This window comes from Candidatus Avelusimicrobium caledoniensis (genome assembly GCF_902756455.1).
GTDB classification, from domain to species: domain Bacteria; phylum Elusimicrobiota; class Elusimicrobia; order Elusimicrobiales; family Elusimicrobiaceae; genus Avelusimicrobium; species Avelusimicrobium caledoniense.
This window is the reverse complement of the sequence record NZ_CACVRB010000004.1, coordinates 1-55,229: the sequence shown is the minus strand read 5'-3', so window position 1 is coordinate 55,229 and position 55,229 is coordinate 1. Positions and strand designations below refer to the sequence as shown.

Genomic DNA, 55,229 nt, shown 5'->3' with positions numbered 1-55,229 from the left:
GATATCGGGAATTTTTTGATATTCCCCGGTTTTTTCGTCTTTGCGGCTGAGCGTCAGCTTAACTTTACTACCCACCGTACCGCGCATGAGTTCCACCGCTTCGTCCAACTCCATATCGGAAATATCTTTATCATCTACAAATAAGATACGGTCTTGCGGCATAATGCCCGCTTTAAAAGCCGGCGTACCCGGCATGGGGGTCATCACCGTTACAAAACCGTCCTGTTTTTGCAAGCGGATACCTAACCCGCCAAATTCGCCGCGGGTATCGTTCTTTAGGTTTTTGTAATCTTTGGGATCTAAGTATTGGGAAAAATCGTCCAATTCCCCCACCACCCCGCGAATCGCGCCTGAAATAAGTTTATCGGTATCGGTACGCTCTACATAATTTTCCTTCACAAATTCTATTACGTCCACCAACACGCGAAGTTGCTTTAAACTGCGCTCCGCCGCCCCGTAAGCATACGGAAACAGCGTTCCCACAAAAAAGATAACAGCGGCCAACACCGCGTAACGGTTTAATTTTTTTTCTTTCATAATTCCTCTTATTCTAACCAAAGCAACGGATCAACCGCCGTGGTGCCTTGGCGTATTTCAAAATAAACAGCACTCTGCCCGGTGCCGGAAGAAGCTTGTGTATCTTGTCCGGCGGTACCCAGTACGCCCTGTTGCGGCAGTTTATCGCCTACGGCAACTTGAATTTCCCGCAGGAAACCGTAAATCGTAAAGAACCCTTTATTATGGTCCACAATTACTACATTACCATAGGACCGAAACGGCCCGGCATAAATAACGCTACCTTGTTCTACCGTGCGCACGGGCTCGGCACTGCGCGCGGCAATTTTGATACCGTCGCGGAAGATCCACGTATTTAAATCAGCCCGGTATTCTTTGCCAAATTTGCTGATCACTTGGCCTTTTACCGGCCACGGTAAACTGTTAGGCGCGGCTGAAATTTGCGGGCCGGTGCCCTGTTTGGCAGATGCATTTGCTTGTTTTTTGGCGGCGGCCTTGCGTTTGCGCTCAAACGAGGCCAACAAATCATTTAAGGCGGCGGCAGATTTATTAAGCTCGTTAATTTCCTTACGCACGGCGGCCGCTTTTCGTTTGGTTACATCCAAATCTTGTTTTTTCTTATTAAACGATTTGGAAATAACTTGTTGCTCTTCGCTGATGCGTGAGCTTTGCGCCAGTAACTTTTTGTTACGTTCTTCAAACGTATGGATACGGTTTTTGGCTTCCTCATTAGCCGCTTGTAAAGCCGCGGTAAAGACGGTTTTATGCGTGAGCATACGATCCACAAAAATGTCTTGCTCTAAACTATATCCGCCCACACACAGCGGACAATCCGGCGTAAAATAATACTCTTCCAATTCCGCGGCAGACACGCCTTGCCACATCGGGATACTGCGCTCCAACGCGGCACGTTTTTCTTCTACGGAAAGTAAATTTTGCTCCAACGCGGAAATATCCGACTCTACTTTATTTTTTAACTGTTGTGCACGCACTTTTTGATTTTCAAGTGCGGTCATTTCCTGTGAAATTTTTTTCTCTTGTTCGCGGTATTTTTTGAGTTCGCTTTCCTTTTGGGCGGCTTCTTTTTTGAGCCGCTCAATTTCGCGTTTATGATCGGCGGCATTGCCCGCTTGCAACGGGCCGGCCGCTCCTAAAAACACTAAAAGAAAAACTAAAATCTTTGCCATTTTGACAACGTCCACCCAAAAAGCCCGCAAAATACAACGAGTAAAATTTCAAGTGCAGGCGACACAAACTGTTGCACGGCCTGCGATAAAAACCCGGTGGGATACACCAGCAAAGCCACCAACACCATAGCCGACAATGCCGCCAATATCCCGGAAAACATACCGCTTACAAAATGGCTCACGCGTTTTTTGCTTGGGTATGCTTCCACCAAAAACATAAAAGCCAAAAACAGTAACAGTGCCAGTAACATCGTCGTACGCAACAATTTGACGCATAAGCCCGTCATAAACACCAGTTGGGCGTGCTCTTCGTTATAATGCGGCATAAGTTCCTTATATTCGGCTACCAAATTGGCTACCAGCGAAGATACGTTTCGCACCGCCGCCGGCGTCAAACGCAGTTCAAAATACGCCGGCATTTTATTGCGCCCCATTAAGAGCAATGACTCGGCCAGTTGCGGGTTCTGACGCTCCACCACCGCAAGCGCATCTTGCGAAGAAAACAATTTTACCGAGGACACATCTTCTTTTTGGTTAATCGTTTCGCCCATTTGGGCCAACATGGCGTTATCGGTTTTTCCGTCCACCGTTAAAATCACTTTAAACGAGTCAGCCAACTCCGTATAATACTGACTTAACCGCGTATCCGCCAAAAGAAGTGTTTGCCACAACAGAGCCACCGCAAACACCAACAAAAATAACCGCCGGTGTAGGTGGAGTCCTTGTTTAGCCGTTTTTCCGTTTCCGTTCTTGGACGAAGAAACTTCTTCTTGTGTCATGGTCCTTTAACTCCCGGTTAAGCAATCGTTTTACGGTAAAGCTCCAAATACGTCCGGGCCGATTTATCCCACGATAAATCTTGCCGCATCGCGTTGCGAATCAACCGCAACCATAATTTTTTATCTTCAAATGTTTTGAATACTTTATCCAACGTTTGGCATAAACCTTTCTCGTTAAACGGCTCAATGAAAAACCCGGTCGCGGTTTCTTCGTTTGCGCCGTCGTACCCTTTGACCGTATCCACGAGTCCGCCCACGCGAGAAACCACCGGCAACGTGCCGTATTTCATGGCAATTAACTGCGAAAGTCCGCACGGCTCAAAGCGAGACGGCATTAAGAAAATATCCGCTCCCGCATAAATACGGTGCGCCAGTTCTTCATCTAAACGTCCGTGGTAACTGACGTGGCCCGCGTTGTTGCGAGCCAAACTTTGAAAGGCCTTTTCCAACATCGGGTCACCCGTACCTAAAATGACAAATTGGGCGCGGTTTTTATATTTTTCCACGATATTGACCACTAAATCAAGCCCCTTTTGATAATCTAACCGCGACACAATACCGATAAGCGGTTTTTTGGGGTCGTCAGCCAGTTTGCATTGTTTTTGTAGTGCCTGCTTAGCCGCGGCCTTGCCCTGCACCACTTCTACCGTATCGTAGCCCAGCGGCAACACGGGGTCTAATTCCGGGTCCCAAATTTCGGTATCAATACCGTTTACGATACCGCAGAAATGATTGCTGCGCGCACGCAACAAACCCTCTAAGCCAAAGCCCATAGATTTATCGCGTTGGACTTCGCGCGCGTAGTTGGGGCTGACGGTATTGATGTTATCGGCAAATACGATACCGCTTTTTAAGAAACTGATACCGCCGTAATATTCAAATTTTTCGGGCGTATAATCCACCGGGTGGAAACCCGCCTTACGGAAGGTAGAATACGGATAGTGCCCCTGATAAGCGATGTTGTGAATCGTGTATAAACTGCGGGTGCGCGTATAGAAAGCGTCTAATTTGTAGACGGTTTTTAAGTACGCGGGGATCAGCCCGGTTTGCCAATCGTGGCAGTGAATTAAGTCCGGCCGGAAACCGATAAACTTGCACCCTTCCAATACCGCGCGGCTAAATAAGATAAACCGCTCATCGTTGTCGGCAAATTCGCCGGTGCGGGTGCGGTAGAGTTCGGGGCGGTCAAAATACTTGCGGTTGCCCACAAAAAACACGAGCACATTTCCCCAGTTAATATACGACAAAGAAACCTGTTCAATCTTATCGCCGATCGGCACCAAATACACACCGGGCACTACTTTTAAAGACGATACCCGCACAATGTTGCGGTAATGTGGCAAAAAGAGCAATACTTTATTGCCTTTGCGCGAGGCAAATTGTTGGCACAGCGCGCCAACGACGTCGGCCAACCCGCCCGTTTTACAAAACGGGAACGCTTCACTGGCGGCTAAAACGATATTCATAATTATTTTTCCTCCTGCGGTTGTTGTGCTTCGGTTTGTGACGAAACTTCTACTTCAGCCGCGGACGTTTCGCCCGACTCGGACGACGCTTGCGGCTGCGGCGCGGCAGGTGCCGTTTCTAACGGCAAATCACCCTCCTGCGGCGCGGGTGTATTATCTACAAAAAAATCTCCGCGGTTGTAACTGTTACGCTTGAAGAACGGGTCCACTTCCGTGCCTAATGCTTGCAAGCGTTCCTCGGGGTCTAATTCTTCCAGCGGGATAATCGCCGGCTCGGCGATCGGCGGTAGCGGTTCGCCAAACGGCAAATCTTCTTGTTTTTCGTGCACGTTTTTAGCGGCAAACACTTGTAAATCGGGCAGTTCGGCCAGTTTATTGAGCCCGAACATCCGTAAAAATTCGTCGGTCGTACCGTAAACCATGGGGCGGCCCACCGTGTCTTTTTTACCCACCACACGCACGAGCGAACGCTCCAACAAACGCTCAAGCGGCCCGGCCACATCTACGCCGCGGATGGCTTCCATTTCGGCGCGGGTAATGGGCTGTTTGTAAGCGATAATGGCTAACGTTTCCAAGGCGGCGTTGGAAAGTTTGGTCGTCATTTTTTCGTTATAAAGTTTGCGTACCCAACGACCATATTCGGGCTTGGTAGACATTTGAAACCCACCGCCGATTTCCACAATCTGCATCGCGCGGCCTTGGGCGGCATATTCATCTTGCAACGCGGTAATCACTTCGCGAATTTGTTTGACGTTTGTGCCGTCAATGACGTCGGCCAAGCGGCCGGGTTTGACCGGACGGTCGGTAATAAAAAGCAAGGTTTCCACAATTTTCTTCAAATCGTCGGTTTGCAATAATTCCTGTTCATTTTCTTGCGCGGGGGCTTGCATCTCCTGCGAAGAAGACTCGGCTTGCGCTTCCAAATTTTCTTGCGGCATTACATTTTGTTCTTCTTGGCTCATACATTCTCCGATTTGACGGTCTCGTCGTTACCGTGCATAAGGGTTTTAAAATCTTTGTCTTTATTTTCAGGGTTTAAATAGATACGGATTTGCCCTTCCTGTTCATCTTGCCGGGCAAGTAATTTCTTAATTTTAATGAGCTCCAACAACGCCATAAAGCAGGTGATAATACCACGCTTTTTGGTTTCGCCCACAAAAATATCGTCCAAAAGCACCCACGTGCGGTTTTTAAGCATATCCACTACTTTTTGCATTTTTACTTCAATAGGAAATTCTTCAATTTTTAACAGTTCAATGCGTTTGCGTTCATCCAACCGCTCAAATGCACGCTTAACGGCGGCAAGCAAATCAAACATCTGCACGTTGATGACTTTTTCCCCGCTGTCAAAAATAGGTGCCGAGCGATAAAATTTATCTTTATTTTCTTCTAACTTTTGGTTTAAATAGGTGCTGGCCTCTTTGTATTTTTGATATTCTACCAGTTTGGCAATTAACTCTTTAGCCGGGTCCGGCCCCTCATTTTCCGACGTAGGGGCTTGGCTGGGCAATAAAGTTTTGGCCTTAATTTGCATCAGCGTACTGGCCATCACCAAAAACTCGCCCGCCACTTCCAAATTCAGTTCTTTCATTACATTTAAGTAATCTAAGTACTGTTTGGTAATTTCGGCAATGTTGATATCGCACACATCTAAATTGTCTTTTTTGATAAGGTGCAAGAGAAGGTCCATCGGGCCTTCAAAGACGTTAATATGTACGTTAATTGCCGCCGGAGCATTTATCATTTAATCACCCGCATTACTTTTTTAACTTTGGTTAAAGTGGCCGCCGCGTTAGCGCGCGCTTTCTCTTTACCTTCAGACACGATTTGCGCCAGTTGCGCTTTATCCTGTTCAAATTCTTTACGCCGCGCGGCAAACGCCGTCAGTTCCGGCTCCATGAGTGCAAAGAGTTCCTTTTTGCACGCCACACAACCTAAAGCCCCCGCCTTGCACTCTTCACAACGTTTGGCACAGTTGGGGTTGTAAATCTTGTGGAACGCATACACTACGCAACCGTCGGGGTTGGCAGGGTCGTTGGCTTTTTTCTTGTTGGGATCGGTAAACATCGTCATTACTTTTTTGCGCACGCTGTCTAAATCTTCCCCCAGCGAAATAGCATTGTTATATGATTTAGACATTTTCCGCCCGTCAATACCCGGCACACGCGCTACGTTTGTATATAAAGGCCGCGGCTCGGTAAAAACTTGTTCGCCGTAGATTTGCTCAAAGCGGCGCATTAAGTCGCGCGCGATTTCCAAATGGGCGGTCTGGTCTTGCCCGACGGGTACAAAAGACGCCTGTTGGATAAGAATATCCGTTGCCATTAGCACGGGATAGCCCAAAAAGCCAAAACAGGAAATTTCTTCGTCGCCGGCGATAGAGGCCAGTTTCTCGCCGAGTGATTTTTCGTCTAATTGTCCGGCGTATTTTTGTTTAAAAAGTTCTTGGAGTTGTTCTTTATATGTCGGGTTTCTCAGTAACCACCCTAACGGCGTAATCATGCCAAGCAAGGTATTTAGTTCACTTACTTCGGGCACGTCCGATTGAATAAAAATCGTGCATTTTTTCGGATCTAGCCCGGCGGTCAGCCAGTCAATAAGCATAGCTTCACTATTGGCGGCTAAATTTTCGGTTTGCTCATAAGCAGTTGTTAAAGAGTGCAAATCTGCCACGAAGAAAAAGCAGTTGTATTTATCTTGCAGTGATACCCAATTTTTAAGGGCCCCGTGGAAGTTGCCCAAATGGAGTTTGCCCGTGGGGCGCATACCGGAAAGTACAATTTTTTGATCTGTCATAAAAAGTCCTCTATAAAATTTGACTAATCAGCGTCAGCACCAGCGTGGCCGGCGGTACGATTAAAAACCGAATCACGCCCGTTAGAATAAGTCCAATCACAATCCACATCCCGTAACGGCTGAAAAACCGGTCGTAAGCGAGTGCGGTATTGACGGGCAACAACGCCGTAACAATGCGCCCGCCGTCAAGCGGCGTAATGGGCATTAAATTAAATACGGCGAGCATTACATTTACTAAAATGCCGTATTGCAAAAACACAAACATGCTTTGCACGGTGTTTGCCGATAAAACACCCTGCAACAAAATAACAATTTTAAGCATAATAGCAAAAATAACAGCCAGTACCAAATTGATCGCCGGCCCGGCCAACGCCACTTTGCCCATATCTTTACGTGGCGAGGGCAACCGCAAGGGGTTAATCGGCACAGGTTTAGCCCAACCGAACATCGGCATCCCGGTAAAATAACACAACAACGGCACACCGACTGTACCGACGGGATCAATGTGTGGAATAGGGTTTAACGTAAGCCGCCCGGAATAATACGCGGTAGTATCGCCCAAGCGGTAGGCGACGTAGCCGTGGGCAAACTCGTGCAAGATGATAGAGAAAAACAAAATCGGTATAAAAAACACGAACTCCATATATGGTATATTCTACTAATTTATACCGCTTTATGCACAGTAAGCAAGGGATAAATTTAATACAAAAAGGTTATAGCGTCATAATATGCTACTAAATTTATCAAATTATCAAAAGCATACAAATTTTTAAAACCAATAAACGTTGTTATTGCCAAAGTTAGGATCGGGGGCCGTTTTATGGGTAACCTGTTTACACAAATTATGCCCCAACTCATCATTTGCGTAACAAGCTTTTTTGCCGCCTTTCCACCGGGCGTCTTGTTCGTTGTGCTGAAAACCGACCAACAACAGCTGCAAACCGGGCAAGCGGGAATCTGTTGCCCGTATTGAATTAGGATTACCTCCGTTTATCCCGTTTAATTGTATTTCTAATTTCCATCCCGACGGATGATTCATAGTCCAGTACGTTGCTTGTGCGCGATGCCCTTCAAAATCAATATCTAGTTCGTCCCAATTTCTCGTATATACCCCGTTGGCTAAATAATATCTTTCTTCAGCTTGAGCAACCGCATTTGTCATGGTAATTAGTTGCGTCATGCGTGCTTTAGCGACGGCCAATTTATATTGCGGCACAGCCACCGCGGCAAGTATGCCGATGATGAGAACGACAACTAATAATTCAATAAGCGTAAATGCTTGTTTGTTTTTCATACAACCTCCTTTTTATCATTAAATAAAATATAGCAAAAAAAAAAACGATGTCAAGCTTTCTTCGCTTTTCTGACGGCAGAAAAGCTAGCAAAAGACCGCCGCCCACGCTAGTAAAAAGCAGTTAAAACGAGAAAAATTTATAAACTCGCTACGCTCAAACATATAAATTTTTTACTCGTTTTAACGCTTTTTAACAGCTCGCTATCGGGCGGGAAAACAACAGGAACAACAAAGAGTTTGTAGGTCGGATGTAAATCCGACGTTTTCAACAAAGTAATATATTGTCGGACTTACGTCCGACCTACAAGAGCTGGCATCGGAAAAGCGGACGGGGGTTGACAAATCAAAAAAAAAAACGATAATAAAGGGACGCAAAAAACAAAGGAGCAAACAATATGAAAAACAACCAAGCATTTACGCTTATTGAATTATTAGTTGTCGTTCTCATCATCGGCATTTTAGCCGCCGTGGCTCTGCCGCAGTATCAAAAAGCGGTTATGAAAAGCCGATACGCCGCATTAAAACCTTTAACCCAAAGCATTGCACAAGCACGGGAAATATATTATTTAGCAAATAACTCATACAATTGCACTTGGGAAGAACTGGCTATTGACACTCCGGGAACAACAAACACTGCAAACGCTCAACAACGTGTTTTTAACAAAAACAACGTCTGCACAATGGCTACCGAGTATATTAACTGTTACAATTATCAAATCAAAATGGGGTACCGGATCTATCATACGCCGAAAGGCCGACGTTTATGTGTAACAGGTGTTGGGGATGCCAACGCTTTACAAAGCCAGATTTGCAAGCAAGAGACCGGAGCAACCGTCCCCTTTGCCCAAGCCAGTGCGGAAACAGATTGGGCTTACAAATAACGAATTAGTTACATCAAGGCCACGAGACCAAAAATTGCTCAAATGGGACAAATTGTTTGCCCCAAAAAGTAACAAATAACCCCTAGGACACAACGAGATCCTGAAATGAGTTCAGGATGACGTCCTAGGGGTTATTCGTGCGCAAAACAAAAGTTACGAACAGCCGTTATTATTTCTTCAACTGTTCCAATACTTTGGGCAGTATCTGCGTCGCATCGCCCACCAACCCATACTTACACACATTAAATATCGGGGCATTGGCGTCTTTGTTAATACCCACAATGACGTCGCTGTGTTCAATACCGACTACGTGTTGTACCGCGCCGGAAATTCCACACGCTACATAGAATTTAGCCGCAATTGTAACACCGCTTTGTCCGATTTGTTTATCTTTTTCTTTAAGGCCCAAATCAATCGCCGCGCGGCTGGCACCTACGGTGCCGCCCAGTTTCCCGGCTAAATTTTCAAGTAAATCAAACCCGGCCTTGTTTTTCATACCGCGGCCGCCGGCAATAACCACTTCGGCCTCGTCTAATTTTACACCGCTTGCGGGCGGGTCAAACTGCGTGCTGACCACACGCACTTTGGCGGCCTCGGCGGGTAAGGGCATCATTTCCGCAACCACTTGCGCCATTTTACCGGGCGCGGACACTACTTTTTTAAACACATTGGGACGCACGGTAGCCATTTGCGGGCGGTAGTCCGGGCATTTAATATCGGCCATAATGTTACCGCCGAAAGCAGGACGCGTTTGAATTAAATTTCCGTCTTTGATAGCTAGCCCCGTGCAATCGGCCGTCAGCCCCACAAAAAGTTCCGCCGCCAACCGCGGGGACAAATCACGCCCGATAAAGGTGGACGGGAAAAGCACCACGCTGGGGTTATATTTTTTAATAAGCGTGCCCAAAGCGTTAGCGTACGCCGCCGTATTATATTGTGCATACGCGGGCGAATCTACCACATAAATTTTATCCGCGCCGTATTGGGAAATTTCCGCAAAGAACGGCGAAACATTACTGCCGATAACGACCGCGCATAATTCTTCGCCTACTTGGCTCGCCAGTTCGCGCCCCTTGGACAATAACTCACATCCTACCGAACGCACATGTTGGGTTTTTCCGTCGGTACCGATTTCCACAAACACCCACACGCCTTTATAAGAAGATAAATCTTTTTTAGCCGCTGTGCTGGCGGGCAAAGATAACGCACCCACCGGGCATTGGCTTACGCACGCGCCGCACATGGTGCACGCATTAGAGGCTACCGCTTTGCGGTTTACTAAAGAGAGTGCCCCAAACGGACAGACGGTGGTGCACTTACCGCACCCGACACAATTTTGGGAAATCTGAATCATTTGACAACACGCTCCTTTTTCAAAATTTCTACAAATTTATTGGCCAGTTCCACCGCCGAGCCGGAAAAGATTTCGCCTTTAACGCGCGACGGCGGCGGGAAAATACGGTCCACCCGCGTGGGCGAACCTTCCAGCCCCAACTTATGCGGGTCCGCGCCGATGTCCGCATCCGTCCACGTACGGATGACTTTATCTTGTGCTTTATGTGCCGCCAAGAAAGACGGATATTTGGGCGCATAATCAGCCGGCATCGTCATCGTAACGAGCACGGGCAAATCGGCTTGTAAAATTTGGTGGCCGCCTTCTATAAGTTTTTTGACGACAACGGTGTTTCCGTTTGCGTCAATGCCTTCGCAAAACGTAATTTGCGGGATGTTTAAATGATACGCCATTTCGGGGCCGGTTTGTGCCGTATCACCGTCAATGGCCATTTGACCGCAAAGCACTAAATCAAATGATCCGATTTTTTTAACCGCCATCGCTAGCGCGTACGCCGTGGCCCACGTGTCCGATCCGGCAAACGCACGCGCGGAAAGCAATACGCCTTCGTCGGCCCCGAGTGCCAAAGCCAAACGCAAAACAGCCGTGGCTTGTTGCGGGCCCATGGATAAAACGGTTATTTTAGCCCCCGTTTTAGCTTTAATGGCTAATGCTTTTTCCAACGCATAATGGTCGTACGGGTTTAAAATGCTGGGCACGCCCGCACGGATGAGCGTACCGGTTTTCGGATCTACTTTTACTTGGGTAGAATCGGGAACTTGTTTAATACAAACAATAATATGCATACTTTATCCTATTTTTTGAAAATCTCACGCAGTTTGGCAGACACAGTGTCCATATCGTCAATGAGTCCGCGCATTTTGTCCTCAATACCGACGAGGTTGACCGCTTGGCTCAGCTCAGCGGTGTTGATAGCCGGGCACGTACCTAAAATCAGGCGCAAGCCCTCGCTGGCCGTTTTAAACGCACTTTGGCGGGCATTGACGCGTGCCATGGTGCAAAGCGAGTTTAAGTCAAAGCGGCTGCCTTCGGTAATAATTTTACTCGCGCATTGGCGCGTAAACACAGCGGCCACTTCCATTTCGCTGATAAGGTCGCCGAGCATAAACGTAACGTATTGGTGGCGGGTGAGTTTGTTAGCGCGGCAATCTTCCAAAATGCGCGCCAATGCTCTAAACCCAAGTGCCACACTATCCGCCCCTACATCGGGGTTTTGGGCGTGCAAGGCATCAAACTCGGCGGCTTGGTTTAGATAATATTGGCCGCGCGATTTTAAATGTTCTTGCCAACGTCCGCGGAAAATCGTCATTTCCAATACTTCGCTTGTACCCTCATAGATACACGTAATTTTGACATCGCGTTTAATTTTTTCTACGGCAAATTCTTTGGTATAGCCAAAACCGCCCATGGCTTGAATAGCATCTTCGGCGGCTTTATTGCCCGATTCGGTGGCGTAAAGTTTAGCAATCGCCCCTTCGGTAGCCAACCCGTGATTATTGACTTCTAATTGTTTAGCCGTCCAGTCAATGTAAGCGCGCGCCGCTTCAAAACGGACGTAATGCGGCGTGATGAGTTTTAACATAAACCCTTGTTTTTGCGCTAAAGGGCCACCGGCTTGGATACGTTGTTGGGCATATTCTAAGGCGGTTTCTACGGCTTCTTCGCCGCCGCCAAGCCCAAACGCCGCCACCATTAAGCGCGTATAGCCAAACACGGCCTGCGCTTGCAAGAAACCTTGGCCTTCTTTGAGTCCGATTAAATTTTCCGCCGGAACATATACCTCATCAAACGCCAGGCCCGCCGTGTTAGACAAACGGATCCCGTGTTTGTCTTCGTGCACGTCTTGCGTAAAACCGGGCGTACCTCTTTCTACAATAAACCAACTCGGTCCGCCGGGAGCAAGCGCGAGAACGGTGTAAATATCGGCAACGCCGCCGTTGGAAATCCACATTTTGCTGCCCGTGATTTTGTAGCCGACTACTTGCCCATTTTGCACAACGTGCTCGGCGCGGGTGCGCAAGGAAACAAGGTCACTTCCGGCATCGGCTTCCGTTGCGCCGTAGGCGACCAGTTTATTTTCTTGTGCAATTTTCTTAAACCATTTGGCTTTTTGCTCAGGTGTGCCGCCGACGTTTAGCGGGTCGCTCCCCAAAAACGTAGCAAATACGCCGGTAGCGATACCCAAATCAATGCGGGCAAGTTGTTCGCACACGCGGTAAATTTCGGTAGTTTGGCCGCCCAGCCCGCCGTATTCTTCCGGGATGAGCAGTAAATGCACGCCCAAGATATCGTGGTCGTACATTTCTTTTAAGATGTCTAAAGGAATTTCATTTTTTGCGTCGTGCTCACGCAAGAGGTTAAAGGATATGCGGTTTTTTGCGTATTGTTTCAGACTATCCAACATTAAATTGCGGGTAATCAAATCGTTCTTTGCCATTTGGTTCTATCTCCCAAAAAAGAATATAGTATATTGTACTATTTTTGGGAGACAGGAAAAAGGCATCGCACTTAGAACGAACAAGATTGAGCGGAATAATACCGTCCGTCACCGGTAGTACTGGGAGAACCCGAACAATGTAGAATTTTCACGCAATAATCACCCGCGTTTCCGGTAAACACTTTTCCCGTAGAAGTTCTTTCCACACACGCCCAAGCACGGTTTAAATTCATATTAAACCCTGTCCCTTCGTATTTTCCGCTGATACGGCCTAAATAGATAGATTTGTATAAGGCAACGGAAGGATCTTTGTAAATTTGCAAGGACCAAGTACCATTAGAACGAGTATCTTTTATGTAACCGGCCGTACTCCATTTTTCTGTACCCGTCCACGGGATTTCTACGGCGAGTTCATCAAAACTATCGGGCCACTCCCCACTTGAGAGTTCATAGGTTTTCGCGGCTTGATAGACCGATTGTAATAAAGATATTGCCTCTCTGCTACGTGATCTTTCCACCGCTTTTTGATATTGCGGCACAGCCACTGCGGCAAGTATACCAATGATGAGAACAACCACAAGCAGTTCTATTAGTGTAAATGCCTTGTTATTATTAAATAAAGGCCTGTCATCCCGGAAATTTGTAATCCGGGATCTTCTGATTTTCTCTCGCTCGTTAACCATCCCATCAGAAACAAAAATACGAAGATCCCGTGTAACGACCTCACGGGATGACAACTTTTTTTTATAACATCTTTCCTTTTTCATAAAAACTCCTCCTTTTCATTTGGGTATAACAAAATTAAATCAAAAAAAAAAACGATGTCAAGCCCCCTTGCCGGGGGCAGGCATTTTGGGAGTCAACTTGCACTTAATTGGAGCCACACTGTTTTTGTTATGTTGCTTTGTGAGGTATCGACGATAAAATAACGTCGTTTGACTTCCCCCCCTGCGGGGGAAGTGGTTTGGCGGACATCGTCCGAACAAACCGATGAGGGGTAAATAGTAAAGTTATTTTCCTTGTTCTGTTATACCCCGCTTTTTATTACCCCTCACCCGGCCTTCGGCCACCCTCTCCCGCAAGGGGCGAGGGAAAAGTGAAAAGGGGGTTGACAAATCAAAAAAAAAAACGATAATAAGGTGTCAGCCAAAAACAACAAGGTGGAGATCCCCGAGTCCTCGCCGGACGGGCAAACTCGGGGATGACACCTTAGTTAAGGAGCAAAAATATGAAAAATACAAAAGCATTTACGTTAATAGAATTACTGGTGGTCGTGTTAATCATCGGCATTTTGGCCGCCGTGGCATTACCGCAATACCAAAAAGCCGTTATCCGCGCACGGTATAAACAGGCCGTCCTGTTGGGGGATGCGTTTTTGAAAGCGCAACAAATTTATTATATGGCTAACGGAGAATATGCAAATACCTTTGAAGATTTATCTATTGATTTTCCCGCCCCCAGCAAAACAGCTACTGCGAGCAATTACATCTATTCGTGGGGACATTGTAATATAAGTAGTGGGGAATTATTACAGTGCTGGCCCACTCAAAGTCCCTGGTATCAAGCCAGCAGTTCGGGAAACGGTAACTGGTGCGTAGCAGAGGTAAACAACAAATTGCACCAAGAAATATGCAAAGCGGAAACAGGAAAAACATGGTACACAACCCACGGCACAACTACGTATAAATATTATCAATATTGATTTTTACAAATACGGTTTTATTTCTTTATACACGCGCTGGGCAACAATCTCGTACCCCGCCGCGTTGGGGTGGATCAGGTCCGACTTTAATTTGCGGTTATTGAAGATGCCCCGTATAATTCCGGGTACAAAAACGGCTTGTTTTTCTTTGGCAATTTTTTTGTAGGCCGACGTGTACGGCCCCATTTGCGGGCCGCCCGTATCTACAATCACGGCAATGGCTCCCGCCGCTTGTACTTCGTCCACAATTTGTGCCACCGCACGTGCCGCACCCTCGTGGCCGAGGTTGCGGATGCGGTCGTTCGCGCCAAATTCAATAAGCACCATGTCCGGGTTTTCCGCAAGCACTTGCGGCAGGCGCGTAGGCGCGTTTACTGCCGTATCACCCGACAAACCCAAATTGATAATCTGCTTTCCGCTTAATCTTGCCAGTACCGCCGGGTACGATTTGGCAACTCCCCCCGCGCCGTAACCCGCCGTTAAACTATCGCCAAACGCCACTATTTTTTGCACAGGGCGTCCCGCATTTTTGATGGTAGATTTTTTCCCCACCAAATACCAAATTCCCAATACTACTACAAAAACGATTATCCACATTTTCATATTTTTATTATAAAATAAAATTATGAAAAAAACATTAACCACCGCACAAATAAACACTTTATTAGACGCGGCCCAAGCGGCGCGGGAAAATTCTTATTCGCCTTATTCCAAATTTAAAGTCGGCGCGGCCGTATTAACGGACGACGGCCAAATTTTTTCCGGTACTAATATAGAAAATTCTTCCTACGGTTTAACCGTCTGCGCCGAGCGCAACGCTATCTTTGCCGCCGTGGGAGCCGGACACCGCCGTTTCAAAGCGTTAGCCCTGATTACCCAAAAAATAAAAGGCCAAAAATTTAACTCCCCTTGCGGGGCTTGCCGCCAAGTGATGAGTGAATTTTTCGCCCCCGATACGCCTATCTACATTGCTGTTTTAGACGGAAAAACCCGCACCGCTTACTGTAAAAAATTCAGCGAGCTGATGCCGTTTCCGTTTGACAAATTTACGGAGAAATAAATGAAAAACATTTTAGTTACCGGCGGAGCCGGATATATCGGTTCGCACACCGTGCGTATGTTAGCCGCGCGCGGATATAACCCCGTGATACTGGACAACTTGTCCAAAGGACACCGCGAGGCCGTCGCTCCGTATCCGTTTGAACAAGCCAACATGCAAGACCAAGCACGCGTCAGCGAAATTTTACGGAAATACCACATTGAAGCCGTTATGCACTTTGCCGCCCATATTGAAGTGGGCGAAAGCGTACAAAACCCCGCCAAGTATTACGCCAATAATACCGCCGGCACATTGCGTTTGTTGGAAACACTGGTAGAAAATAAAGTGCCTTATTTTATTTTTTCGTCCACGGCGGCGATCTTCGGCGAGCCGGAGCAGAAAAAAATAGACGAAAACCACCCCAAAAATCCCATTAACCCTTACGGACAAAGCAAACTCATGGTAGAAAAAATACTGGCCGATTTTGACACGGCTTACGGATTAAAATCTACCGCACTTCGTTATTTTAATGCAAGCGGTTGTGATGATTCGGGCGAGATTGGCTCATCATACGAACCGGAAACCCACTTGATCCCGCTGATTTTGCAAACCGCCCTGGGCAAACGCAAAAGTATTAAAGTGTTCGGCACCGATTATCCCACGCCAGACGGCACGTGCATACGCGATTATGTACACGTCAACGATTTGGCACGCGCGCATATTTTGGCCTTGGAAAAAATGGAAAAAGATAACGTCAGCGAGCGGTTTAATTTGGGCAGCGGTAACGGACACAGCGTAGCGGAACTAATCGCTAAAGCCAAAGAGATTACCGGGATAGATTTTCCCGTGGAGTATGCCCCACGCCGCGCGGGCGACCCCGCCGTATTGGTGGCCGATAGCGCAAAAGCCGAGCGCGTGCTAAATTGGAAACCGCAATACGATTTAACACGCATTATCCAAACCGCGTGGAATTGGGAACAGCACCGGAAATACTAATTATTCTTGCACCCGTGCTGATCCACAGACAAACTTTATTTTAAATAATCACAGGTCCACGATTCGGGGGTAGTATACGTGTAGTGATTACACGCATTACGCGTTTTGCCCGTTTCTTGCAAACACACCTGTAAAGCCGTTTCATTACGGGCCGAACAAGTCCTCAAACCGCGGGCGGTATTGGAATTAACAAACCGTTTGGCATACCCAATACCCGCCCCGGTATGTGTACACTCCGTAAAATTGTTAGTGTGATTGGGACTCCAAAAAAGCGCACAATTTCCCCACGTGTATTGCGCCCGAAAGTACCCGCTTCCGGCCCCCCAACTATTATCTTGTGGTTCTAAATTAGTGCTGATAGGAGTGGGAAAATCTATGTCCATTTCATCAAAAGTCCGCGGATAATCTCCGGTGGACATATAATAGGCCTCTGCCGCCTGGTTGGTACTTGCTACCAAATGTTTAAGCGTGCTCAGGCGGCTTTTTGTTACTGCGCGCTGATATTGCGGCAACGCTACCGCCGCCAAAATACCAACAATTAAAACTACCACTAATAATTCAATCAGCGTAAATGCTTGTTTGTTTTTCATACAACCTCCTTTGTTTCATTAAATAAAATGTAGCAAAAAAAAAACGATGTCAAGTTTTTATTTTTCTCTCGCGTTGTCCCGCATTTTTGCCGCCCGCAGGGTCGGGATGACGAGCGAGAGAAAAATATATACAGAAAGCCCCCTTGCCGGGGGCAGGCGTAAGGCCTAAAACCTCCGTGTGTTTTTAGAGCGAAGTTTCAACAATAGGGAATTTCATTGACGGTACTTTTATTGGTCTTGCCGGGGATTCTGATCCGACAAAAAGCGCGAAACAAATAATTTGTTTCGCGCCTGTTTGCAAAAGCAACTAAAAACTAGGTCCGCGGTTTGGCCCGCTTAGGTGTAATAAACCGCGCCCCCGGTATCTTTTTCAACAACCGCTTGAGTTGGCTGTAACGGTTACGCCACCAGCGAAAACGCGCCACCCGTGCGGTCAATTTCCCCGGCATAGCCGCGGCCTGTTCATAAAACCTCACAAAATGTTTCAGTTCCGCTTCGTTGTGAAATGGTTGCATCAAATTCACGCTTTGCAAAAAACCGCGTATCGGTTTATTTTTAAACACAAAACGGTTCACATCAATCAACGTAAAGTCGTATCCTTTTTCATCGTGCGTGTATAAGATATTATTTAAAATGTAGTCGCGGTGCATAAGCCCTTTGGCGTGCTTGGCGGCCGTATAATGCGCAAACGCCCGGATAAGGTCTTTGTTTTGTTTATCCTGCCCCACCGTGCGGGCATTGTCCACAAATTCCCCGGCAGAATAAGATTCCCGGATAAATCCGTCTTGGCGGACAATTACATAACCGTATTGCGCAGGCGTTTTGAAACCGCGGGCCAAAATTTTGGCAGCGTTTTCGTAAGTGCGTTTTGCTTTTGGTGTGCGCAAACCCAACGAATATAAAACACGGTTTAAGAAAGGAGGCACACTGTATTTTTTTACACATACCGTGCGGCCCTCTACCGTAAAAGTTTTAATCTCGTTACGGCCTTTATAAATAGTTTTGCCTTCACTCGTAAACATTTCCGGCAAACGCGCCAAAAAATCTTTAGGAAGAACCGACGCAGCAGACTCTACCACTTCATAAGAAATCGTATGTTTCATCACAGAGGTTCCGACAATAAGGTTAACCGATTATTTATTATACAAAATTTCGGTTACTCCCAACGCGCAAGGCCCCGCCAAAAGTAACCGAAAAATACGTTTCTTTACCGGATAAAGTTCGTCGCTATAAACTCTTCGCGCTCCGGCACACCGTATACGTCTTTACCCAGTCCGATAGATTTAATTAAAAACGCCATATTGTGCGCCAACGTACGCAAGCTTTGCATTCCTTCTTCATCTTGCAATACTTCACCGGGTTTTTGTCCGTATACGCAGTTCCAATACTGGCCGGCAGCCACCGGCATCCCGCTAATAAAAAAATATTTATTGAGTTGGTCAAACACCGAGGTATGCCCCCCGCGCCGTCCCACAACTACACTCGCCCCTACTTTCATAGCTTTATCAAAACACGTGCTGAAAAATAAGCGGTCCAACACGGCACACAAGGTAGCATTGGCCCCCGCGTAATACACGGGGCTGCCAATTACCAGGCCGCTGGCTCGTCTGAATTTAGGAGCAATTTTATTGACAATATCGTCAAACGCGCATTTACCCAACTTGGCGCAAGCATAACACGCAGTGCAACCGTGTACCTTTTGGTTACCGACGGTAATAATCTCGGTTTTGATGTCTTCCGCCTCCAACACTTCCGCCATTTCACGCAAGGCCAGTGCAGTATTACCGTTGGTGTGCGGGCTGCCGTTTAACATAATAACTTTCATAAAATTACCTCCTAAAATTTTCTAAATTGTAGCAAGAAAAAAACAAAAAAATCAAGTAAAAAACAATTATTTTTTAAGTGTTTTGCCAAATTTATTTTACTTTTAGCGCAAAAAATTATAGAACAAATTATAGAACAAAAATAAAAGTTATACAGGAGCGCGTATGAAAGCTTTGCATCCGAAACAAGAAAAATTGTTGGAAATTTTAAAGTCGCACATTGCCGATCCTCTGACGATGGAAGAACTGGCCGAACAGCTAAACGTAAGTGCCAAAAGTGTGGTCTTTCATCACATTAAGCAATTAGAGAAAAAAGGGTTTCTAAAACGTAACCCGGCCAACCCGCGCGACTATATGATTTTAAAAGACCCGGAAAAAAATGTGATTTATCTAAAAATGTACGGTATGGCTAAATGCGGCCCGGCGGGTACGATTTTGGACGGCACCCCTACGCGCATTGTGCCGGTGGACCCCAGTATGATTTATTTTCCGGCGTGCAAAGGATTTATGGTAGAGGCCAAGGGCGATTCTATGGAGAGTTTAATTTCTCCCAAAGATTGGCTGATTGTAGAACAAAGCCACCAACCCAAAAATAAAGACGTGGTGGTGTGCGTCAACAACGGCGAAGTGCTTGTCAAACGCTTTACCAAAGACGGGGCCAATATAATTTTGCAATCGGAAAACCCGCACTACACGCCGATCGTGGCCGACAAAACATCTTTTCACGTAGAGGGTATTGTGCGAAGTATTATTAAGCGCAATTTCTCGTGCTAGATCTTCCTGAGATGTTGCCTTAGCGCACTAAGGCAACTAGTCGTAACCTCAACCGGGGCTATTTACATAGCCCCGGTTTTTTGTACGAAAAAAGGACATTTGCCTTTGTTGTTTATCCGCCCGATAGCGAGACCCTGCGGGCCGCCCAAAAGCGTTAAAACAAGTAAAAATTTTTCATGTTTGAGCAAAGCGAGTTTGAAAAATTTTCTTGTTTTAACTGCTTTTTATGAGCGTGGGCGGCGGTCTTTTGCGAGCTTTTCTGCCGTCAGAAAAGCGAAAAGGGGGTTGACAAATCAAAAAAAAAAAACAATAATAAAGTGTTGGAAAAAGATAACAAGGAGCAAACAATATGAAAACAAATAAAGCATTTACTTTGATTGAACTATTAGTCGTCGTGCTTATCATCGGTATTTTAGCGGCGGTGGCGCTGCCGCAATATCAGAAAAGCGTCTATAAAAGCCGGTACACGAACTTGAAAATTCTGGTACAAGCCATTAGACAAGCCGAAGAAGCGTATTACCTGGCTAATGGCTCGTATACTGGGCAATTTGGAGATTTAGATATAGAAATTCCAACGCATTCCTATATCACTTGTCAATATCATAATGGACAATTTTGCATTACCTGCGAAGATTCCCGTATTAAAATGCGCTACGGAGTAGATTTACCTTTCTCTTCCCGATATCCAAACAAAGCACATTGCTTACCGGTAAGTGGAACTAACGAAGACGGTAGTATACAAAGTAAAATTTGCCAAATGGAAACCCAAAATACGCGCGGTCTAAACAATGCTTTTTGGTATGATGTTCCCCCCGCGGAATAACCCCTTCTCAAACAAACAGGCCCTAAGAAATTAGGGCCTGTTACCAAACAACAAGGATGTTTTTATGGAAAGCTATTCAATCACTACTACGGAGCGTCCGTCCTTGGACGGGCTATACGGGTCTTGGCGGTTTTCGCCGTCAATTACATATAAGAACTTATACGTGCCGGGCAAGATAGAAAGCGTCGTTTCCCAATGCCCGTTTTTCTTCGTCAAATTTTGCGGTTTGGACATGGTAAACCCGCTGACAATTTGCACTTTTTTACCCTCGCCAAACCATTTAAACGTCACGCGGCGGTATTTGCTTTTTGGGTTTTTCACTACCACTACGCTTACCTTTTTTTCGTCCGGCGTTTGTGTTTTAGCAACCGGTTTTTCCGCCGGGATTTCCTCCGCAGCGATAATTTCAGCCACCAGCGTTTCTGCCGGTTTTACTTCTTGGGCCGGCTGAGCGGGCTGGGCTTTAGGTTCTTCTGTCACGCTTACCACTTCTTCCAAAACGGTTACTTGCGCGGGCTCTTGTGCAGTAGCCGTTGTTTCTTGTACGGGAGCGGGTCTAATGGCAAACAAATACGACGAAAAGTGTTTGTACAAAAAGAAACCAAACACGCATAACAAAACGATATCTACAATAATGAGAAAAAGCCAAAGATCTTTATTTCCGGCAGGTTTGGCATCTAAATCTAAATTTTCGTTTTCCATAGTTATCCCGTGTTAAAAAAGCGGGCGAAGGGAATCGAACCCTCGTCTAAAGCTTGGGAAGCTTCCATTCTACCATTGAACCACGCCCGCATCACGTAAGCGTTTTTAATGCTACTTTATTTTAGCAAAGTTTTTTATCCGCGCACAACTATTTCTTTTCCGCCTTTGCAAGTGTGCGGATAAAGGCCAGTGCCTCTTTTTTATCTTGCACTTTCCCCTCTACTTGCGCAACGGCTACGGCTTCCAACAGCTCGCCGATTTTCGGGCCGGACGGAATATGCAAAGCATCCATAATATCGCGCCCGGTAATCACGCGTGAAGGGCGCACCACGCGCGGGTGCTCAAAAAATTTATTAAATAGTAAAGAAAGCACTTGCAAATGTCTGAGGGTTTTACCGACGGCGGCTCTCTTTTGCGCTTGGGCCAAACTCATCAGCGGGTCTTGGCTATGGGGCAAAATACGGCGCAGTTGCGCATCGCTAACATAACTGGTGTAATCGGCCCAACATAAAAATAGTAACGCAATAGCCGCATCGCCCAAATCGCGGAAAAAGTGATACGCGCCCTTATCGGTGATAAAATCGTTACTGGCCAGATTGCTCGGGCGCAAATGCTCGCCGATCATGGCACAGATAAGGCGCATGTCCGGGCGGCTGTAATGTAAACGCTCTAAAATTTTACGCGCCATACGCGCGCCTTGTTGTTCGTGGTAAAAAAAGCGCAAACGTCCGTCTTTCATTTTAGCCGTGGACGGTTTAGCCACATCATGCAACAGCGCGGCCATTTTAAAAAGCGGTTTTTGCAACGAATAGATTTGCAACTTTTTGGCATACTTGGGGAACGCTTGCGCGATGTGGTCTAGCAGATATTCCATACGCTTAAATACCAATAACGTATGTTTGAGTACGCCGCCTTTACCGTAATATACTTCGGCACACGCGCGTTGCGGGGCTAACTCCGGAAACAGAGCCGTTAAAAGCCCGCACGTATCCATAAGCACTAAATTTTCATACGCTTTAGACGTGTTAAATAAACGCGCCAGTTCTTCGTGGATACGCTCGCCCGCGGGTTGGGTAATAAGCGCGGCGTGTTTTTTAATAAGTTTTAACGTAGAAGGATCAATGGTAAATTTCAGCTCTGCGGCCGAGCGAAACGCGCGCAACATCCGCAACGGGTCTTCCGCAAATACACGCGGGTTGGTGTGACGGATCAGTTTATGTTTTACGTCGGTTAGTCCACCTGCAAAGTCCACTATTTTTTTTCGTTGCAAGCGTTTGAGCAAAATGTGCGCATTTCCGTTTTTCTGTGGGGTAATTTGAATTTGAGGCAAGGCAGTAACCGGATAAGCAAGTGCATTAAACGCAAAATCGCGCCTAAGCAAATCGGCCTTTAGATCGTTGCCTTGATAGGCCGTTAAATCAATTTGAATTTTATTTTTGTGGGTAACGAGCCGCCATACGCCGTACTCGGCGTCCATTTCAAACGTGGCAGCTTTTAATTTTTTGGCGAGTGCCAAAGCGGCCGGTTTTACGTCGGCAGGCGGTAAAGTTAAATCAATATCGCAAGACGCACGCTTGAGTAAACTGCTACGCACAATCCCGCCCACATAATACGCCTGGGGAACAGTATCGGCAAGCACGCGCGCTAGGTCAGCCCGCGCATCCTTAGGCAAGGGTTTCCTCCGCAGCAGGGGCGGCCGCCGTGCGCGCGGCCAACTTGGCTACGGCATCTTTGCGTAGTTCGCGTTTTAAAACTTTTTGGAGCGCATTTTTCGGTAATTTTTCTACAAACTCAAAATCGCGCGGACGTTTGTAGTTATCCAAATGCGTTTTTAAGAACATGCGAAATTCTTTTTCGTTAAGTTCCACATCTTCGCGCTTAACGGCGTAGAGTTTAATAAATTCACCGCCGCGGCCGTCCGGCACGCCGATAATGGCGCACTCAGCTACCGCCGGATGTTCGCAAATAATGGCTTCCACCTGGGCAGAAAATACTTTCAACCCTTTAATAATAATCATGTCTTTTTTGCGGTCTTTAATAAAGATAAAACCGTCGTCATCTATTTCTACAATATCGCCCGTTTTAAACCAACCGTCCGGTGTAAACGCATCTTTGGAGGCGGCTTCGTTGCCCCAATATCCGCGGAACACGTTAGGTCCTTTGACGCAAAGCTCGCCTTCGTGGTTGCGGGGCACTTCGTTGCCGTTTTCGTCCAACACAAGCGTACTGACTGCCGGCAAAGCAGGGCCCACCGATTTGATTTTTTGTAATTCTTCGGTATTGACGCTGACAACCGGACTCGTTTCGGTAAGCCCGTACCCTTCCAATATCGGCACGTTGAATTTTTGTTCAAAGCGGTCTTTGATTTCTTGCGTAAGCGGAGCCGCACCCGATACGCAAAACCGGATATTTTTAAACGGCCAGAAACGCAAATAAAGTTGTTTTAAACCTTTGGCTTCTTTGGAAAGTACCGCGTAAATTTGCGGCACGGCCAACATCAAGGTTACATTTTCCGATCCCATAGCGCCTAACCATTTACTGGCCGGCATGACGTTGGCGACGATGACCACCTTTAACCCTAAATAAAGCGGGATAACCACACACGTCGTCCACGCAAACGAGTGGAACATGGGGAGCAGACACAAGAAAACATCATCATCGTTAATCTTAAAAATTTGCGCACAGGAAATGACGTTAGAGGCCAAATTACCGTGTGAAATCATCGCTCCTTTGGGCAGGCCCGTCGTGCCGGACGTGTAAAGAATAAACGCCAAGTCATCCAGTCCTGCTTGCGGGGAAGCAGTTTCATCGTGGAACGTAGATTTTTCAATTTGTTCCCAAAACAGTTGTACTTTGTCGCACCCGGCAGCGGAAGAGGGCACTTCGTCGGTCGTAAAGATATAGTTGACCGTCGGCGTATCCGGTACAGCTTTTACGTAATGGCGCAAAAATTCTGCCTGCGTTACGACGGCCTTGGCTCCGGCGTTATTTAAAATAAATTGGATTTCCTCTTGTTTAGTGACCATGAAGTTTATCGGGATACTCACAGCCCCTAATTTATAAAGCCCGTAGTTGGCTATTACCGTATCAATGGCGTTGCGGTGCACGATACCGACGCGGTCCCCCTTACGAATGCCGTGTTCAAAAAACATATCGGCGGCGCGGTCCACCTTCATTAAAAGTTCATGGTAAGAGACTTTCTTGCCGCTGCCCGCTTCCACCAACGCAACACGGTCCGGGAAACGAAAAGCACTATCGGCCAGTGAAGTATATAAATCTTTGCGACGAATCATAATCAAGCACCTCTTATAAAATTAGGACTATACCTATATTGTATAAAAATCAGGCCTGTCTGGGGTCTAAAATATCTCTAAACGCATCTCCCAAGAGATTCCACCCGAGTACAAATAGGAAGATAGCCGCCCCCGGCACCGCCACCGTGTACCAATAGGCCAGCGGGTTTTGCGCCGTGCCGAGCACCCAGTTGCGCGCCATGGCAATGAGTTGCCCCCAATCGGCTGTACCCGGCTGAGCCCCAAGCCCCAAGAAAGATAAAGACGCCGCCGTCAGCACCACATAACCGATATCCAAACTGGCTACTACAACGGAAGGATAAATGGAATTGGGTAAAATGTGCCTTAGCAAAATACGCGGCCCGCTAGCTCCCAACGTGCGCGCGGCAGTTACATAGTCACGCCGTTTGACGGATAGAATATCCCCGCGTATGAGCCGCGCGTAAGAAGGCCATGCCACCGCCGTTAGCGCGATCATCATGTTTTTAATGTCCGGCCCCAACATCGCGGCAATCACCATAGCCAGTACAAGCGACGGCACGGCAAACACTACATCGGTCAGCCGCATTAACACTTCGTCCACTTTACCGCCAAAATACGCGGCCACGGCTCCCACGATAAGCCCGATTAAAAAGGCAAAAAACGTAACGGTAATACCCACCTCAAACGCAAGCCGCGTTCCCCACACGACTCCGTAATACAAATCGTATTGCTGTTCGGTGGTGCCGAGCCAGTTTTGCGCAGACGGCGGCTGCGGGGCGATAGCATAACTTTTCTGCGGCATTTGGTACGGGTTATGTGGGTTTTGTACCGGAGCAAGCACCGGAGCAAATAACGCTACCAACAAGAAAAATGACACCAAAATAAAACCCACGAGCGAAGTTTTATTGGTATAAATGCGTTTAAAGATACGGTTTTTTAGCATAATCAATCTAACCGGATACGCGGATCTACCGCCGTATATAAAATGTCCGAAAGTAAATTACCCAACACAAACAGCACCGCTACCATCAGCGAAAACCCTAAAATACCGGCAATATCTAACTGTTGCGCGGCGAGCACGCCAAAGCGTCCGATGCCGGGATAATCAAAAATCGTTTCCACAATTACCGTCCCGCCCAAAAGACGGATAAACTGGATACTGGCTAACGTAATCACGGGGATAATAGCGTTTTTTCCGGCGTGTTTATAAATCACTTGTCCCTTGCTAAGTCCTTTGGCGCGCGCGGTACGGACGTAATCTTTGTTTAATTCCTCTAGCATACTGGAGCGCATCACGCGCACCATAAGCGCAAACGAACCGATACACAAAGTAACGGCGGGCAACACTAAATGGGATAACACATCCATAAACACACGCCCGTTGCCGTTTAGTAACGCATCAATGAGTAAAAATCCGGTGTAGGTATGGAAGTTCGGGCCGTGGATAATCATATCGGTTTGAAACGAATATCCCCCCGGCGCAAACCACCCGAGTTTGCCGTAAAAAAACATCAGCAGTAAAAGCCCGAGCACAAAAATCGGAAGAGAAAACCCGCCCACACTAATAACGCGCGCTAAACTGTCTTGCCATTTATCTTTATGTACGGCAGAAAACGCCCCAAACCACACGCCGAAAAACACTACCAGCATCATAGTAACCAATGCGAGTTGCACCGTAGCGGGCAGATATTCTTTGAGTGCTTTAGCTACGGGCATATTCGCGCTGGGGCTATATCCCAAATCGCCGTGAGCTACTTGGCTAAGCCACCGCCCGTATTGCTTAAATACATTGTCACGCAGGCCGTACTGCCGGATAACTTCCTCTAACGCACCCATTTGGCGCGGATCTTTAACGTATAAAGAAGCGCGCATTTCGGGGCTGAGCCGTTGGGTCAGGAAGAATAACAAAAATGTCACTCCCAGTACCACAAGCGGCAACAGTAAAAGCCGGCGGACAATGTATCTAACCATAAACTTCCTTACTTTCTATAAGACGTAACAGCCGCCCACGTCAGTTCCGCGGCCGCGTAAAACTCTTTTAAAATAAGTTTTTCATGCACGGTGTGGCAATTATACACACCCACGCTTAAATTAGGCACGGTAAACCCTCTGCCGGACAGCACATTTGCATCACAACCGCCGCCGGAAGAACGCGGATAGAGCGGCATGTTGAGCCGTTTAGCCGCCGCCAGTAACGCTTTTACCACGGGGTGAGATTTGGAAATCTGCACCGCGGGATAACGCGAGGTCGCTTTAAAATCTACGACCGGTTTACAAATTTTTCCGTCAATTTTCTTGGTGTATTTTTTGACAGCCAACTCAAACGCTTTTTTCATGTGTGCGGTTTGTTTGGCCAGTTTTTCGGCTTTTAAACTGCGCGCCTCGCCGATGAGGGAAATTTTTTCCATCACGGCGTTAGGCACTTGGCCGCCTTGCACGGCCCCGAAGTTGGCGACCGTTTCTTTATCAATGCGCCCTAACTTCATGTGCGAAATAGCATACGCCGCTACTTCCAACGCCGAAATACCCTTTTCCGGGCAAGCCCCTGCGTGGGCGGAAATTCCGGTAATTTCTACCACCACATCATTAACCGTCGGGCCTTGAATTAAAAGTTCGTCGCCGTTTTCGTTATCTAAAATCATCCCTTCGCGGCCTTTTAATTGTTTGTAGTCTAAATTTTTAGACCCGTGCATACCGCGCTCTTCACACAGCGTAAAAATAACTTCCACGGGCGGGTGCGGAATTTTTGTTTCTTTGAGCGAGCGGAGCACCTCTAAAATAATGGCTACTCCGGCTTTATCGTCCGCTCCTAAAATTGTTTTCCCATCGGAAACAATGCTGTCTTTTTTGACAACGGGTTTAATACCTTGGCCGGGTTTAACCGTATCTAAATGGGCCACCAACACAAACGGGGCACTTTTCACCGTCCCCGGGAAGAACCCCATGACGTTTCCTTTGGCATTGGTATCAAATTTTTTCCCGGCGTTATCTACTACTACGCGGCAGCCGAGTTTTTTAAGTTCCGCGGCGGCGTGTTCTTGCATTTTTTTCTCGGTGCCGGATTCGCTGTCAATCTTCACCAGTTGCAAGAAGGTATCTACTAAACGTTTTTGGTTTATATTCATTGTACGTCTCCTTTTGTAAATTGCACACACGCGCAAAAGTGTTGCGGCGCGGCGGCTTGAAAGGGGGGCACGGCTTGGCGGCATTTTTCGCTTGCACGCTCACAACGCGGCGCAAAAGCGCAACCGTTGGGCACGTCGGCACCCGGCTCGGCAAGCGGTTTAGCCAACGGACGGCCTACTTGCGGCACGGCCCGCAGTAACGCTTGCGTATAAGGGTGCAACGGTTTAGCAAATAATTCATCCGCCGGGGCCATTTCCACAATACGCCCCTTATACATCACGGCAATATCATCACACAAAAAACGCGCTACGGCAAAATCGTGCGTCACAAAAAGCATAGACAACTTGCGCGCTTTTTTAATATCGCTAAGTAAATTTAAAATTTGTGCCTGCACAGAAACGTCCAACGCGGAAACGGGCTCATCGGCAATTAAAATTTGCGGGTCCAACGCCAAAGCGCGCGCGATGCTGATACGTTGGCGTTGTCCGCCGGAAAATTCGTGTGGGTAGCGGTCCAAATACGAAGGAGCCAACCCAACTGAAGTAAGCAAATCTTGTAAAAATTGTTCGCGCTGTTTTTTATCCGGGTGCAACCCGTGGATATCTAACGGCTCGCTAAGCAGTTGGCGCACCGTCATACGCGGATCCAAACTGGAGTACGGATCTTGATACACTACTTGCATGTGGCGGCAAATTTTTTTGCGCCCGGCCCGGTCTAAACCGGCGATATCTTGTCCGTTGACAAGCACCGTTCCCGCGGTGGGTTTTTCTATCCCCAGTAATACTTTGCACAGCGTGCTTTTGCCGCAACCCGACTCGCCTACTAGCCCAAGCACACGGTTTTGCGGCAACGAAAGCGTAACGTCTTTAAGTACCGGCACGGCCGAACCTTTACCAAAGAGCCATTTGTGGCGGTAATAGGTTTTATACAAATGGGTAATTTCTACGCACGCACTCATTTGGTTGACTCCCAAAAACAACGCACTTTCCGCGCGCCGATTTCCCGCAAAGGCGGCAAAGATTGGCGGCATTTGTCCGTTACGTGCGGACAACGCGGCGCAAACGGACACCCCGCAAAATTTTCCCCCGCTACGGGCGGCTGACCGGGTATAGCCGGCAAACGCTCGGGCCGCGTGTTGACAGACGCAAGCGACGCAAGGAGCCCTTGCGTATAGGGATGTAACGGTTTAGCAAACAATTCATCTGCCGGGGCTTGCTCCATGCAAAGCCCGCCGTACAACACTAAAATTTCATCCGCCACTTGGCTGGCTAAGGCCAAATTATGCGTAATAAAAATGACCGACATGCGCGCTTGCTCTTGCAGTTGTTTGATAAGGCGCACGATTTGGGCTTGAATAGTAACATCCAAAGCCGTGGTCGGCTCGTCCGCAATTAAAATATCGGGCGAAAGGGCTAAGGCCATAGCGATCATCACGCGTTGGCACATACCGCCGGAAAATTGAAAGGGATATTCGTCTAACCGTTTTTGCGCGTCTGTAATGCCGACTTTTTCCAGTAACTGCGCGGCCTCTTGACGGGCTTGTAATTTGGTTATTTTTTTATGGGCAAGGAGTGTTTCGGTCAGTTGTTCGCCGATAGTTAAAACGGGGTTTAAACTGGCGGCCGGGTCTTGGAAAATCATAGAAATTTGTTGCCCGCGTACCCGTTGCAACTCTTTTTCTGTGCACGCGCTTACATCTTTTCCTTTGTACAACACTTCGCCACCGCTGATTTGCGCTCCCGGCGGGAGTAACCGCAAGATAGAAAGTGCATGCACCGTTTTGCCGCTGCCCGACTCGCCCACCACGGCCAGCACTTTCCCGGCGGGGAGCGAATAGGAAAGCCCGCGCACCACGGGCACGGGTTTTTTATCTACCGTAAAAGAAACTTGCAAATCTTTTACTTGTAAAACGGGAGCTTCGCGCATATACTTTATTATACCAAGTTGAACGTGGTACTATACACGCGTTTTTGTTATGTGAGCAAAACTTTTTATTGCGGGCGGGCGCGGCCGGTGTGTACGATGTTTTTTAAATACGCGATCAGTTCCGGCATTTCAAAATCAGACGTAACCGGGGGATATTGCCCAACGATATTATAGGAAAGCAGCCAACTGTTATTGGTGCTTTCGGCAGAATTAGAAATAACGGGTATGTTCAAGTGATGATTATACACATACATCGGCACTTCTAACAAAGACCGGGTCCAAATGTCTGCCAGCGCCAAATCTAACAAAATAACGTCTACAAAGTCTGAACGTTTTGCCAAAAATTCTTTGGCTTCTTCCGGCCCGGCAATATATTTGAGAGTGACGGTTGGGTCATCCAGTCCGTCGTACATTCGCTCATATATCCAAGGATCGTCGTTGACAACTAAAATACGCAGCGGCTTATCGCGCCACGGAGCATTATCCGGCATGACAAACGGTTTTAAACCACCGCCGTATCTGCGTGAACGAAACTGATAGTCGGTTACGTAATTTTCTTCAAAGTAGTCCGGCTGACTCTCGGCCCATTCCTGCGCGGTTTTGTGTTGCTCCATCGTAGACAGAGCAAAATTTTCGCGACGCGTTAAATTAGTAACCGGCAAATTTTGCGCTTGCGCACGGCGGGAAACGATCCCCTTAGTTATGTTGCGAAACGATAAATACGTGCCCAACCACTCTTGTAATTCGTCGCGGGACATTTTTTCGGCGATATAAGAGGGCATATCGTAAGCGGTGGCCTCCAGTTCCAAACTCTCGCGCGAGCGTTTGGCCGGGCTTGCCACTACACGCGGCGTTGGCTCAAGCGCGGGTAAAGAAACGGGCGCGTGCCAAAATTCCATATTACCCATACGATGAAATAACGCCGTCGTACTCATCGGTTGCAACGGCACTTGCACGGCGGCCCGTTGCACGGTGTTTGTCAGCTCAGCATTTGCAGGACGGCGCAAATGAAACGCGCGCAACGGATTTTTTAACAAAGGGAATTTTTGGGCGTTTGCAAAAGAAACACCCAACAAAATAATCAAAGTTACTATAAAATGCTTTTTCATACTAGTATTGTAGAAAAAAACCAACAAAAGCAAAAGGGCCCAAAGACCCAAACCCACCCTAGGCCCGAATTTGCTACACTTATTATATATGAAACGCTTTGTATGGATATTTTTAGCGGTACTTAGTTGCGCGTGCGCACCGAAAAACACCGTTACGGTTACGTTACCCGACGGATTTGCGGTGGCCGCACAACTGGCTGTTACACCCAAAGAACACGAAAAGGGACTGATGTTTGTAACCGAACTGCCCGAAAATGAAGGCATGCTTTTTGTGTTTGACAGCGAAGACGAGCTTTTATTTTGGATGAAAAACACACTCATAGATTTAGATATGGTATTTATCGGCGCGGATAAAACCGTTACATCTGTGGCAAATGAAATGCCGCACTCGTACACCTACACGCCCGATAACGAAGTGGCCTATGCTCAGGGGTACGGGCAATATGTGTTGGAACTGGCCGCCAAAACGGCTAAAAAACACGGCATCAAAAAAGGCGTTAAACTGCAATTTCCGACGGAGTTTAAATGAAAAAGTTAATCACACTATTGGCGTTGTGCTTTTTCGGCGGCAATTTTCTCTGCGCGCAGGAAGACACGTCTGCTTGGGACGCGCTTAACCAAGAAGCCAAACGTCATTTAATTAACCTCATTAACATTGACACTTCCCACCCCGACCCGCAAGAAATCAAGGCCGCACGTTATATTTATAAAGAGCTTAACAAACACCACATTGATTGGGATATTTTCCGCCCGGATAAAAAACACGCCAATTTATTAGCGCGCATTAAAGGGAGTGATCCGACCCAAAAACCGCTCCTTTTAATTTCCCATTTAGACACTGCCCCCGCCGCCGAGGGCTGGACGTTCCCCCCTTTCCGCGCCACGGAAAAAGACGGCAACATCTACGGCCTAGGTGCCACCGATGCCAAAAATTATACAGCCGTTTATTTGGCCTTGCTGACATGGCTTAAAGAACAAAAAATTACCCCCAAGCGTGATATTATTTTCTTAGCTACATCAGGGGAAGAAGTCGGCAGTACGACCGGGCTTCAATGGTTGCGTGATACGCATTGGGACAAAATTAACGCGGGCTACGCGCTTAACGAAGGCGGCGGCATTATTCAAAACGAGCCGGCTGATTTAGTGTTTGCCGAGGCCTCCACCAAAATGTATATGGACATCAAAGTAACCGCCCACGGCACCGGCGTTCACTCCTCTATGCCCCTAGATGACAATGCCGTCTATACGCTCTCGCAAGCGTTAGCCAAAATTTCCGCCTACAATCCCCCCGCCCGTCTAACAGCTCCGGCCCGTACATTTTTTAAAGCCATTATGCCCTTGCAAGACGAGGACGGACAAACAACCATTCGCTTTTTGTTGGAAGGCAACGCGCAAAACCGCGAAACCGCCGCCGAAATTATGGCGCAAGATCCGTTCTTCCGCACGCAATTGCAAGACACGCTAAACCCGACCGTTTTGTCGGCCAGCCAAGATAGCGGGTCCACCAGCGAGGAGGCCTCCGCCGTCATCAATGCGCGCTTACTGCCCGGCTCGGACCCGGATAAATTACTGGCCCAACTGCAAGGGCTTTTCGCACCGGAAGATAACATTTCGTTTGAAATTATTGAGCGGCCCCAACTGCCCTTTCCGCAACCGATGGACGGCACCGACCCGCTTTTTAAATCTATTTCCCGCACCGCCGATAAACTAATGCCGGGAGCCATTACCGTGCCGGGGCTCAGCCCCGCCTCGGGCGATAACGAATTTTTGCGCCAACTGGGCGTGATTACCTACGGACTCGGCCCGGAAATGGATCCGCTCAGCGAAAACCGCACCCACGAGGCCGACGAGTTTATCAGCGAACACAGTTTATTTAACCAACTTAAATTTGTGGCCGGAATTGTGTTTGATTTTGCTTACGGCCAAGATTTGTTGCCGCTGGCTCCGGCTGAGAGCAAACCCGCCGAAGAAGCCCCGGCAGAAATGATATAATATAGACAAGATTTTCCCCTCAAATTTAATGCAGGAGTTGTAGTATGATTAAGCAAGGAACGTGTTTTTTTACGTCGGAATCGGTGTCTAAAGGACACCCGGACAAAGTGTGTGACCAAATTTCGGACGCGATTTTAGACGAAATTTTACGCAAAGATAAAACCGCCCGTGTAGCGTGTGAAACATACATCACGCGCGGGCTGGTCATCGTCGGCGGAGAAATTACCACCCGCACGTGGGTAGATGTGGAGCAAATCGCGCGCGACGTAATTAAAGACATTGGTTATGATAACGCCCAATTCGGTTTTAACGGCAATACGTGCGCGGTCGTCAACGTCATCGGCAAGCAATCGCCGGATATCAGCCAAGGGGTGGACGTCGGCGGGGCGGGCGACCAAGGTTTAATGGTGGGATACGCCGTTAACGAAACGCCGGAATATATGCCGCTGTCTTTGATACTTTCGCACGAAATTTTAAAGAAATTGGAAAGTGTGCGCAAAAGCAAAAAATTGGACTATTTAGGCCCGGATGCCAAAAGCCAAGTAACCGTGGAATATAAAGACGGCAAACCGGTGCGCATTGATACGGTCGTTTTATCTACGCAACATACCGAAAAGATTTTAGACAAATCGGGCAACCAAATTACCGAGAAATCTAAAAAAGAAATCGCCGACGCGGCGATCTGGCCCGTTGTCAAAAAATGGGCGGATAAAAACACGAAAATTTACATCAACCCGACGGGCAAATTTGTCATCGGCGGGCCGCAATCTGATACCGGGCTAACCGGACGGAAAATTATTGTAGATACCTACGGCGGACGTTGTCCGCACGGGGGCGGTGCTTTCTCGGGCAAAGACCCGACCAAAGTGGACCGCTCGGCCGCGTACATGGCGCGCTATATCGCTAAAAACATCGTGGCAGCTAGGCTCGCGAACGAATGCACCGTGCAAATTGCCTACGCTATCGGGCGCGAGGAGCCCGTCGGTTTTTATGTAGATACAGACGGAACAGGTATCCTGCCTGACGAAAAATTAGCAAAAATTGCACGCAAAGTGTTCCCGCTTACCCCGCGCGGCATTATTGAACACTTTAAATTACGCAACCCCATTTACCGCCAAACAGCGGCTTTTGGGCACTTCGGGCGAAAGGAGTTCCCGTGGGAAAAAACCGATAAAGTAGCCGCGCTCAAAGCATTAGTCAAATAATTTACGCCCCGCCGACGCGGGGCTTTTTACCGGGAGGAATTATGAAAAAAGTATGCTTAATTTTAGCAGACGGATTTGAAGAATTAGAGGCCGTTGGCACGTATGCCATGCTCAGCCGCGGCGGACTAGACGTGGATATTTACGCGCTGTCTGATAAAGACACCACAGGCCGCTTTGGGCTCACGTGCACCAACTTGCACGCGTTTTCCAGATTAAATGCGTCGTATTATGACGCACTTGTCTTGCCGGGCGGACCGGGCTATGAGAAATTGGAAAAAAACGGCTATGTGCAAAACCTCATCAAGCAGTTTTTAGCGGGCGGAAAAGTAGTAGCCGCTATTTGCGCAAGCCCCACCATTTTGGGCCGCATGGGTTTACTCAAAGGCAAAAAATATACGTGTTTTACCTCTATGAATGCGGACTTTGGCGGCACGTTCACGGGCGAATATGCTACCACGGACGGCAACCTGATTACGGGCCAAAGCGCAGCGGCGACGGTAGATTTCGGACTGGCCATTATTGAAAAATTACTCGGCCGCGAAAAAGCCGACGAAGTCAAAAAGAGTATTTATTATAAAGGATAAAAATTACTTTTAGATTAGAACAAATAAATGGCTGACGATACACCTCCCGTACCAGTGGCCCCGCCCCATGCGGTTTGTTGAAAAAAAGTGGCTTTCATATTTTCGCATAATTTGCCATATTTATCAGTGCGAGTGCTGCCTATGGCGACACAAACCCTGCCCCACCCGGCATTTAAACCATGTGATAAATATTGGACATAAGCATTTTTTAATGTTTGTGTATTTTCACAAGATACCCGGCCTGAATATAACCGCAAATGACAATTTCCCCACGGATAAGTACAAGTAGTTTTATCTGCAGAAAGAGTGCAACCCGACGGTTCAATTGCAAGAGCTTCAAAATCATTGGTATATTCCCCGTTGGCTAAATAATAGGTTTCTTCCGCATCGGCAATTGCTTTTGTTAATGCCATAAGCGTGGAATATCGGCTTTTCATAACGGCTTTTTCGTATTGAGGCACGGCCACCGCGGCTAAAATGCCGATGATTAAAACCACAACCAAAAGTTCAATAAGCGTGAAACCTTTATGTAGGTCAGGTTTCACCTGACAATGCCTTTATGTAGGTCAGGTTTCACCTGACAATGTTTCGGCAGAAACATCTTTCCTTGTTTGACGTCAGGCATAGCCTGACCTACAACGGCTTTAAAACAACTTTCCTTTTCCATAAAAACCTCCTTTGTGGTATCACTAAATAAAATGTAGCAAAAAAAAAAACAAAGTCAAGTTTTATTTTTTCTCCGTCTGAAAACCCAAAAAAATCCCCACACCCGGTTGGGTATGGGGAACACAAAACGCAGTATAACCTATTTATTTGGTTTCGGCTTTTTCGTCCGCTTTGGCTTCGGGTTTGGCTTCCCCGATTTTTTCTTCTACCGTCGTCAAGGGGTTAATTTGCACCTTGATCGTGGCGGTAACGGTGGGTTTCAAATAAATACCCACTTCGGTTTCGCCCAAAGCTTTAATCGGCATATTAAGCTCAATAGAGTCTTTGGAGATGTTGTGTCCAAGTTCGTTTAACGCCTTGTAGATATCGGCTTTGTTGACAGAGCCAAACACTACGCCATCAGCGTTGACGGTTTTGGTAAACGGCAAGACTACGCCGGCTAATTTTTCGGCGATTTTGCGCGCTTCGGCCAGTTCCGCATCAATGCGTTTTTGGCGGCGTTCGGCACCGAGTTGCCAATTCTTAATAGCCCCTTCGGTGGCAATTTCCGCTAAGCGGTGCGGCACCAAAAAGTTGCGGGCATAACCGGGTTTCACATCTACGATAGAACCCACCATACCCAAATTTTTGACGTTTTCTTTCAAAATAACTTTCATCTTCGTCCTCCAACTTATTTTTTGGGTAAGGAATAAGGCAAGATAGCCAAGTTGCGGTCGCGCTTAATCGCTTTAGTGATTTGGCGTTGGTGCTTGGCGCAAGTGCCGGTAATTCTACGGGAAAGAATTTTACCGCTTTCCATCGTGAAAGACTTTACGAACTGGAAGTTCTTATAGTCAATGTTATCAATTTTTTCAGCGCACAATTTGCAGACTTTGCGTCTGGATTCAAAGCGCTTTTTCCCAAACGCGCGCGCGGGTCTTTCCGGGCGGGCGGCCGCGGCTACGGGAGCCGGTTGTTCGGCGGCGGGAGCAGTTTTAATTTCTTCGGACATTTGATTCCTCTTTTAATTTAGAAAGGCACGTCGTCTTCCATCACTTCCGTGGTGGGAACGTCGTCCTTTGCGGCCGCTTGTGCACCGTCATTGTAGGTGCCTCCGGCGGCTGCGGATTCCAAGATTTGGATCCGGCGGGCCGTAACCTGCAAGCTTTTGCGGGTTTGCCCGGTGGTTTTATCGGTATATTCGCTAGACGTCAAGCGGCCTTCTATACTAACAGGCGTGCCTTTTTTAAGACGGTCTTTACACCGATCGGCTGCCGCGCCCCAAACTACTATCGGCACAAAAACTGTGTCATCTTTCCACTCGTTTGTGGTAGCATCTAAGTATCTGCGGTTTACCGCAATATCACAACGGCACACGGCTTGACCTTTCTGTGTAAATGCCACGTTAGGGTCACGTGTCAACCGTCCGACTAGAAGGACTATGTTTTGTTCCGGCAATTTGATTGCTGCTGGCATATGTTAACCTTTTATTTTACTACGACTGGGGCCGGTTTGGCTTTCACTTCCACGGCGTTCATCGTCATGGAGCGCAGTACGTTTTCGTTGAGTTTCAAAGCGTTTTCAAACTCTTTAATAAAAGAGGGTTCTGCTTTGAATTTCAAGTAGAGATAGAAACCATCGCGAACGTGATTGATTTCATGGGTAAATTTACGGCGACCCAATTTTTCTTCGCTGGTTACTTCTCCGCCTTTGCTCGTAATTAAAGCTTTGGCTTTATTCACGAATTCGCCCACTTCTCCGTCGGAGAGTTGGGGTTTTACGATAATTACACTTTCGTACGTTTTCATAGACTCATTTTTACTTACGTTTTGTGGGGCAAAAAACACCGCAGGCACAAGCCCGCGGCTTTTTACCTTGTATATATTATAACAAAATTTTACCCAAAAAAGTAAGTTTTGCAAACGGGAAAATACAAACCACCCCTTCTTAGTTTAAGGGGTGGTTTGTTACATCTTACAGGAAAAACTTACTGTTCCGGGACAAACGTGTTTGCCTCGTCATCTAAAATATAACCCACACCGGGCAAATGTTCCCGTACCAACCTATTACCGACGTTGTCAATCGGCGTAAAACCGCTTCCCAAAGGCAATTTACCCGGGGCTATTACCGGCGCAGTTTCTCTACCTGCAATCGGGCGGATAGTACCGTCGGCATCGTTCAAAATCTCCACACCCAAATTCGGGAACGATTCCCGCACCGGACCGTTGCCGGGATGTGTGCGTTGCAAGATAATACCTCTCATCGCCGGGCTAGGTGATAATTCGGCCGGGACGAGTGCATTGCGGATACTCTGATTAAAATGTAGCTCATCTACATCTGTCCAACGGAAATCCCGCGGGAAAGAAACCCCATTGCTTAACAACCCGGTCTGTGTATTAACGGCGAACTGCGACACGCCGCTTAGTTTTTCATAATAGTGTATAGAAGGACGGGAGAAAGACGCCAAATATCCCTTGACTTGACGGACAATTTCATCCGGGGAGTTGCTTACAGGGCGAACTTTAGCCGGGTCCGAATAATTATCGGCATATTTTTTCGGCGCGGTGTTAGAATTATTGGCTAACAAATATACGTCCACATCGGTAGCATTTTTATCTACGGCTTGTTGAAAAAAACCTTCCGATTTGCCCGAACCGATTTCAGTTCTGCTGTCAATATAAGCAACACTGGTCCGCAATACGCGGGGCCCTTGCTTGCTAATAATAACCACTCCAACCCCTTGGGTCAGCCCGAAAGCGCCTACCCATTGGGGTGCTTCTGCCGGCGTAGCCGATAGAAATTCTTTCATATTTAAAGGAGAAATACCGTTCCCGTCATACGGAACAAAATGCGGCACCGCAGCAATCTGTTCAGCTACGGCAGTAGCATTTACAAGTGGGCGCATTGGATCCAAAGTGCGTACTTTAGAAGGGGTAGCCGCATTGGACAAAAAATCACGCGTAGCAATCGTTAAGTTTTCATCATCCAAAATAACCACATTGGGGAAAACCTCGCGAATGCCCACATGGGTTACGGGAGAGGAACCCGGACCGGCAACAAGCTTGCGTACCGGGGTACGAACGCCGCCTCTGAAGATAGAAACTTTGCCTTGGGCGGCAGCGGAAGAAAAAGTTCCGCAAAGTAAAACTGCTGTTCCTAATGTAATATATAATTTTCTCATGCGCTTATTGTAATAAAAAAAATTATAATTAAGCAACCGAAAAAAAGACCCAATTACCGGACAGGTCTAAAGACCTATTTTTCCACCATCACCCGAGAATCAAGCGGTAAGAAATCTTTTTCAGCAGGGGGCCGGGCAATCCCCCCAAAAGGCATTTGGGCCACCAACTTCCACGCGGCGGGCACATTAAATGTACGCCGGACCGCGCCGTCCACCAACGGGTTATAATGTTGTAAACTCGCGCCGATGTTTTGCTCAGCTAGCGCCGTCCAAATCAAATACTCCAACATGCCGTTGGCTTGATAGGCCCAAATAGGGAAATTATCTTTATACGTAGGAAAACGGTTTTGCAAATTTTCCACCACCGTCCAATCTTCAAAAAATAATAAAGTGCCGCACGCTTGAGCAAACGCGGTAATTTTTTCGGCTGTTTGTGCCCAGTTTTGCGGCGGCACGATTTTTTTGAGTTCGTTTTCGGTCAGTTTCCAAAACGTGCGGTGTTTTTCATCCAGTAACACCAGCACGCGCGCCGATTGTGAGTTAAACGCACTGGGTGCGTGTTTGACAGCCGTTTGAACAATGTTCACCAGTTGTTTTTCTGTGAGCGGAATTTTATTTGTCAGCGCGTAACACGAGCGCCGTTTTTGTGCCAAATCAAGTAGTGTCATACAAACTCCTTTTTATACAGCATAACTTTTTAAGCGACTTTGCAACAGATTTATTTTGATTAGAGACACCGCGCACTCGTTATAAACTAACACGAAGTCCCCCTTGCAAAAGATAACATCATACGCCCCAAGAGGTCCGAGGCCTCATGCCCGGCCCGGCGAGGGCCTTGACAAATCAAAAAAAAAAACGATAATAAAGGGACGCAAAATATATAAGGAGCAAAGAATATGAAAAACACAAATAAAATTAAATGTCATTCCAAACCGCGGCCCTTACCGTTTGGCCGCGCCCCGGAAGGTCTTTATCCGGGGTCTAACTACAATGATTTGGAATCTCACCGCTTTCTAAAACGGCAACAAGGTGAGATGCTTAAGTCAGTTCAGCATGACGTCTTTTTTTATAATAGCGGTTTTACGCTTATTGAATTATTAGTAGTCGTCCTTATTATCGGCATTTTGGCGGCGGTGGCTCTGCCGCAATATCAAAAAGCAGTCAAGAAAAGCCGTTACAGTAACCTCAAGGCACTCACCCGATCCATCGCACAAGCCCAAGAAGTGTATTACTTAGCCAATAATGCCTATGCCACGGATTTCAATGAACTCTCCATTGATTTACCAACGCCAACAAAAAGCTCCCCCACCTCTTACTACTACTCTTGGGGCTATTGTACTATGGTAGACGCAACCGTTGTGTGTGGAGACAGCAAAAGTGATATGCGCTACGGAATTGTGTTAAATAATTCCACCACAAATATCGGTGGAGAACAACGTTGTTCCCCTGCGGCCGACGACCCTATCGGCAATGAAATTTGCAAACAAGAATCAGGTTTGTCTACCCCCTCTCACACAACCTCGACCACAAACCGTGCCCATTATTATTGGTAAAACAGAAAAAGTGTACCCGGCGGAGGTTGCCTTCCGGTAAAATTCCTGACGGAATTTTCCTGCAGTCCGGGCTCGCGGTTTTTGCGAACGCTGACGGGGTTTTCAAACTAAAATAGCCTAATTCTAGGCGCGACAAACCGCAGAATACCGCCCACGGACGGTGCGCAGCACCGCAGGTATTTAAGGTTTGGCGCAACGACGAAGTAGGCTATTTTTAGGAAGAAATACCCCCGGCGGGAGTTGAACTCGCAACCTCTTCCTTAGGACGGAATCGCTCTATCCAATTGAGCTACGGGGGCGTGAAATTACTTTTTGAAATTGCGGCGCACTTTTTTGGCAACGGCTTTTTTAGACGCAGATTTTTTCGGCGCGGTTTTTTTAGCGGTTTTTTTGGAAACAACCTTTTTAACCGCTTTTATTTTTTTAGCCGTTTTTTTCGTTACTTTTTTAACCGTTTTTTTCGCCGGCGTTTTAACGTTCTTTTGTGCCGAGTTCTTTGCTTTTTGCAGCAGTTTGGCTAACGCACCGCGGGGGCGTTCTTCGCCTAAGATATTGGTTTTAACTCGCGGTTTCATGGCCGCGTGTAATTTGCGTGTGCGGAAATCTTCCGGTGAGGACATTTCTATCAATCCCGCGCGCAACGCTTCGCGCCGCAAGGTACGAATCGCACGCTCCTCAATTTGGCGGACCCGCTCGCGCGAAAGCCCCAGTTCATCGGCCACTTCCCCCAATGTTTTGGGGTCGTTATCATCTAAGCCGTAGCGCATAATGACAATTTGGCGGTCGCGGTCGTTTAAATCGGCCATACTTTGTTTGATACTGTTTTGGTCTTCTTGTTTTAAGAACACATCATGCGGGTTGCCTTTGCCGTCGTCGCTGAGCACGTCTTCTAGCGTCATATCTTCTTCGTCATATACCACCGTAGCCAACGAATCAATACCTTTGGCCGCACTGAGTGTATCCATAATAGATTTTACTTGACGGGCCGATAACTCTAACTCTTGCGCCATTTCTTGCAAAGACGGCTCACGTCCGTTGGCTTCTTTGAGTTCATTCCATGCGCGGAACCAGCGTTTCAAATTACCCCACGCATGCGACGGAATTTTAATAGAACCGGATTGTTCTTCAATGTATTTACGGATATATTGTTCTATCCAATATACGGCATAAGTAGAAAAACGGTATCCCTTGGACGGATCATATTTTTCAATGGCTTGCAAAAGCCCCAAGTTACCTTCTTCAATTAGATCCATGAGTTCCATACCGGGGCGCAAAAAGCGTTTGGCTGTCGGAATTACTAAGCGCAAATTATTCTCTAAAATTTGATGTTTGGCAGCTTTATTGCCTTTCTTGGCCAACGCCCATAACCGCGCAGTTTCTTCGCGGTCAATTTCTTGGGTAATTTTGCCCAAATGTTTAAAATACTCGTTAGTAGTATCTAAAGACTCATCCTGTTCCATATAAATATCATATCAAATTTGCGGCAAAACTCCACACTGTAAATCTAACCCTAAAAACGGACTATGCGAGAGGAACAACATTATTATAATGAAAAATAAATTACTTCAGGGGGTACTTTATGCAAACAACCACACCGAAAAAAACACTGACCCAAATTATGTATATGTGTTTGGGTTTTTTTGGTATCCAGTTCGGCTGGGCCTTACAAATGGGAAACATGAGTGCGATTTATTCGCGCTTGGGAGCAAGCGAATCTCAAATTCCGCTTTTATGGTTGGCCGCACCTGTAACGGGATTACTCGTCCAACCGCTTGTGGGCTATTACAGCGACCGGACCTGGTGCGCACTGGGACGGCGCCGTCCGTATTTTTTAGGCGGTGCGATTTTTGCCGTAATTGCACTTTTTCTAATGCCGCAGGCCTCGGCTATTTGGATGGCGGTGATTGCGCTGTGGATATTAGATGCATCCGTCAATGTGAGCATGGAGCCGTTCCGCGCGTTTGTGGGAGACTTACTGCCTAATGAGCAACGCAAAACCGGCTATGCGATGCAAAGCGTGATGATCGGCGCGGGAGCGGTGATTGCTTCGTTTCTGCCGCAGATTTTAACATGGGCCGGCGTCAGCACGCAAGCGCCGCTGGGCTCTATCCCCGCCACAGTGCGTTATTCCTTTTACATAGGGGCGGTGGTGTTTTTACTGGCGATTATCGGCACGGTAATCACCACACAAGAATATCCTCCCGCTAATATGGAAGAATTTAACGCACTCAAAAAACAGCCGTTTAGTTTGCGTAAAACAGTAGATGAAATGTGGCAAGCGTTTATCACTATGCCGACAACGATGCGCCGTTTGGCCGTTGTGCAATTTTTCACGTGGGCGGCGTTTATGATTATGTGGGTATACTTTACGCCGGGTATCGCTTCGGGCGTGTTCAACGCTACCCCCGGCACACCCGCCTACGAAACTGCCGCTAACTGGGGCAGCTCGTGCTTTGGTATCTACAACGGCGTATCATTTGTCTTTGCATTTTTACTTTTGTGGCTGACAACCAAATTTTCCGCTAAAAAAATTCACATCGTTTGTTTGACAATCGGCGGGCTGGGGCTGGGTGCTTTGGGGTTAACGCTTTTTGGCGTGGAATTTTCCAAATACGCGTTAATCGGTCCGATGGTGTGTGTGGGTATTGCGTGGAGCAGTATTTTATCCATGCCTTATGCCATGCTGGCTAACGCGATTCCCAACGATCAAATGGGGTTTTACATGGGCGTATTTAATTTCTTTATCGTGATTCCGCAAATTTGTGTGAATTTGCTGTTCGGTCCGTTTATGAAATACGCACTTAACTCCAGCGCGATTGCCGCAGTGGGTGTAGGCGGTATCAGCTTGTTGATTGCCGCGCTGTTTACGCTGCGCGTGCAAGAAAGGAGTAACGCATGAAATTAGAATTTCATATCCATTATAAAACGGCCTTTGGCCAAACGCTCCACGCCGTCTTGTACCGCCAAAATGCCCGGCCGGAAGACCGCCGCGTACATATAGAATTAAATTCGCCCGACGGGGAAAATTGGCACGGGGAAACCGTACTGCACATCAAGCAACCCCTCTACGTACAATATCATTACGAAGTACGGCGCGGCCCAAAAGTAGTACGCAGTGAATGGCAAACTATCCCGCGCTGTGTGCTGTTTGACCCTCATACGGACACGTATGTTATCCACGACCAATGGCAAGATTTACCGGCAAAATCTTGGCTCTATTCCGCTTGCATTACCGAGCACATCCCGGTGCTTCGCACCCCGGCTACGGCATACCTGTGCAGTGTGAGTTTTCTGGTGCAACTACCTAACCTACCCGCCGACACAGACGTAGGCCTCTGCGGTAATTTACCCTCTCTGGGTAACTGGAAAACGCAAGGCGCGCCCATGTTATACAAAACACAACCCCACACGTGGAAAATTACACTAAACGCCGCCCATTTAAAAACTCCGTTTGAATATAAATTTTTCTTGCGTAACCGTCAAACCAACCATATCACATGGGAAGAAGGACCCAACCGCATACTTACGCAACTGCCTGTATTACCAAGCACCGAACACGTATACCCCAATTTGCGCCCGCAGTTTTTGCGCACGCATCCGTTCCGGTTAGCCGGAGTGGTCGTGCCGGTGTTTTCGCTACGCAGTCAAACGGATAGCGGCACGGGCGATTTTGGCGATTTAAAATTACTGGTAGACTGGGCCGTCAAAACCGGGCAAAAAGTAATTCAATTATTGCCCGTCCACGATACCACCATTACCAAAACATGGACTGACTCTTACCCGTATAACGCTATTTCCGTCTATGCGCTCCACCCGTTGTATGCGGACGTTCGCGCGTTGCCTAAATTATCTTCCGCTAAAAAAACGGAACAGGAACAGCAAGCACTTAATAAATTATCCACCGTAGATTACGAACGCGCCCTCCGGCTTAAATTGACTTATTTGCAACACGCGTTTGACGAAGAGGGCGAGCGCGTTTTAGGCACGCCACAGTTTCACGAATTTTTACACCAAAACGCACATTGGCTCCCGGCGTATGCGATGTTTTGCGTACTGCGTGATACATACAAAACGGCTGATTTCCACACGTGGCCCGAGCACGCCGTATTTTCCGATGAAGATTTACACCGCTTTTGCGCATCCGGCACGGAGCATGAAGCGCAACTTCATTTTTGGTATTACGTACAATTTGTGTTGCACACCCAACTGCAAGCGGCCGCGGCGTATGCACGCAAACAGGGGGTCATTTTAAAAGGGGATATTCCGATTGGCATTTCGCCTTTTAGCGTAGAAGCATGGACCGAGCCGCAACTTTTTCACCTAAACGCACAAGCCGGAGCCCCGCCGGATGATTTTTCTGCCACCGGGCAGAACTGGGGCTTTCCGACGTATAATTGGGAAGTCATGGCGCGTGATAATTACCGTTGGTGGCGGCAACGGCTCAAACACATGGCCCGGTATTTTGACGTATACCGCCTGGATCACGTGTTGGGGTTTTTCCGCATTTGGCAAATTCCTGCGTCGTGCGTGCAAGGTTTGTTAGGGCAGTTTTCCCCCGCGCTCCCCCTCTCGCAAGAAGAAATAGAAAGTTTTGGTTTACCGTTTAAACAATCTTTTTTGCGGCCGCATATTTCCGCAAACACGCTTGAAAAACTGTTTGATCAGCACGCGCCGGAAATAGAAGAAAATTTTTTGATAGCCGCAGGGCAAGGATTATTTAAACTGCGCCCGGACGTTGATACCGAGCGCAAAATTGCACAAGCGCTCGCCGGGCCGCAGAAAAAATACGCCTGTTTTAAAGAGCCGTTATTTGCCTTGTGTGATAATGTGTTATTCATGCGCGACAGCCAACACCGCCACTTATATCATCCGCGTATTGCGGCTATGCAAGCAGAAGTTTTTCAAACACTTAGCGCGCAAGAACAACAGGCCTTTATCCGGCTGTATAACGATTTTTTCTTCCACCGGCATAATGAATTTTGGAAGAAAAACGCCCTAACCAAATTGCCCGCACTTACCCAATGCACGCAAATGCTTTGTTGCGCAGAAGACCTGGGCATGGTGCCTGCGTCCGTGCCGGATGTACTGCGCGAATTGCAAATTTTAAGTTTAGAAATACAGCGCATGCCCAAAAAACCGTCAGAGCGGTTTGCCGATATTTTTAATTATCCGTATTTATCGGTAGCCACGCCGTCCACGCACGATATGTCCGTGCTCCGCGCGTGGTGGAAAGAAGACCGCGCGGTTACTGAGCAATTTTGGCACGACGTTCTTAAAAAAAGCGGCGACGCGCCGGAAGAAATGAGCGGCGAAATTTGTGAAGAGATTTTAAATTTACATTTAAAAAGCAATTCCATGCTAGCGCTGATCGGTTGGCAAGATTGGCTGGGCATGGACGAGAAACTGCGCTCCCCCCACCCGGAGGAAGAACGCATTAACGTCCCCGCCGACCCGCGCCACTATTGGCGTTACCGCATGCACCTGACGCTGGAAGAATTATTACAGGCCGACGGGTTTAACGGGAAAATAAAAGAGATGATTAAAAACAGCGGACGGTAATAAGCATGAACTCTCACTTAAAAAATATATGTACTCCATGTATCATTTGTAGTTCTCACATGGTGCTGTGTTGCATTTTTACATATCGCGTTGGCAAGTTGATTACTTGAGTTAGCATAACAAGCTTTACCTATGTTTCCTGAAGCTTTACTATACGAAAAAATAAGGAGGTTCCCCGGCAAGCGCGAATCGGTAGCATATACAGCATCCGGTTGGCCGGAATTTAATTTATTAAGAGTAAGCTCCAGTGTCCAACCCGCGGGATTAGTTCTAGAACGCCCGGTACCACTCCCCTGCACTTCTATATCCAACAACGACCAGTCGTTTGTATATTCCCCATTAGCCAAATAATACCGCTCTTGCGCTTGCACGACGGCATTAGCAAGCGTAACCAGTTGCGTCATGCGCGCCTTGGCAACCGCTAATTTGTACTGCGGCATTGCCACCGCGGCAAGTATACCGATGATTAACACAACAACTAAAAGTTCAATAAGCGTAAATGCTTGTTTGTTTTTCATGTTATTCTCCTTTGATAGTTTTTATCAACAAATAAAATGTAGCAAAAAAAAAAAACGATGTCAAGTTTTATTTTTTCTCTCGCTATATCCCGCATAGAAACCCTGCGGGATGACGAGCGAGAGAAAAATATATACAGAAAAGCCCTTCGCCAGGGCAGGCGTGAGGCCTAAAACCCCTGTTTGCGTTTAATGCGATATTTTGGCAATAGGGAATTTCATTGACGGTGCTTTCGCTAATCTTGCCGGGGGCAAGACCTTGCGGGCCGCCAAAGACCTAAAAAAAATTTAGGCCTTTTGGCCCTTGTCAGCCAACGCCCAGATTATTACAATTAAAATATACTTTGATTAAGGAGACGGTATGAACAAATCACTTTCGTTAGTCCTCGCACTGTTACTGACCGGGTTTTTCCCGGGTGCTTTACACGCTACCCATTTAAATTCAACCTTTACTTTACACAACAAAGTTTCCCGCGCCGCCGTGCAGGCGGAAGCGTCTGCACGCACATCCGGCCCGCGTATGCTTAAAAAACTGGCCGACTCCTACCGGGCCACTTTGCTCAACCGCTTTCTACGCTACGTAACCTATAACAGCCAAAGCCAAGAAGACATGCAAATTACCCCCAACCAAATTGAAACCGCCAACAAATTATACGCCGAAATTCAACAAATGGGGTTTGCCGAAAATGTACATATAGAGCTATCCAAGCATTATTATATTTTTATCAATATCCCCGCCAACCAAGAGAGTCCCGCCCCGGTGCTCGGTTTTAGTGCACATTATGACGTTACACCCGACGTTCCGGCCGAAAACGTGCAAGCCCAACTGATCAAAAATTATGACGGTAAGCCCATTGTGCTTAAAAACAACCAAGTAATTGACCCCAATTCCGACCGCGACGCGTATTTAAAAACCCAAATCGGCAATACCGTTGTTACTTCCGACGGCACCACCAACTTGGGCGCAGATGACAAAGCGGGTTTATCTATTATGATGACCTTGCTGGAAACGCTTGCCCAACACCCCGAACTCAAGCACGGACCGATTCAAATTGTACTGGCCCCCAACGAGGATGTAGGACGCGCTGCTGAATTTATTGAAGAAGTAAACTACCGCCCGGAAATTGCTTTTGATTTTGACGGCGGCTCCAACGGCGAAATTATGATGGCTAACTTTAACGCCCGCCAAACTTTCTTTACGGTGGAAGGACACCCGGGTCACCAATCGGCCGCTGCCACCAACGGCTACCGTAACGCGTGGACACCCGCGTGCGAATTGGGCGCGGCTATTTGCACGGAAGAATTACTCCCCAACAAAAGCACCGGAGATCAAGGATATGTGGAATTACACCATATGTATTACGAAAAAGGCAAGGTATCTACGGCTATACTGGATATCCGCCAACGCAGTTATGATTCCGAAGAAATGAACGATTGGGAACTTCGGGCAGATTCCATAGCAAACCTCCTAGCCACCCGCTACGGGGTAGAAATTCACCGCCAAACGATTAACAATTACAACAACGTGGCCGAAGTTTCCCACCCCAAAACGCGGGAAATCACCGAACAGGCCTGCCAAGCTGCCGGCGTAGAACCGAATTTCAAATCGGTCCGCGCAGGCACGACCGCGGCTATGTTTGTAACAAAAGGGCTCGTCGGTGCATACACTGTCTTCACCGGCCAAAACAACGAGCACAACTTTACCGAATGGCTCAGTGAAGATGATATGTTTAAGTCTTATGCAGTGGCTTTACATATTGTAAATTTAGTAGCCCAACTGGAAAAATAATATAACTTTATGAAAATTGTAATTGCAACGGAAAACCCGAATAAGTTGCGGGAATTACGTCAAATTTTGCCCGCCAAACTCAAACAAGGCACTCCGTTAGAGTATGTAAGTCTTACCGACTTCAAAGGTTTAAATCTGCCCGCGGAAACAGGTAGTACCTTAGAAGAAAACGCCGCCAAAAAAGCTTTATATGCGGCCCAAAAAACCGGCCTTGTCGCCATTTCGGACGATACCGGGCTAGAGGTAGAGGCCCTTAACGGTGCGCCGGGTGTTCACACCGCCCGCTACGCCGGAGAAAATGCCGATACGGATGAAAACAACCGCAAACTCTTAGGCGCATTAGAGGGCAAACTCTTACCACAACGCGGAGCACGTTTCCGCACGGTGGCGTGTTTAGCTACCCCGCAAGGCGATGTGCGTACCTTTGAAGGTGTATTAGAGGGTTTCATCGGCTTTGGCTACCGCGGTAATAACGGCTTTGGCTATGACCCGATTTTTATGGTGGAGGATGGGCAAAAAGCACTAGCCGAACTGACCGAAAACCAAAAAAATAAAATCAGCCACCGCGGCAAAGCATTTAAAAAACTGGCCGCCCAACTAACGGCCGAAGTGCCCGTCAAATAAGTTTTAGTGACGCAAAAAGCCCCGGCTTAACGCCGGGGCTTTTATTATTTCTATTTAGGGGAGTTTATACACAGTTATCGGGCTACCTGCTGTCTCCCTGAAATATCTGTGTGTTTCCCCGGAAATTTCCGTACCGCCCATACTTTTGCAAATTTTCTTGGCCACCTCATTTGCGGAAACGGCTAAACACCGCCTTTCGTCCGGATGCTCTGAGTGCGTCAGCCACACCATATAACCCACTTGATACGGTTTAGACCAACCGGCCGCGTTAGCTACTCCGTAATCTAACAAATCATAATAACTCCCATCCGGACAAATGATACCACCTGTTGTGCCCGCCCGGCCCGACCCACAATCCGGCAAGTCCAAATCAAAGCCAAAATCGGTTGTGGTAGAATCAAGCGGATAAGAGCCGTTAGCTAAATAGTACATTTCCAGCGCAATTTTACCCGCTGTAACCGACGGAATAATTTTAGCCAGTCTTGCTTTTCCAACCGCCACCCGATATTGCGGCAACGCCACCGCCGCGAGTATACCAATGATGAGAACGACGACAAGTAATTCAATCAGCGTAAATGCTTGTTTGTTTTTCATGTTATTCTCCTTTGATAGTTTTTATCAACAAATAAAATGTAGCAAAAAAAAAAACGATGTCAATAGGCAATTTTTACCGACGGGAAAACAACGCCGTTTGACTTCCCCCCTTGCGGGGGAAGTGGTTTGGCGGACATCGTCCGAACAAACCGATGAGGGGTATATAGTAAAGTTATTTTCCTTGTTCTGTTATACCCCGCTTTTATTACCCCTCACCCGGCCTCCGGCCACCCTCTCCCGCAAGGGGCGAGGGATGAAGAGAGTTTTCGTAGGTCGGACGTAAATCCGACGTTCTCAACAGAGTAATATATTGTCGGACTTACATCCGACCTACAAGAGCCGCAACAAAAGAGATTTATAGGTCAGGGGCCACCCTGACGTCAAATGTAGGTCAGGCTATGCCTGACCTACCCAAACAAAAAGCCCCCGTCTTAGAAAGACGGGGGTAAATCAACAAGAGATTTTTTTACAACTCAATCACCAGCATGGACGGCACGATAAGATACAACAAATTTATCAGCGCACCCATACTTAAAAACGGCCCAAACGGGATAGCGTCTGAGCGTTTTTTCCCTTTAAAAATCATCAGAAAAACCGCATACACCAAGCCAAAAAACGACGCTAAAATAATAGTGGTCAACACGCCTTCCCAACCGATAAGCGCACCGACGCCGCCCATCAGTTTCACGTCGCCACCGCCCATGGCATCCTTTTTAAATATCCACGTACCGATTAGCGCAATCGCCAACACGCCGAAAAACCCGGTAGCCGCCCCCAACAAGGCATATAATTCTTTCTGCCACCACATACCGCTAAAATTGGGGTTAGCCCACGCAAACAATAAGCCCCACACAATCAGCCCTAATGAAAAGCGGTCCGGGATAATCATGAGTTCAAAGTCAATGACGGACAAACAAATCAGCGCATATACCGCCACCAACACCGCAAACGTCCACACGCTTATTCCATACCGCCATACAAACAATACCGTAAGCAGCCCGGTAATAAGTTCTACCACGGGATATTGCAACGATATCGGTTTTTTGCATTGGCGGCATTTACCCAAAAGAATTAAGTAACTAATCAGCGGGATGTTATCATACCATTTGATCGCCGCGCCACATTGCGGGCAAGCCGACGGCGGCCACGCAACAGATTTACCACGCGGGATGCGGTAGATGCAGACATTTAAAAAACTGCCAAACACCAAACCGAATAAAAAAGCAAACGTGAGGATAAAAGCCGTCATAGCGGTTAATGCGTGTACCACGCTTTGCCGTAGCTGTCTTCTTTATCGGAATTGACAAAGAAATCGCCGTAACGCGGATCGGCCGGATCGTTCACATACGCCCAACCGCCCACTTTGGTAAACGCGGTTTCAAAATTTCCGGTAGAAACGTGGGCTGACGGAGCCGTACCGGGCACGCGGGCCTCAGGCATTTTTTCCAAATATTGCGGCACCAAGCTGGACAAATCATCCGTCGGATACGTACCTTGGTTTTCACCATAATACGCCGCAATAGCACTACGCACACGCATCAGTTGGTGTTTTGTGCTGCCTTCTTGGGCTTTGTGCACCAGCGTCATAAATTTAGGCACCGTAAACACGAATAAAAACACCAATACCGCTATAATAACTACTATTTCAACGGTTGTAAAACCTTTTTTCATCGTTTACCTCTTGCTAATTAAAACGCATCGCCACTAACGCAAACACTTTGGCATCGCCTAATGTATTTTTGATGCTGGAGTATTCGTTGGGCTGGTGCATAGTTTCGTCCAGCTTGGCATAAACCACCGCCGGAAAGCCCGCATTGCGCAAGTACGCACCTACCGTACCGCCGCCTACACCCATAATGCGGGGGTTATTCTTGTATACTGTCTGTACCGCGGTGCGGGTCAACTGTACTACCGGGTGTTTGGGATCGGTAGATTTGGACCATTCGTTAATCGGAGTCTCTACCGTGACGGAAACTCCAAATTTCTTCTCTATCTTCCGGGCGATTTTGTTCATTTCCTTAATTACTTTTTCATTATCGTACCGGGGCAAAACGCGGCAGTCCATATAAAACTCATCGCGGCCGGGAATTGTATTTACGTTAGGCACATTGGCCAAGCGTTTGGTCGGCTCAAACGTGCTTTTAACTTCCGGAGCAAAGAGCTTATCTTTTTTATTAAATTTTTTATGCAACCGTTCGTCAAGGGCTATTTGCAGGTACGCTCCCGCCCGGTTAGCATTGATTCCCGCGTGTGGCGTGGAAGCGTGTGTCGGTTTGCCCATAACGGTAAATTTGGCCCAGAGCATATTTTTCTCGGCTACTTCTACCATGGTTCCGTCCGGTAATCCGCCGTCGGGTACTAAAAATACATCTTGCGGGCCAAACAAGTGGCCGTGTTTCTTTAAGATAGCTAAAAGACCGAACTCGCTACCCATTTCCTCATCGGCATTTAATAAAAGCGCGTAGTTGCACGGAGGGCGGACGCCCAGGTCCATCATTGCTTTTACCGCGAGCAACCCCGACACAATACCCTGTTGGTTATCTTCCGAGCCGCGCCCATAAATTTTATCCCCTTTGACAACCGCTTTAAACGGATCCGTCTCCCACAACGACAAATCACCCGCCGGCACCACATCCATGTGGGCCATGACCCACAAAGTTTTTTCTTTATTTTGACCGTAGTATTTCGCCAAAATATTCGGGCGCACGCCGGTCGGCGCGTGGGCATCCGGCACGTTGATTACTACGACCTCATCAAATTTCATCTTTTTTACAACGGAAAGTAAATACGCCGCCTTTTCCCCTTCCCCCGTACCGCCGGAAGCCGGAGCAACCGCCGGGCAGGCAATCATATTGGTTTGCAAATCAATCACATCCTGCGAATAGGTATCAATTTTTTTAAGTACTGTCTTTTCGTCCATTTTTTGACTCCTCTAACTAATTAAATCGGGTTTGCGATATCAATAAATTCGGTTTCCACTTTGAAGTGTTTTCCCACAAGCTCCTGCAAAGCCAAGATGCCGCACTTCTCGGAATTGTAATGCCCCAGAGCCACGCAGTTGATATGGCCTTCCCGGCACCATTCTTGTACGGGTTCATCTAACACCCCGGTAACGTATAGATCTAAGTGTTGGTCAATCGCTTGCGGCAACATGCTGTGTGCGCCGCCGCTAACCACTCCCAACGTGTTAATTTTAGACGGCCCGAACGAAAGCACTTGCGCTTTTGTTTGGCAAAATTCTTCCCACGTTTGTACCAGTTCGGTAAGCGGTTTATTTTCCACCACACCGCTGTACCCGATAGTTTCGCCGTGATACTCGCCAAACGGTTTGATTTGCAACGCGTTTACCGCGCGCATCAAACACGCATTGTGCCCGACGACCGGGTGTTTGTCTAGCGGCAAATGATAGGCAGCCAAGTTGATATCGTGCTTAAGCAAAAACGCGACCCGCTCGCGAAACATCCCCGTAAGCGGCTGTTCCTGCCCCCACAAAAGCCCGTGGTGCACAATGATTAAATCGGCTCCCGCCATTTTAGCTTTGCGGAAAAGTTCCAACGAGGCCGAAACCCCAAAAACAATTTTTTCCACCCGCGGCGTACCGGCCACTTGTAAACCGTTGTGGCTCATGTCCGTAATACGCGCGCTGTTTAAGTACGTGTCTAAAAATTGGATAATGTCTTCACAATTCCCCATATAATTATGTTATCATTTTATAAGGATGAACAAAACACTTTCTTTACTTTTACTTCTTTTTTTTGCGTGGACGGTAGCCCAAGCGCAAGAATTACCCGTAGCCCCTTATCTGCCCGCCCAAGAAAAAACTGCCCCGAAAAATGCGCCCATTACCGTACAATTTCCGCAAGAAAATTTGACCGTGGCCCGCGGCGCAAAAGCCATTTTTCTCTTCGGGCAAATTAACTTACCGTCCCCCGTTACGCTGGATATTAACGGCACGTCCGTACCCGTGCAAGACAACGGCGCATTTTTAACGTTCCTGCCCGTACAAAGCGGAAATTTTACGTTTGAACTGACTGCTAAAACCGTTTCCAATACGTATCGGGCGGTGCGGCATATTACCGTGCCGGGAGCGGATATTAAAGATTTTTCCGGCAAAGCCGAATTTGACGAAGAAGAAATTTTCCCTAAAACGCCGGTAGAAATGCTCCCCGGCGACACGTTGGACCTGTACGCGCGCGGCACGCCGGGTGCGGAAGTGACCGCCAGTTTATCCGGGCTGAAAAACGGAAAAAGCATTTCGCTTAAAGAAATGGCTTCTTCGCCGGGCGTATACCGGGCGCAATTTGTCATTGACCCGGAACAAAAACCCAAAACCGTCAAAGCAGTTTACCGCTTGAAAGATCCAACAACCCACACGAACACAAAAATTACCGCTAAAGAAAAAATTAAGATTTTAAGCGAAAAAGAATCGTTGCGTACCGCTCAAATCACTTCCGACGGAGTAAAACTTCGCAAGATCCCCACCGCGCGTGAAAACTTATATCCGTTCTACCGTGCCTACGGCAACGTGCAAATTAACGGGCGGTTAAACGAACAATACCGCATCCGCTTAAACGACAGCGAAACCGCTTGGTTGGAAATGGATAAGCTGCACGTAACAGAAACAACCGCAAATACTCCCAATCATTTGCAAGAAATGAATTTAACCGTACAACCCGACAAAACCCGTTTAACTTTTGCGGGGAAACATCCTGTACCGATTAGCGTGCATGAATTTAACAACCGTTTTGAACTTACTTTCTACTACACAGACGGTTTTGATGAAAATTTTACCGCCGATACCACTAGCCCCGTGGTGGAAAATGTTACGTGGTCTGAGCCGGAAAAAAACACGATTTTATTTAAAATTTATTTCCGCCCCGATACGCTCCCGTGGGGCCACGCGTACGATTTTGAAGACGGCAATTTAGTATTGGACTTTATCCACAATCCAACTCTAACGCCTACTAAAAATAAACCGCTGGCCGGTGCGCGTATTTTATTAGACGCGGGACACAGCCCGCGGCGCAAAGCCCCGTACGACGGAGCGGTCGGCCCGACGGGATACCTGGAGTATGAAGGCACGCTAGCATTGGCGGAAGATTTAAAACCGTTATTGGAAAAACAAGGCGCAACGGTCATTTTGACGCGCCGCGGCAACAACCGCAAAAGTTTGCAAGAACGTTATGAACAGGCCTTGCAAGAGAACGCCCACATTTTTGTCAGCTTGCACTATAACGCACTGCCGGAAACGATTAACCCGCTTTCGCGGCACCGCGGCTACTCGGTGTATTACAATTATCCGCACAGTTTTAAACTGGCTCAAGCGGTGTACCAATCGTTTACTAAAAACGTCAAATTGCCCGACAACGGCATGATAGCAAATGATGTTTTGTTTATCCCGCGTATCCCGCAAATTCCCAGTATCTTAGTAGAAAACGCGTATATGATGATCCCCGAGCAAGAGCAAATGGCCCGCACCAGGCAAGGCCGTGCGCCGTTAGTAAAAGCATTGTATGAGGGTATTTTGAAATTCTACGGTGTTAAAGTGCCGCCGCAACCTCAAAAGAAAACGGCGAAAAAAGCCCGCCGTTCTTCCCAAAAGCCGGCTAAAAAAACGTATCTTCGCGCCGGACCAAAACCCGTCTTAAAAGCCGGAAAATAAATTTAGGGCATCGCGTAATAACGCACGTTAGACTCCGTGATAGATAACGCAGGAGCTCCCAATACTTTTTGGCAAAAACTCCCGGCTTCTTCCTTATAATAATGGAACCACTCCATACAATAAATTTTTCCGTTCATGTTTGTATAAAAACCGTTCCCTTTATATTTCCCCTTGCGAAACAGAGCTAAATTTCCGTTTCCACCCGTGTAATTGAGCACCAATTCAAAATCGTCATTATAACGGGCCACATCTCCGCCGGCCGGCGCGACAGCTCCCAAAGTGGACGCATCGGCCGCGGTCCAATTATCAAACCCCAAATCTAACTCGCTAAACGTAAGCGCGTTTGAGCCGTTAGCCAATTTATACATTTGTTGGGCCGTAGCTAAACTTTTGGACAACGTCATCAGTTGCACCGCGCGGCTTTTCCACACCGCTTTTTGATACTGCGGGAGCGCGACCGCGGCGAGTATGCCGATGATAAGAACGACAACCAATAATTCAATAAGCGTAAACGCTTGTTTGTTTTTCATACAACCTCCTTTTTATCAACAAATAAAATGTAGCAAAAAAAAAACGATGTCAACCCCCTTGCCGGGGGCAGGCATTTTGGGACTCAACTTCCACTTAATTAGAGCCACACTGTTTTTGTTGTGTTCTTTTGCTGTTGTTGTTTATCCGCCCCTTGAGTGCTGTTTATAAAAAGCGCCGAAATGGATAAGAAATTTTTCATG

General features: G+C 47.4%; 58 protein-coding genes and 2 tRNA genes (1 of these 60 running past the window's edge). 16 read left to right on the top strand and 44 right to left on the bottom strand.

Features of this window, described 5'->3' with window-relative positions:
- The 9 genes from ACQY2W_RS01620 to ACQY2W_RS01580 form a co-directional block, all read right to left on the bottom strand.
- On the bottom strand, positions 1–537 hold the beginning of the coding sequence (locus ACQY2W_RS01620; RefSeq protein ID WP_428048836.1) for a S41 family peptidase. Its footprint begins 840 nt before the window's first position; 537 of the gene's 1,377 nt are visible here — the first part of the coding sequence; it begins with the start codon at positions 535–537; its stop codon lies off the left edge, out of view.
- Positions 538–545: 8 nt separating this feature from the next.
- Positions 546–1,703 carry a murein hydrolase activator EnvC family protein gene (locus ACQY2W_RS01615; RefSeq protein WP_428048835.1) on the bottom strand — a complete coding sequence of 386 codons (1,158 nt, stop codon included), beginning with the start codon at positions 1,701–1,703 and terminating at the stop codon, positions 546–548.
- The gene (locus ACQY2W_RS01610) at positions 1,688–2,482 is read right to left on the bottom strand and encodes a hypothetical protein (RefSeq protein ID WP_428048834.1); all 795 of its coding nucleotides are present in this window, start codon (positions 2,480–2,482) and stop codon (positions 1,688–1,690) included. The genes ACQY2W_RS01615 and ACQY2W_RS01610 overlap by 16 nt, the downstream gene beginning before the upstream one ends.
- A gap of 17 nt (positions 2,483–2,499) precedes the next feature.
- The gene (gene glgA, locus ACQY2W_RS01605; protein WP_428048833.1) at positions 2,500–3,948 is read right to left on the bottom strand and encodes a glycogen synthase GlgA; all 1,449 of its coding nucleotides are present in this window, start codon (positions 3,946–3,948) and stop codon (positions 2,500–2,502) included.
- A gap of 2 nt (positions 3,949–3,950) precedes the next feature.
- On the bottom strand, positions 3,951–4,910 hold the full coding sequence (gene scpB, locus ACQY2W_RS01600; RefSeq protein ID WP_428048832.1) for an SMC-Scp complex subunit ScpB: 960 nt from the start codon (positions 4,908–4,910) through the stop codon (positions 3,951–3,953).
- Entirely contained in the window at positions 4,907–5,692 is a 786-nt protein-coding gene (locus tag ACQY2W_RS01595; RefSeq protein ID WP_428048831.1) for a segregation and condensation protein A, read from the bottom strand. Before ACQY2W_RS01595 ends, scpB begins: the two co-directional genes overlap by 4 nt.
- The gene (gene trpS, locus ACQY2W_RS01590; protein WP_428048830.1) at positions 5,689–6,744 is read right to left on the bottom strand and encodes a tryptophan--tRNA ligase; all 1,056 of its coding nucleotides are present in this window, start codon (positions 6,742–6,744) and stop codon (positions 5,689–5,691) included. Before trpS ends, ACQY2W_RS01595 begins: the two co-directional genes overlap by 4 nt.
- Positions 6,745–6,754: 10 nt before the next feature.
- Positions 6,755–7,387, bottom strand: a complete 633-nt coding sequence (locus ACQY2W_RS01585) for a site-2 protease family protein (RefSeq protein WP_428048829.1) — start codon at positions 7,385–7,387, stop codon at positions 6,755–6,757.
- 126 nt (positions 7,388–7,513) lie between these two features.
- On the bottom strand, positions 7,514–8,038 hold the full coding sequence (locus ACQY2W_RS01580) for a type IV pilin protein (protein ID WP_428048828.1): 525 nt from the start codon (positions 8,036–8,038) through the stop codon (positions 7,514–7,516).
- Between the two features lie 395 nt (positions 8,039–8,433).
- Here ACQY2W_RS01580 and ACQY2W_RS01575 point away from each other — a divergent pair, with 395 nt between their 5' ends.
- A complete protein-coding gene (locus tag ACQY2W_RS01575; protein WP_428048827.1) occupies positions 8,434–8,919 on the top strand; it encodes a type IV pilin protein in 486 nt (161 codons plus the stop codon).
- A 169-nt stretch (positions 8,920–9,088) separates the two neighbouring features.
- On the opposite strand, the gene ACQY2W_RS01570 is transcribed toward ACQY2W_RS01575, so the two are convergent.
- From ACQY2W_RS01570 to ACQY2W_RS01555, 4 genes are all read right to left on the bottom strand, one after another.
- Positions 9,089–10,273, bottom strand: a complete 1,185-nt coding sequence (locus tag ACQY2W_RS01570) for an FAD-binding protein (protein ID WP_428048826.1) — start codon at positions 10,271–10,273, stop codon at positions 9,089–9,091.
- Positions 10,270–11,058, bottom strand: a complete 789-nt coding sequence (locus ACQY2W_RS01565) for an electron transfer flavoprotein subunit beta/FixA family protein (protein ID WP_428048825.1) — start codon at positions 11,056–11,058, stop codon at positions 10,270–10,272. The genes ACQY2W_RS01570 and ACQY2W_RS01565 overlap by 4 nt, the downstream gene beginning before the upstream one ends.
- 8 nt (positions 11,059–11,066) lie before the next feature.
- Complete coding sequence (locus tag ACQY2W_RS01560) at positions 11,067–12,710, bottom strand: acyl-CoA dehydrogenase family protein (protein ID WP_428048824.1); 1,644 nt, start codon at positions 12,708–12,710, stop codon at positions 11,067–11,069.
- Between the two features lie 71 nt (positions 12,711–12,781).
- A complete protein-coding gene (locus ACQY2W_RS01555) occupies positions 12,782–13,477 on the bottom strand; it encodes a type IV pilin protein (protein WP_428048823.1) in 696 nt (231 codons plus the stop codon).
- 461 nt (positions 13,478–13,938) lie between these two features.
- Between ACQY2W_RS01555 and ACQY2W_RS01550 the strand changes: the two genes are divergently transcribed.
- Positions 13,939–14,412: a type IV pilin protein gene (locus tag ACQY2W_RS01550; protein ID WP_428048822.1), complete on the top strand. Its 474-nt coding sequence runs from the start codon at positions 13,939–13,941 to the stop codon at positions 14,410–14,412.
- 3 nt (positions 14,413–14,415) lie between these two features.
- Here the strand turns inward: ACQY2W_RS01550 and ACQY2W_RS01545 are convergent, their stop codons facing one another.
- Positions 14,416–15,015, bottom strand: a complete 600-nt coding sequence (locus tag ACQY2W_RS01545) for a GDSL-type esterase/lipase family protein (RefSeq protein WP_428048821.1) — start codon at positions 15,013–15,015, stop codon at positions 14,416–14,418.
- A gap of 22 nt (positions 15,016–15,037) precedes the next feature.
- Here ACQY2W_RS01545 and cdd point away from each other — a divergent pair, with 22 nt between their 5' ends.
- Together cdd and galE are read left to right on the top strand one after the other, a co-directional pair.
- Complete coding sequence (cdd, locus tag ACQY2W_RS01540) at positions 15,038–15,472, top strand: cytidine deaminase (protein WP_428048820.1); 435 nt, start codon at positions 15,038–15,040, stop codon at positions 15,470–15,472.
- Positions 15,473–16,447 carry a UDP-glucose 4-epimerase GalE gene (gene galE / locus ACQY2W_RS01535; RefSeq protein ID WP_428048819.1) on the top strand — a complete coding sequence of 325 codons (975 nt, stop codon included), beginning with the start codon at positions 15,473–15,475 and terminating at the stop codon, positions 16,445–16,447. It abuts the gene before it with no gap.
- Between the two features lie 35 nt (positions 16,448–16,482).
- On the opposite strand, the gene ACQY2W_RS01530 is transcribed toward galE, so the two are convergent.
- From ACQY2W_RS01530 to ACQY2W_RS01520, 3 genes are all read right to left on the bottom strand, one after another.
- The gene (locus ACQY2W_RS01530) at positions 16,483–17,037 is read right to left on the bottom strand and encodes a type IV pilin protein (protein ID WP_428048818.1); all 555 of its coding nucleotides are present in this window, start codon (positions 17,035–17,037) and stop codon (positions 16,483–16,485) included.
- A gap of 314 nt (positions 17,038–17,351) precedes the next feature.
- Positions 17,352–18,140 carry a lipopolysaccharide kinase InaA family protein gene (locus ACQY2W_RS01525; protein ID WP_428048817.1) on the bottom strand — a complete coding sequence of 263 codons (789 nt, stop codon included), beginning with the start codon at positions 18,138–18,140 and terminating at the stop codon, positions 17,352–17,354.
- Positions 18,141–18,244: 104 nt separating this feature from the next.
- Positions 18,245–18,862: a flavodoxin family protein gene (locus tag ACQY2W_RS01520; RefSeq protein ID WP_428048816.1), complete on the bottom strand. Its 618-nt coding sequence runs from the start codon at positions 18,860–18,862 to the stop codon at positions 18,245–18,247.
- 163 nt (positions 18,863–19,025) lie between these two features.
- Here ACQY2W_RS01520 and ACQY2W_RS01515 point away from each other — a divergent pair, with 163 nt between their 5' ends.
- Positions 19,026–19,634, top strand: coding sequence for a LexA family protein (locus tag ACQY2W_RS01515; RefSeq protein ID WP_428048815.1), 609 nt, complete (start codon positions 19,026–19,028; stop codon positions 19,632–19,634).
- A gap of 349 nt (positions 19,635–19,983) precedes the next feature.
- A complete protein-coding gene (locus tag ACQY2W_RS01510) occupies positions 19,984–20,457 on the top strand; it encodes a type IV pilin protein (RefSeq protein WP_428048814.1) in 474 nt (157 codons plus the stop codon).
- Between the two features lie 72 nt (positions 20,458–20,529).
- Here ACQY2W_RS01510 and ACQY2W_RS01505 read toward each other — a convergent pair whose 3' ends face one another.
- From ACQY2W_RS01505 to ACQY2W_RS01460, 10 genes are all read right to left on the bottom strand, one after another.
- Complete coding sequence (locus ACQY2W_RS01505) at positions 20,530–21,159, bottom strand: hypothetical protein (RefSeq protein WP_428048813.1); 630 nt, start codon at positions 21,157–21,159, stop codon at positions 20,530–20,532.
- Between the two features lie 19 nt (positions 21,160–21,178).
- Positions 21,179–21,249: transfer RNA gene (locus ACQY2W_RS01500), tRNA-Gly, on the bottom strand.
- A 58-nt stretch (positions 21,250–21,307) separates the two neighbouring features.
- Entirely contained in the window at positions 21,308–22,831 is a 1,524-nt protein-coding gene (locus ACQY2W_RS01495) for an HD domain-containing protein (protein ID WP_428048812.1), read from the bottom strand.
- On the bottom strand, positions 22,824–24,452 hold the full coding sequence (locus tag ACQY2W_RS01490) for a class I adenylate-forming enzyme family protein (protein ID WP_428048811.1): 1,629 nt from the start codon (positions 24,450–24,452) through the stop codon (positions 22,824–22,826). The genes ACQY2W_RS01495 and ACQY2W_RS01490 overlap by 8 nt, the downstream gene beginning before the upstream one ends.
- Positions 24,453–24,501: 49 nt before the next feature.
- Positions 24,502–25,377 (bottom strand): ABC transporter permease, encoded by an 876-nt coding sequence (locus ACQY2W_RS01485; RefSeq protein ID WP_428048810.1) that lies wholly within the window; start codon positions 25,375–25,377, stop codon positions 24,502–24,504.
- 2 nt (positions 25,378–25,379) lie between these two features.
- Positions 25,380–26,405, bottom strand: coding sequence for an ABC transporter permease (locus tag ACQY2W_RS01480; protein WP_428048809.1), 1,026 nt, complete (start codon positions 26,403–26,405; stop codon positions 25,380–25,382).
- 8 nt (positions 26,406–26,413) lie between these two features.
- Positions 26,414–27,559 carry a M20/M25/M40 family metallo-hydrolase gene (locus ACQY2W_RS01475; RefSeq protein ID WP_428048808.1) on the bottom strand — a complete coding sequence of 382 codons (1,146 nt, stop codon included), beginning with the start codon at positions 27,557–27,559 and terminating at the stop codon, positions 26,414–26,416.
- Positions 27,556–28,533: an ABC transporter ATP-binding protein gene (locus tag ACQY2W_RS01470; protein ID WP_428048807.1), complete on the bottom strand. Its 978-nt coding sequence runs from the start codon at positions 28,531–28,533 to the stop codon at positions 27,556–27,558. Before ACQY2W_RS01470 ends, ACQY2W_RS01475 begins: the two co-directional genes overlap by 4 nt.
- A complete protein-coding gene (locus tag ACQY2W_RS01465; RefSeq protein WP_428048806.1) occupies positions 28,515–29,486 on the bottom strand; it encodes an ABC transporter ATP-binding protein in 972 nt (323 codons plus the stop codon). The genes ACQY2W_RS01470 and ACQY2W_RS01465 overlap by 19 nt, the downstream gene beginning before the upstream one ends.
- Before the next feature lie 65 nt (positions 29,487–29,551).
- The gene (locus ACQY2W_RS01460; RefSeq protein WP_428048805.1) at positions 29,552–30,595 is read right to left on the bottom strand and encodes a hypothetical protein; all 1,044 of its coding nucleotides are present in this window, start codon (positions 30,593–30,595) and stop codon (positions 29,552–29,554) included.
- Positions 30,596–30,683: 88 nt separating this feature from the next.
- On the opposite strand from ACQY2W_RS01460, the gene ACQY2W_RS01455 reads away from it, so the two are divergent.
- From ACQY2W_RS01455 to ACQY2W_RS01440, 4 genes are read left to right on the top strand one after another with little or no spacing between them, the layout of a single operon-like run.
- Positions 30,684–31,124, top strand: coding sequence for a DUF192 domain-containing protein (locus ACQY2W_RS01455; RefSeq protein WP_428048804.1), 441 nt, complete (start codon positions 30,684–30,686; stop codon positions 31,122–31,124).
- A complete protein-coding gene (locus tag ACQY2W_RS01450; protein ID WP_428048803.1) occupies positions 31,121–32,587 on the top strand; it encodes a M20/M25/M40 family metallo-hydrolase in 1,467 nt (488 codons plus the stop codon). The genes ACQY2W_RS01455 and ACQY2W_RS01450 overlap by 4 nt, the downstream gene beginning before the upstream one ends.
- Before the next feature lie 44 nt (positions 32,588–32,631).
- Positions 32,632–33,792: a methionine adenosyltransferase gene (gene metK, locus ACQY2W_RS01445; RefSeq protein ID WP_428048802.1), complete on the top strand. Its 1,161-nt coding sequence runs from the start codon at positions 32,632–32,634 to the stop codon at positions 33,790–33,792.
- Between the two features lie 41 nt (positions 33,793–33,833).
- Positions 33,834–34,376 carry a DJ-1/PfpI family protein gene (locus ACQY2W_RS01440; protein WP_428048801.1) on the top strand — a complete coding sequence of 181 codons (543 nt, stop codon included), beginning with the start codon at positions 33,834–33,836 and terminating at the stop codon, positions 34,374–34,376.
- A gap of 14 nt (positions 34,377–34,390) precedes the next feature.
- Here the strand turns inward: ACQY2W_RS01440 and ACQY2W_RS01435 are convergent, their stop codons facing one another.
- From ACQY2W_RS01435 to ACQY2W_RS01400, 8 genes are all read right to left on the bottom strand, one after another.
- A complete protein-coding gene (locus tag ACQY2W_RS01435) occupies positions 34,391–34,921 on the bottom strand; it encodes a type IV pilin protein (RefSeq protein ID WP_428048800.1) in 531 nt (176 codons plus the stop codon).
- Complete coding sequence (locus ACQY2W_RS01430) at positions 34,918–35,043, bottom strand: hypothetical protein (RefSeq protein WP_428048799.1); 126 nt, start codon at positions 35,041–35,043, stop codon at positions 34,918–34,920. Before ACQY2W_RS01430 ends, ACQY2W_RS01435 begins: the two co-directional genes overlap by 4 nt.
- Before the next feature lie 142 nt (positions 35,044–35,185).
- A complete protein-coding gene (gene rplI / locus ACQY2W_RS01425; RefSeq protein ID WP_428048798.1) occupies positions 35,186–35,698 on the bottom strand; it encodes a 50S ribosomal protein L9 in 513 nt (170 codons plus the stop codon).
- A gap of 14 nt (positions 35,699–35,712) precedes the next feature.
- Positions 35,713–36,033, bottom strand: coding sequence for a 30S ribosomal protein S18 (gene rpsR, locus ACQY2W_RS01420; RefSeq protein ID WP_428048797.1), 321 nt, complete (start codon positions 36,031–36,033; stop codon positions 35,713–35,715).
- Positions 36,034–36,050: 17 nt separating this feature from the next.
- The gene (locus ACQY2W_RS01415; protein ID WP_428048796.1) at positions 36,051–36,497 is read right to left on the bottom strand and encodes a single-stranded DNA-binding protein; all 447 of its coding nucleotides are present in this window, start codon (positions 36,495–36,497) and stop codon (positions 36,051–36,053) included.
- Between the two features lie 11 nt (positions 36,498–36,508).
- Entirely contained in the window at positions 36,509–36,829 is a 321-nt protein-coding gene (gene rpsF / locus ACQY2W_RS01410) for a 30S ribosomal protein S6 (protein WP_428048795.1), read from the bottom strand.
- 179 nt (positions 36,830–37,008) lie between these two features.
- The gene (locus ACQY2W_RS01405) at positions 37,009–38,202 is read right to left on the bottom strand and encodes a hypothetical protein (RefSeq protein ID WP_428048794.1); all 1,194 of its coding nucleotides are present in this window, start codon (positions 38,200–38,202) and stop codon (positions 37,009–37,011) included.
- A gap of 74 nt (positions 38,203–38,276) precedes the next feature.
- Positions 38,277–38,870 (bottom strand): nitroreductase family protein, encoded by a 594-nt coding sequence (locus tag ACQY2W_RS01400; protein ID WP_428048793.1) that lies wholly within the window; start codon positions 38,868–38,870, stop codon positions 38,277–38,279.
- A gap of 228 nt (positions 38,871–39,098) precedes the next feature.
- Here ACQY2W_RS01400 and ACQY2W_RS01395 point away from each other — a divergent pair, with 228 nt between their 5' ends.
- On the top strand, positions 39,099–39,755 hold the full coding sequence (locus ACQY2W_RS01395) for a type IV pilin protein (RefSeq protein ID WP_428048792.1): 657 nt from the start codon (positions 39,099–39,101) through the stop codon (positions 39,753–39,755).
- Positions 39,756–39,980: 225 nt separating this feature from the next.
- On the opposite strand, the gene ACQY2W_RS01390 is transcribed toward ACQY2W_RS01395, so the two are convergent.
- Together ACQY2W_RS01390 and ACQY2W_RS01385 are read right to left on the bottom strand one after the other, a co-directional pair.
- A tRNA-Arg gene (locus tag ACQY2W_RS01390) sits at positions 39,981–40,054 on the bottom strand.
- Positions 40,055–40,060: 6 nt separating this feature from the next.
- Positions 40,061–41,215 carry a sigma-70 family RNA polymerase sigma factor gene (locus ACQY2W_RS01385; protein ID WP_428048791.1) on the bottom strand — a complete coding sequence of 385 codons (1,155 nt, stop codon included), beginning with the start codon at positions 41,213–41,215 and terminating at the stop codon, positions 40,061–40,063.
- Positions 41,216–41,334: 119 nt separating this feature from the next.
- Between ACQY2W_RS01385 and ACQY2W_RS01380 the strand changes: the two genes are divergently transcribed.
- Together ACQY2W_RS01380 and ACQY2W_RS01375 are read left to right on the top strand one after the other, a co-directional pair.
- The gene (locus tag ACQY2W_RS01380) at positions 41,335–42,654 is read left to right on the top strand and encodes an MFS transporter (protein ID WP_428048790.1); all 1,320 of its coding nucleotides are present in this window, start codon (positions 41,335–41,337) and stop codon (positions 42,652–42,654) included.
- Entirely contained in the window at positions 42,651–45,314 is a 2,664-nt protein-coding gene (locus ACQY2W_RS01375; RefSeq protein ID WP_428048789.1) for a 4-alpha-glucanotransferase, read from the top strand. Before ACQY2W_RS01380 ends, ACQY2W_RS01375 begins: the two co-directional genes overlap by 4 nt.
- Positions 45,315–45,331: 17 nt before the next feature.
- Here ACQY2W_RS01375 and ACQY2W_RS01370 read toward each other — a convergent pair whose 3' ends face one another.
- Positions 45,332–45,832, bottom strand: a complete 501-nt coding sequence (locus tag ACQY2W_RS01370) for a type IV pilin protein (RefSeq protein ID WP_428048788.1) — start codon at positions 45,830–45,832, stop codon at positions 45,332–45,334.
- Between the two features lie 358 nt (positions 45,833–46,190).
- Between ACQY2W_RS01370 and pepT the strand changes: the two genes are divergently transcribed.
- Together pepT and rdgB are read left to right on the top strand one after the other, a co-directional pair.
- On the top strand, positions 46,191–47,618 hold the full coding sequence (gene pepT, locus ACQY2W_RS01365) for a tripeptide aminopeptidase PepT (protein ID WP_428048787.1): 1,428 nt from the start codon (positions 46,191–46,193) through the stop codon (positions 47,616–47,618).
- Positions 47,619–47,627: 9 nt separating this feature from the next.
- The gene (rdgB, locus tag ACQY2W_RS01360; protein ID WP_428048786.1) at positions 47,628–48,242 is read left to right on the top strand and encodes an RdgB/HAM1 family non-canonical purine NTP pyrophosphatase; all 615 of its coding nucleotides are present in this window, start codon (positions 47,628–47,630) and stop codon (positions 48,240–48,242) included.
- Between the two features lie 54 nt (positions 48,243–48,296).
- On the opposite strand, the gene ACQY2W_RS01355 is transcribed toward rdgB, so the two are convergent.
- From ACQY2W_RS01355 to ACQY2W_RS01335, 5 genes are all read right to left on the bottom strand, one after another.
- A complete protein-coding gene (locus ACQY2W_RS01355) occupies positions 48,297–48,836 on the bottom strand; it encodes a type IV pilin protein (RefSeq protein WP_428048785.1) in 540 nt (179 codons plus the stop codon).
- 466 nt (positions 48,837–49,302) lie between these two features.
- The gene (locus ACQY2W_RS01350; RefSeq protein ID WP_428048784.1) at positions 49,303–50,085 is read right to left on the bottom strand and encodes a prepilin peptidase; all 783 of its coding nucleotides are present in this window, start codon (positions 50,083–50,085) and stop codon (positions 49,303–49,305) included.
- Between the two features lie 5 nt (positions 50,086–50,090).
- Positions 50,091–50,507 (bottom strand): hypothetical protein, encoded by a 417-nt coding sequence (locus tag ACQY2W_RS01345; protein WP_428048783.1) that lies wholly within the window; start codon positions 50,505–50,507, stop codon positions 50,091–50,093.
- A gap of 13 nt (positions 50,508–50,520) precedes the next feature.
- A complete protein-coding gene (locus tag ACQY2W_RS01340) occupies positions 50,521–51,756 on the bottom strand; it encodes a M20 family metallo-hydrolase (protein ID WP_428048782.1) in 1,236 nt (411 codons plus the stop codon).
- 20 nt (positions 51,757–51,776) lie between these two features.
- Positions 51,777–52,529 (bottom strand): Nif3-like dinuclear metal center hexameric protein, encoded by a 753-nt coding sequence (locus ACQY2W_RS01335; protein ID WP_428048781.1) that lies wholly within the window; start codon positions 52,527–52,529, stop codon positions 51,777–51,779.
- A gap of 25 nt (positions 52,530–52,554) precedes the next feature.
- On the opposite strand from ACQY2W_RS01335, the gene ACQY2W_RS01330 reads away from it, so the two are divergent.
- A complete protein-coding gene (locus ACQY2W_RS01330) occupies positions 52,555–54,498 on the top strand; it encodes an N-acetylmuramoyl-L-alanine amidase family protein (RefSeq protein WP_428048780.1) in 1,944 nt (647 codons plus the stop codon).
- A gap of 2 nt (positions 54,499–54,500) precedes the next feature.
- Here the strand turns inward: ACQY2W_RS01330 and ACQY2W_RS01325 are convergent, their stop codons facing one another.
- Complete coding sequence (locus ACQY2W_RS01325; protein WP_428048779.1) at positions 54,501–55,028, bottom strand: type IV pilin protein; 528 nt, start codon at positions 55,026–55,028, stop codon at positions 54,501–54,503.
- Positions 55,029–55,229 lie beyond the last annotated feature (201 nt).

What these genes read in the sequence shown, in the direction of transcription:
- ACQY2W_RS01615 (WP_428048835.1), bottom strand. Translation starts at nt 1,703, where the DNA reads ATGGCAAAGATTTTAGTTTTTCTTTTAGTGTTTTTAGGAGCGGCCGGC.
- ACQY2W_RS01610 (WP_428048834.1), bottom strand. Translation starts at nt 2,482, where the DNA reads ATGACACAAGAAGAAGTTTCTTCGTCCAAGAACGGAAACGGAAAAACG.
- glgA (WP_428048833.1), bottom strand. Translation starts at nt 3,948, where the DNA reads ATGAATATCGTTTTAGCCGCCAGTGAAGCGTTCCCGTTTTGTAAAACG.
- scpB (WP_428048832.1), bottom strand. Translation starts at nt 4,910, where the DNA reads ATGAGCCAAGAAGAACAAAATGTAATGCCGCAAGAAAATTTGGAAGCG.
- ACQY2W_RS01595 (WP_428048831.1), bottom strand. Translation starts at nt 5,692, where the DNA reads ATGATAAATGCTCCGGCGGCAATTAACGTACATATTAACGTCTTTGAA.
- trpS (WP_428048830.1), bottom strand. Translation starts at nt 6,744, where the DNA reads ATGACAGATCAAAAAATTGTACTTTCCGGTATGCGCCCCACGGGCAAA.
- ACQY2W_RS01585 (WP_428048829.1), bottom strand. Translation starts at nt 7,387, where the DNA reads ATGGAGTTCGTGTTTTTTATACCGATTTTGTTTTTCTCTATCATCTTG.
- ACQY2W_RS01580 (WP_428048828.1), bottom strand. Translation starts at nt 8,038, where the DNA reads ATGAAAAACAAACAAGCATTTACGCTTATTGAATTATTAGTTGTCGTT.
- ACQY2W_RS01575 (WP_428048827.1), top strand. Translation starts at nt 8,434, where the DNA reads ATGAAAAACAACCAAGCATTTACGCTTATTGAATTATTAGTTGTCGTT.
- ACQY2W_RS01570 (WP_428048826.1), bottom strand. Translation starts at nt 10,273, where the DNA reads ATGATTCAGATTTCCCAAAATTGTGTCGGGTGCGGTAAGTGCACCACC.
- ACQY2W_RS01565 (WP_428048825.1), bottom strand. Translation starts at nt 11,058, where the DNA reads ATGCATATTATTGTTTGTATTAAACAAGTTCCCGATTCTACCCAAGTA.
- ACQY2W_RS01560 (WP_428048824.1), bottom strand. Translation starts at nt 12,710, where the DNA reads ATGGCAAAGAACGATTTGATTACCCGCAATTTAATGTTGGATAGTCTG.
- ACQY2W_RS01555 (WP_428048823.1), bottom strand. Translation starts at nt 13,477, where the DNA reads ATGAAAAAGGAAAGATGTTATAAAAAAAAGTTGTCATCCCGTGAGGTC.
- ACQY2W_RS01550 (WP_428048822.1), top strand. Translation starts at nt 13,939, where the DNA reads ATGAAAAATACAAAAGCATTTACGTTAATAGAATTACTGGTGGTCGTG.
- ACQY2W_RS01545 (WP_428048821.1), bottom strand. Translation starts at nt 15,015, where the DNA reads ATGAAAATGTGGATAATCGTTTTTGTAGTAGTATTGGGAATTTGGTAT.
- cdd (WP_428048820.1), top strand. Translation starts at nt 15,038, where the DNA reads ATGAAAAAAACATTAACCACCGCACAAATAAACACTTTATTAGACGCG.
- galE (WP_428048819.1), top strand. Translation starts at nt 15,473, where the DNA reads ATGAAAAACATTTTAGTTACCGGCGGAGCCGGATATATCGGTTCGCAC.
- ACQY2W_RS01530 (WP_428048818.1), bottom strand. Translation starts at nt 17,037, where the DNA reads ATGAAAAACAAACAAGCATTTACGCTGATTGAATTATTAGTGGTAGTT.
- ACQY2W_RS01525 (WP_428048817.1), bottom strand. Translation starts at nt 18,140, where the DNA reads ATGAAACATACGATTTCTTATGAAGTGGTAGAGTCTGCTGCGTCGGTT.
- ACQY2W_RS01520 (WP_428048816.1), bottom strand. Translation starts at nt 18,862, where the DNA reads ATGAAAGTTATTATGTTAAACGGCAGCCCGCACACCAACGGTAATACT.
- ACQY2W_RS01515 (WP_428048815.1), top strand. Translation starts at nt 19,026, where the DNA reads ATGAAAGCTTTGCATCCGAAACAAGAAAAATTGTTGGAAATTTTAAAG.
- ACQY2W_RS01510 (WP_428048814.1), top strand. Translation starts at nt 19,984, where the DNA reads ATGAAAACAAATAAAGCATTTACTTTGATTGAACTATTAGTCGTCGTG.
- ACQY2W_RS01505 (WP_428048813.1), bottom strand. Translation starts at nt 21,159, where the DNA reads ATGGAAAACGAAAATTTAGATTTAGATGCCAAACCTGCCGGAAATAAA.
- ACQY2W_RS01490 (WP_428048811.1), bottom strand. Translation starts at nt 24,452, where the DNA reads ATGATTCGTCGCAAAGATTTATATACTTCACTGGCCGATAGTGCTTTT.
- ACQY2W_RS01485 (WP_428048810.1), bottom strand. Translation starts at nt 25,377, where the DNA reads ATGCTAAAAAACCGTATCTTTAAACGCATTTATACCAATAAAACTTCG.
- ACQY2W_RS01480 (WP_428048809.1), bottom strand. Translation starts at nt 26,405, where the DNA reads ATGGTTAGATACATTGTCCGCCGGCTTTTACTGTTGCCGCTTGTGGTA.
- ACQY2W_RS01475 (WP_428048808.1), bottom strand. Translation starts at nt 27,559, where the DNA reads ATGAATATAAACCAAAAACGTTTAGTAGATACCTTCTTGCAACTGGTG.
- ACQY2W_RS01465 (WP_428048806.1), bottom strand. Translation starts at nt 29,486, where the DNA reads ATGCGCGAAGCTCCCGTTTTACAAGTAAAAGATTTGCAAGTTTCTTTT.
- ACQY2W_RS01460 (WP_428048805.1), bottom strand. Translation starts at nt 30,595, where the DNA reads ATGAAAAAGCATTTTATAGTAACTTTGATTATTTTGTTGGGTGTTTCT.
- ACQY2W_RS01455 (WP_428048804.1), top strand. Translation starts at nt 30,684, where the DNA reads ATGAAACGCTTTGTATGGATATTTTTAGCGGTACTTAGTTGCGCGTGC.
- ACQY2W_RS01450 (WP_428048803.1), top strand. Translation starts at nt 31,121, where the DNA reads ATGAAAAAGTTAATCACACTATTGGCGTTGTGCTTTTTCGGCGGCAAT.
- metK (WP_428048802.1), top strand. Translation starts at nt 32,632, where the DNA reads ATGATTAAGCAAGGAACGTGTTTTTTTACGTCGGAATCGGTGTCTAAA.
- ACQY2W_RS01440 (WP_428048801.1), top strand. Translation starts at nt 33,834, where the DNA reads ATGAAAAAAGTATGCTTAATTTTAGCAGACGGATTTGAAGAATTAGAG.
- ACQY2W_RS01430 (WP_428048799.1), bottom strand. Translation starts at nt 35,043, where the DNA reads ATGGAAAAGGAAAGTTGTTTTAAAGCCGTTGTAGGTCAGGCTATGCCT.
- rplI (WP_428048798.1), bottom strand. Translation starts at nt 35,698, where the DNA reads ATGAAAGTTATTTTGAAAGAAAACGTCAAAAATTTGGGTATGGTGGGT.
- rpsR (WP_428048797.1), bottom strand. Translation starts at nt 36,033, where the DNA reads ATGTCCGAAGAAATTAAAACTGCTCCCGCCGCCGAACAACCGGCTCCC.
- ACQY2W_RS01415 (WP_428048796.1), bottom strand. Translation starts at nt 36,497, where the DNA reads ATGCCAGCAGCAATCAAATTGCCGGAACAAAACATAGTCCTTCTAGTC.
- rpsF (WP_428048795.1), bottom strand. Translation starts at nt 36,829, where the DNA reads ATGAAAACGTACGAAAGTGTAATTATCGTAAAACCCCAACTCTCCGAC.
- ACQY2W_RS01405 (WP_428048794.1), bottom strand. Translation starts at nt 38,202, where the DNA reads ATGAGAAAATTATATATTACATTAGGAACAGCAGTTTTACTTTGCGGA.
- ACQY2W_RS01400 (WP_428048793.1), bottom strand. Translation starts at nt 38,870, where the DNA reads ATGACACTACTTGATTTGGCACAAAAACGGCGCTCGTGTTACGCGCTG.
- ACQY2W_RS01395 (WP_428048792.1), top strand. Translation starts at nt 39,099, where the DNA reads ATGAAAAACACAAATAAAATTAAATGTCATTCCAAACCGCGGCCCTTA.
- ACQY2W_RS01385 (WP_428048791.1), bottom strand. Translation starts at nt 41,215, where the DNA reads ATGGAACAGGATGAGTCTTTAGATACTACTAACGAGTATTTTAAACAT.
- ACQY2W_RS01380 (WP_428048790.1), top strand. Translation starts at nt 41,335, where the DNA reads ATGCAAACAACCACACCGAAAAAAACACTGACCCAAATTATGTATATG.
- ACQY2W_RS01375 (WP_428048789.1), top strand. Translation starts at nt 42,651, where the DNA reads ATGAAATTAGAATTTCATATCCATTATAAAACGGCCTTTGGCCAAACG.
- ACQY2W_RS01370 (WP_428048788.1), bottom strand. Translation starts at nt 45,832, where the DNA reads ATGAAAAACAAACAAGCATTTACGCTTATTGAACTTTTAGTTGTTGTG.
- pepT (WP_428048787.1), top strand. Translation starts at nt 46,191, where the DNA reads ATGAACAAATCACTTTCGTTAGTCCTCGCACTGTTACTGACCGGGTTT.
- rdgB (WP_428048786.1), top strand. Translation starts at nt 47,628, where the DNA reads ATGAAAATTGTAATTGCAACGGAAAACCCGAATAAGTTGCGGGAATTA.
- ACQY2W_RS01355 (WP_428048785.1), bottom strand. Translation starts at nt 48,836, where the DNA reads ATGAAAAACAAACAAGCATTTACGCTGATTGAATTACTTGTCGTCGTT.
- ACQY2W_RS01350 (WP_428048784.1), bottom strand. Translation starts at nt 50,085, where the DNA reads ATGACGGCTTTTATCCTCACGTTTGCTTTTTTATTCGGTTTGGTGTTT.
- ACQY2W_RS01345 (WP_428048783.1), bottom strand. Translation starts at nt 50,507, where the DNA reads ATGAAAAAAGGTTTTACAACCGTTGAAATAGTAGTTATTATAGCGGTA.
- ACQY2W_RS01340 (WP_428048782.1), bottom strand. Translation starts at nt 51,756, where the DNA reads ATGGACGAAAAGACAGTACTTAAAAAAATTGATACCTATTCGCAGGAT.
- ACQY2W_RS01335 (WP_428048781.1), bottom strand. Translation starts at nt 52,529, where the DNA reads ATGGGGAATTGTGAAGACATTATCCAATTTTTAGACACGTACTTAAAC.
- ACQY2W_RS01330 (WP_428048780.1), top strand. Translation starts at nt 52,555, where the DNA reads ATGAACAAAACACTTTCTTTACTTTTACTTCTTTTTTTTGCGTGGACG.
- ACQY2W_RS01325 (WP_428048779.1), bottom strand. Translation starts at nt 55,028, where the DNA reads ATGAAAAACAAACAAGCGTTTACGCTTATTGAATTATTGGTTGTCGTT.